This window comes from Sphingomonas mucosissima, assembly GCF_002197665.1.
GTDB lineage: Bacteria > Pseudomonadota > Alphaproteobacteria > Sphingomonadales > Sphingomonadaceae > Sphingomonas > Sphingomonas mucosissima.
Map to the genome: position 1 here is coordinate 1,412,521 of NZ_NBBJ01000001.1, position 57,433 is coordinate 1,469,953.

Here is a 57,433-nt window from a genome sequence, read left to right on the forward strand (position 1 = left end):
GACATCGTTCCGGTGACTCAAGGCGCACGGCTGTTCGACACCTTTGTGGTGACGCCGATCCGCCTTTTCGTCTGGTTGATCTTCTTGGGGACGGCTTATGATTTCCTGTTGCGACGCGTCTGGCAGCGGTGGCGCATGCGGGTGATCCAGCGCCAATTGGCCGACCATGTGGTCATCGCTGGGTATGGCACCAGCGGCACCGAGGCACTGCGCGAGTTGATCCGCAGGGGGGTTGATCCCGGCAGCATCGTCGTCATCGATCGCAATCAGGAAGCGCTGGCCCATGCCGAGGGATGCGGGGCGGTTGTTCTGGATGCCGATGCGACGCGCGACGCGACGCTCAAGACTGCCCGCATCGAGCGGGCGGCAACGCTGATGGTCGCCGCCGGGCGAGACGATACCACCATCCTGATCGTGCTGACCGCCCGTCGCCTGTCACGTGAGGTCCGCATCAGTGCCGTTATCCGCTCCGACGACAATGAGCCGCTCGCGCGCCAAGCGGGCGCGGACGTCGTGATCAATCCAGCAAGCTTTGCGGGTCTGCTGCTGGCAGGATCGACCTCCGGGCCGCATGTCTCGGAATATCTGACCGATCTCGCGGCGGTTCATGGCCGGGTCGCGCTGCACGAACGCGATGCGACCGCGCAGGACGTGGGCCGGCCGCTCACGGGCCTCGCCACCGGGCTGGGCGTCCGGATGTTCCGAGCTGGCCGCTGCATCGGCTTCGACCAGCCGGAGGCGGCTAGCGTCGAGATCGGTGATCGTATCGTGGAAATCGTGCGCGGCAATACGGATGCCAGCAAGGTCTGATTGACGGGTCAGCGCGGTCGCCGTGGCGTTCAAGGATATCACGGCGGACAGTCTGGCGCGGGACGCATGAAAAAAGGCGCCGGTGGGAAGCCACCGACGCCTTTCTTTCCGATCGCGCGCGCGGATTACTCGGCGGCTTCGGCCTTGGCCGGACGGTTGTCGCGGCGCTCGGCGATACGCGCCGACTTGCCGGTACGACCACGCAGGTAATAGAGCTTCGCACGACGCACGGCGCCCTTGCGGACGACCTCGATCGAATCGACGTTGGGCGAGTACAGCGGGAACACGCGCTCCACGCCCTCGCCGAACGAGATCTTGCGCACGGTGAACGACGAGCCCATGCCCTTGTTCGAACGCGCGATGCACACGCCTTCGTAGTTCTGGACGCGGGTACGCTCACCCTCGACGACTTTCACACCAACCTTGAGCGTGTCACCCGGGCGGAATTCCGGGAGCTTCTTGTTCGCGGTCAGCTTGGCAATCTGCTCGGCTTCGAGCTGCTGGATCAGGTTCATAACTTCATTCCTGTTCGTCGCTGCGCGCCAGAGGGCGGTTGACCCGAGCGCCGTTGTGACGCTCCCACAGGTCCGGCCGCCGTAGCCGTGTATCTTCCTCCGCCCGGCGCTGGCGCCAAGCGGCGATTTTCGCATGATCCCCCGATCGCAGCACTTCAGGGATCGTGCGCCCTTCCCATTCCTGAGGTCGGGTATAATGCGGATATTCCAGGAGGCCGCTTTCGTGGCTTTCCTCGACTCCACTGGAAGCCGCGCCCATTACGCCCGGAAGCAGCCGGACGCAAGCGTCAAGGACCACCAGCGCCGCCGTCTCGCCGCCGGAGAGGACGTAATCCCCGATCGAGACTTCCTCGATGTCGCGGCCCTCGAACAGTCGCTCGTCAAAACCTTCGAAGCGGCCGCACAGGATGATGGCGCCGGGGCCCGCCGCAAGTTGCCGAACGCGCGCCTGGCTTAGCGGCTTGCCTCGCGGCGTCATCGCCAGCACCGGGCGGCCCTGCGCCTGTGCGTCGAGCGCCGCGGCGAGAATGTCGACGCGCAACACCATGCCGGCGCCGCCGCCTGCGGGCGTATCGTCCACCGTGCGGTGCCGATCGGTGGCGAAGTCGCGAATGTTGACGGCGTCGAGCGACCAGCGCCCCTCGGCCAGCGCCCGTCCGGCGATGGCATGGCCGAGCGGCCCCGGGAACATCTCGGGGTATAGCGTAAGGATGGTGGCAGCAAAGGTCACGGGTTGGCGGCGGTAAAGCTCAACACCTGAAGGCTCAAGGCCGGCGTTGGCGCACGCTGCACGCGGCCGGCGACGGCGCCGGACGTGCACGTCCAGCGGAAACGACCTTCCATCGTCGAAACGGGCGTGATCGGTGCGCCCGTCTGGCACGTGCCGACCTGCTTCTTCAGGTCGACGATGTCCTTGCGGCGACGGGCCAGATCACGGTCAAGCACCACGTTGTTCGCCAGGGGGGCGCGGCCGGGATCGCCGCGCATCCAGACGTCGCGCGCAATGTCATAGGCGCGCGCCAGCTCCGGCGACACCGGCAGCTCGCGCTCGTTCGCCAGGCCCGCCTGCCGCAGCGCGTATAGCGCTTCCGACACCGGCTTGCCCGGCCCCGCATAAGTCCGGTTGGCGAAGGCGAACACCCCGACGCCGGCGTCGGGCAGCATCATCACGATCGAGCCATAGCCGGGGTAGCCGCCGCTGTGCGTGACGATCCGGCCCACGTCACAGTCGTTCACCACGGACCAGCCCATCGCATAAGCTGTCGCCACGCGGCACATCTGCCCCGACGCGCTCGGCCGCTCCGCCGTGCTGACGTAGTTCGAACCCTCCACGATCTCGCGGACGGTGGCGCGCTTTACCGGGCCAGCCTCGGTATCGTCGCGCGCCGGCCAGCCGGAGAGCAGAAACGCGATCCAGCGCCAGTAATCATTGGCGCTGGTCTGCACGCCCCCCATCGCGCCGAACGCGCCATCCGCCATGTCCGGCTCGCGCCTCCAGGCGTTGTCCTGCCAGCGATAGCCGAGCGCCCGCATCTCCTGCGCGCCATTCAGCACGTCGTAGCCGGTCGTTGCCATGCCGAGCGGCGCCATGATCTCGCGGCGGATATAATCCTGGTACCGCACGCCGGAGACATTGTGGACGATGCGGCCGAGCATGGCATAGCCGAGGTTGGAATATTCCATGCGGAGCCCCGGCGCCTGGGCAAAGGGCACACCGGCCTTCAGCATGGCGGTGAACGCCGGCTCCGACAGCGACTGCTGCCGATCGCCCCACGGATTGTCCTCCACGAAACCGGCCGTGTGGTGGATCAGATCCTCCACGCGGATGCGGCGGCTGTCAGCGCTCGGGTACTTCCAGCCGCGGATTTCGGGGATGTAGCGCTCGGCGGGAGCATCGAGCGACAGCCGCCCTTCATCGCGCAGCTTCAGGATCGCCATGGCCGTGAACGCCTTGGACATGGACGCGATGCGAAACAGGCTGTCCGGCGTCACTGGCCGCTTGGTGGCGACGTCCTGCACGCCGAGGCCACGGACGAGCACCAGCCGTCCGTCCTTGACCACACCGTAAACGAGACCCGGTACATGCGCCTGCTTCATCCATGTGTCGAAGATGCCGGTAAGTTGGGGCTCGATCGCCTCGACCCCGGGCGTGCTTGGCGCAGCAGCGGGGACGGGGGCGGATGCCGGCGCTGCCGTTTGCGCCAAAGCGGCAGGGGACGAGGCAAGCAGCAGGGCAGCCGATAACGCGCGGATCATGATCATCCCCCGGAAGGTCGTAAGCAGTGGCCCAGCGTTACCGCCCGCCCTGCCCCGGTCAATCGTGACTGAGCGCAGCCGCCAAACCAATTGCTGCACCCCGTTGCATCGAGGGAACCACCCGCCTCCTGGATCGCTCCCGTCGCCATGCACGATTGCGTTATCATCGGGGGTGGTCCGGCCGGGCTGACGGCGGCCATCTACCTTGCCCGTTTCCACCTCGACATTGCCGTGTTCGACAATGGATCGAGCCGTGCGGCGTCGATCCCCTGCACGCATAACCACGCCGGCTACCCCGGCGGGATCAGCGGCCCGGATTTGCTCGGGCGCATGAGCGAACAGGCAGCGTCCTTTGGTGTCCGCACTCATCGGGCGACGGTCACCGCGATCGAGCCGACGGGCGACGACTTCGTGATCCGCACGTCCGACACACAAGTCGAGGCGCGCACCGTTCTGCTCGCCACCGGCGTGGTGAACAATCGTCCGGACATGGATGATGCGTTGCATGACCGCGCGCTCAGCGAGGGGCTGCTACGATACTGCCCCATCTGCGATGGCTACGAAGTGACGGACAAGCGCGTCGGCGTGATCGGCACCGGCAGCCACGGCATGCGAGAGGCATTGTTCCTGTGCGGTTATTCCCGCGACATCACGCTGATCGCGCCTGATGCTGCGCATATGCTGGACGAGGAATGCGCCGCGGCGCTCGATCGTGCCGGCATATCCCGGGTTGATGGCCCGTGCGGTGGCTATGCCATAGAACAAGACCAGTTCGCCCTGGACACGGCAGCGGGTAGATTGTCATTCGACAGCGTCTATCCCGCGCTTGGCTCGCAGATCCGCTCCGAGCTCGCCCTTGCAGCCGGTGCGCGAGGCACCGACGACGGATGCATCGTGACGGACGAACATCAGCGCACCACCCTGCCGGGCTTGTACGCGGCAGGCGACGTGGTGAAGGGATTGGATCAGATCAGCCACGCAATGGGCCAGGCCGGCGTCGCCGCCACGACGATCCGCAACGAACTAAGCGAACGACACCCGATCCGGCGATAAGCGCCGGACGAGGCGAGGACCGGCGCCACAGTCCGTTGCCGCGCCCGTCTCCGCGGCACCCACCGATGATCAATCAGCGGCGAATGCCGCCGCCACCACGATCCCCTCGCCGCTCCATTCCGGCACCGCGTGTTCGTTCATCGGAACCATGAAGCGTTTGCCGGTCGGCCGCTCGATCTCGATCACGTCACCGGCGCCGAAATTCTCGACGGCGACAACGTACCCGATTGGCTCGCCCGCGTCTGATGTAGCCGGCAAGCCGATCAGATCGGCATGGTAATATTCGCCCTCCTCCAGCGGAGGCAGCGCCGACCGTGGCACCGTCAACTGCATGCCACGCAAAGCCTCTGCGGCGGTGCGATCCGGCACTTCGGCGAAGCGGGCGATGTTGCCGCGCAGCGATCGCAGGGTCAGCGCGCCCTCGTTGAACGAGGTGAACGCACCAACATCGTCGGCGAAGAGCTTCAGCTTCACTTCGCCGCCGATACCATGCGGGCCCGTGACCGCGGCCAGGACGATCGTCGGCTCACCCGTCGGGCGAGCCTTCGTCGCCGGCGGGTGCATCGTCGCGCCCTTCGGCGGGATCGGGGGCGGAGACCCCTTCGTTGCTGGCGACTTTTTGGTCGTCATCATTCGCAGTCCGGGGATCAGGATCGGGATTCATGGCGAGTTCCTTTCAACAGAAGGAACGCGCCATGATCCGATCGGATGCTTATTCTGCGCTTGCCTCGGCAGCTTCGGTCTCGCCCGAACCTGTGTTCGCTGCTTCGGCTGCAGCCTCCTGCTCTGCCTTCAGCTTCTCCGCCCGCTCCTCGGCGCGCTCCTTTGCCTTCTCGCCCGGCTCGGCCTTCTTGGGGTTGCTGCGGGCTGCACGCTCGCGAACACCGGCAAGGTCAAGGAAGCGCGCGACGCGGTCGGTCGGCTGCGCGCCGTTGCTCAGCCAGTGCTTGGCGCGCTCAGCGTCGAGCACGATGCGCTTCTCGTCGTCCTTGGCGAGCAGCGGATTGTAGTTACCGATCTTCTCGATGAAACGACCATCGCGCGGGCTGCGCGCATCGGCAACGACGATGCGGTAATAAGGACGCTTCTTCGAACCGCCACGCGACAGGCGAATGCTCAGTGCCATTGTAGTCTCTTCCTTCTACGTATCTGAAAAGTGTTTGAAAAACTTACTTCTTGAACTTCGGAAAGCCGGGCGGGAGCCCGCCGCCGCCACCCAGGCCCGGCAAGCCAGGCAGCCCGCCGCCGCCCGCCTTGCCCAGCATGTCGCCAAGCTCCGGGCCGCCAATGGCATTGCCGATGCCGGCCATGCCGCCGCCGGGGCCGCCCTTGCCCAGCATCGCCAGCATCCCCTTGATGCCGCCCATCTTGCGAATCTTCTTCATCGCCGTGGACATTTCCTGGTGCATCTTCAGCAGCTTGTTCACGTCCTGAACGGTCGTGCCGCTGCCCTTGGCGATGCGGATCTTGCGCTTGGCGTTGATCAGCTCGGGCTTGGAGCGTTCCTTCTGCGTCATTGACGTGATCATCGCGTCCATGCGCAGCAGAATGCGTTCGTCGACCGCGCCATTGGCCATGGCCTGCTGCGCCTTCTTCATGCCGGGCATCATGCCGGCGAGCGCGCCCAGCCCGCCCATGCGGCGCATCTGCGCCAACTGGCCGCGCAGGTCGTCCATGTCGAACTGGCCCTTGGCCAGCTTCGCCGCCATGCGCTCGGCGTCTTCCTGCTGGATCGACTCCGCAGCCTTCTCGACGAGGCTGACGACGTCGCCCATGCCGAGGATACGGCCGGCGACCCGCTCGGCATGGAACGCCTCGAGCGCATCCATCTTTTCGCCGACGCCGGCAAACTTGATCGGCTTGCCGGTGACGGCGCGCATCGACAGCGCCGCACCGCCGCGCGCATCGCCGTCCATACGGGTCAGCACGACGCCGGTGAGCGGCACCTGATCCGAGAAGCTCTGCGCGACGTTGACCGCGTCCTGACCAGTCAACGAGTCGACGACGAGCAGGATTTCCTGCGGCGTGGCGATCTCCGCCACGGCCTTCATCTCGTCCATCAGCGCCTGATCGACATGGAGGCGACCCGCCGTGTCGAGCATCAGCACGTCGAAGCCTTGCAGCTTCGCGGCCTGAAGTGCACGGCGGGCGATCTCTACCGGCTGCTGCCCGGCAACAATCGGCAGCGTCTGCACATCAACCTGCTTGCCGAGCGTCGCCAGCTGTTCCTGCGCGTTCGGGCGATTGACGTCGAGCGACGCCATCAGCACCTTTTTGCGATCGCGGCCCATCTGGCCGCCGGACAGCCGCTTGGCGATCTTTGCCGTGGTCGTCGTCTTGCCCGAGCCCTGCAGGCCGACCATCATGACAACTGCGGGCGGCGTGACATCGATCTTCAGCTCGGCCGCTTGCGGATCATCGCCGCCCAGCATCGCGATCAGCGCGTCATGGACGATCTTGACGACCTGCTGACCCGGCGTGACCGAGCGCAGCACGTTCTGGCCGATCGCCTTCTCGGTCGCCTCATCGACGAACTGGCGCGCGACCGGCAACGCAACGTCGGCTTCCAGAAGCGCAACGCGCACTTCGCGCATCGCCTGCCGTACGTCCGCTTCCGTCAGCGCGCCACGACCGCGCAGGCGGTCGAATACGCCGCCAAGACGATCGCTCAGGCTGTCGAACATCGCGTCTAACTCCCTTCATCCGCCCAAACGCAAAAGCGCCGGCGGGCGAAACCTCGCCGGCCAGCGTGCACCACATGGGCGCTTATCTTCAGCGTTCAACAACGGAACGTGCGCGGCCAATAGCCCAACAAGCCCGCGAGAGCAAGTCGCAGGGCATTAACGGCTTCTACACACAATCGCCGCAAAATGGGGCGACATGGATGAGTCCACCGCCTACGAGCCCGCGCGCAACGGCCGGCGCGGGACACGCGCAACGCCGATCAGCCTTGTCACCATGGCTGCCGTGGCGCTGTGCGTCGTCGTGCTGGGCGCGGTGATCGTCGGCGTCGTACGGAACGGCCCGGCGGCTGCGGAGCCGCTGGTCTGGCCGCTGATCGCGGCATTGCTCTTGAACCTTGCCGTCATGGTCGCCGGGCGCAGGCGTCACCGCAATGTTACGCGGCAGCTGCGGCTTCAGTTGGACAGCACGGAAGGGGCACGTCGCCTTTCGCCAAAGGATCCGCTCACCGGCTTTCTGAACAGGCGCGCCCTCGTCGAGGAAGGCACGACGATGCTTCAGGAAGCCGCGCAGCGCCAACTGGCGGTTGCGATGCTGATGATCGATCTCGACCGATTCAAGACGATCAATGATTTACATGGTCACGGCACCGGCGACGTGTTGCTTGCCCGAGTCGCTGCCGAAATCAGCAATGAGCTGCCGCCGGTTTCCCTGGCCGCACGGGTGGGCGGCGACGAGTTCGCTTGCCTCTTCGTCTTCAACCCGGCGGATCCGAACACCGTGCAGCGCGTTGCGGAGCGATTGGTCAGCCGACTGACGCGTCCGCTTGATCTCGGCGGCACGTCGCTTCACGTCTCGGCTTCGATCGGCATCGCGCATTCCGATCAGGAGCGCACCACGGTGGAGGCACTGATCCGGGCCTCGGACATCGCGATGTATGCGGCAAAAGAGGCGGGCCGGAATCGCTTCAGCTGGTTCGATCCCGACATGGCGCGCGCCCTGCACGCCCGCCACGAACTGGAAACCGCCTTACGCGCGGCAATCCCTGCAGGGCAGATCGTGCCGCACTTCGAGCAACAGATGGATCTGAACACGGGCCAGTTGCTCGGCTTCGAGGTGCTCGCTCGCTGGAATCATCCGCTTCACGGCCAGATCAGCCCTGACCGCTTCATTCCAATCGCAGAGCAGACCGGCATGATCGCCGATCTGTCGCAAACGCTGATGCGCCAGGCGTTTCTGGCGGCGCGGGACTGGGATCCTGCCCTGACGATCTCGATCAACGTCTCCGCGGTGCAATTGCGTGATGCATGGCTCCCGCAGAAGATCATCAAGCTGCTGTTGGAGACCGGCTTTCCCGCGCATCGGCTGGAGATCGAGATCACCGAACGGGCCTTGTTCGAAAACTTGGCCCTCGCGCAGTCGATCATCGGCAGCCTCAAGAACCAGGGCATCAGTGTCGCGCTCGATGATTTCGGCACTGGTTATTCGAGCCTCGGTCACCTGCGGGCGATGCCGTTCGATCGGATCAAGATCGAGCGCAGCTTCGTCCAAGTGATCGCCGAGGATCAGGATAGTGCGGCCCTGGTCGGCGCTGTCGCCAGCGTGGGCGCGAGCCTGAATTTGCCGGTAACGGCGGAAGGCATCGAGGATTTGGCGACGGAGGCCAGAATGCGCGCGCTCGGCTGCGCCCGCGGCCAAGGCTATCTGTACGGCCGCCCTGCAGACGCCGCGAACACTCGGCGACTGCTCGCCGAGCGTCGCCTGCTGGGTGCCGGCAGCGCGGCAAGCGACGCGGAGCGCCGCCTGGCCGGCTGAGCCGGTCGCCGAAGATCGGCTTAGTTTCTTGGTGGCTGCCGGCGATAGCTCAGCGCTTCGGCAACATGGATACGGCCGATCTCCGCGCTGCCTGCCATGTCGGCGATGGTGCGCGCGACGCGGAGAATGCGCGTATAGCCGCGCGCCGACAGCCGCATGGCCTCCGCCGCCTGCGCCAGCAAGGCGCGGCCCGCCGCGTCCGGCGTTGCGAACAGCTCCAGCAGGTCGCCATCGACCTCCGCATTGGTGCGGATTGTGTAGTCCCGATACCGCTCCGTCTGGATGGCGCGTACGGCGGCGACGCGCGCCGCGACCTCGCTCGATCCCTCCGCCGGCGGCGGCAGCATCAGATCGATGGCACTCACCGCCTGCACTTCCACATGGAGATCGATACGGTCGAGCAGGGGCCCCGAAACCTTCGCCTGATAGTCCCCTGCGCATTTGGGCGCCCGCGCGCACGCCAAGCCGGCATCGCCGAGATACCCGCACCGACACGGGTTCATCGCCGCCACCAGCTGCACTCTGGCAGGGAACGTCACATGTGCATTGGCGCGGGCGACGCTGACCGTGCCTGTTTCAAGCGGCTGGCGCAGCGAATCGAGCACGGCGCGCTGGAACTCCGGCAATTCGTCAAGGAACAGGACGCCGAGATGCGCCATGCTCACCTCGCCCGGCCGCACCTTCAGCCCGCCGCCGGTCAGCGCAGCCATGGATGCGGAGTGATGCGGCGCGCGGAAGGGCCGCTTGCGCGTCAGCCGCCCACCTTCAAGCGTGCCGGCCACCGATTGCACCATCGAAACCTCGAGCGCTTCGCCCGGGTCCAGTGGTGGGAGGATCCCCGGCAGACAAGCCGCCATCAGCGACTTCCCGCTCCCGGGCGGGCCAACCATCAGCAGATTGTGATTGCCGGCCGCCGCAATCTCCAGCGCGCGCTTGGCCGACTCCTGCCCACGCACCTGCCGCAGGTCCGGCCCGCTGCTCGCCGTTTCCACCTCACCGGCGCGCGGCGTAGGCAAGAGCCCATGCCCCTTCAGATGATTGATCAGCGACAGAAGATCAGGCGCGGCAACCACATCGATCGATCCGCTCCACGCCGCCTCGGCGCCTTGCGCGGCGGGGCAGATCAGCCCCTTCCCGATCTCCGCCGCGTGAAGCGCGGCGAGCAACACGCCCGGGGACGGCGCAAGCCGGCCATCGAGAGTCAGTTCACCGACAATGACATAGTCCGACAATGTCTCGGCATCGACGACGCCCATCGCGGCGAGCAGGCCGAGTGCGATGGGCAAGTCGAAGTGCGATCCCTCCTTGGGGAGATCCGCCGGGGACAGATTAACGGCGATGCGCTTGGGCGGTAGCGCCAGCCCCATGGCCGCGATCGCGCCGCGCACGCGCTCGCGGCTTTCCCCTACCGCCTTGTCCGCCAGCCCCACCAGATTAAAGGCCGGCAGGCCAGCGATGAGCTGCACCTGCACTTCAACGGCGCGCGCCTCCAGCCCGAGATACGCCGCCGTTGCGACAATCGCCGCCATACACCCCCCGAAAACTCCCCTGCCCCGTTCTTACCGGCTTTCGTGGGCGTGCAAACCTCTCGCGTGCCGTCTTGCCAGTGCAACACACTCCAGCCACACGGCTTTCATGCGCGATCGTCATCCTGCCGTGCGGATGCTCCAACTGGCCTTGGGTGGCCTGCTTCTGCTTGGTGCGCCCATGATGGCCCCGCTGCCGGGGCCCGGCGGAATCTTCGTGTTCGCCGGGGGCATGATCCTAATCCTGCGCAACTCGCGCTGGGCGCAGGTCCGCTGGGCGCGGCTGAAACGGCGCTGGCCACGCACTGGCAACATGGTGGATCGGGTGATGCGGCGCCCGAGCGAGCGACGCCGACGCGCGCGTGATCGGGTCCTTGGCTCGCGTTGACTTACAGCGCACCTTCGCTTATGCGGCGCACCATTCGGGCCGTCCCTCGTGGCGGCCTTTATTTTTCAGATTCGGGAATGAACCATGAAGCGGACCTTTCAGCCGAGCAACCTGGTGCGGGCACGCCGTCACGGCTTCCGTGCACGGATGGCCACGGTCGGCGGTCGTGCCGTGATCCGCGCGCGCCGCGCGCGCGGCCGCAAGAAGCTGTCGGCCTAACCGGCTTACAGGGTACGACGGGTACAGGGTTGATCATGCTAACGCGCCGCCGGGATTTCCTGGCGGCGAATGCTGGACGGCGGGCACCAATGCCGGGCTTCGTCCTGCTGGTCCGCCCTCGTGAGGATGGCGACGCGACGATTCGCGTCGGCTACACCGTCACCAAGAAAATCGGCAACGCCGTGGTACGTAACCGGATGAAGCGCCGGTTGCGTGCCTTGGCGCGTGAGCTATTGCCCGCGCAGGGCGTCGCAGGCGCCGATCACGTCCTGATTGGCCGTATGGGCGGCATCGAACGCGATTATGACAGTCTTCGCGCGGAGCTCGGCAAGGCGCTGCGCAAGGTGACCAGATGATTGCCCGGCTGCTGATCCTGATCGCACGCGGCTGGCAACTCGGCCCGTCGCTGATCCTGCCGCCGACTTGTCGCTACCAGCCAAGCTGTTCCGCCTATGCAATCGAGGCGCTTGGCCGCTATGGAGCCGCGCGGGGTTCCTGGCTCGCCGCAAAGCGCATCGCACGCTGCGGGCCCTGGGGCGGGCACGGCTATGATCCGGTGCCATAAGGGGTTTGGGCGCTCGTGAAGCAAGACAATAAGAATTTCGTGCTGTTCGCGGTGATCGCGGCGCTGATCCTGTTCGGCTGGCCGATGCTCCAGGAGCGGTTCTTCCCGGCTGCCAATCCCCCGGTGACGAAGATCGAGGACGGCCAGACCAAGGTTTTGCCGAAGCCCGAGGTGAGCCCCGTCGCTGGCGCTCCCGTGGCCGGAGCAGCTGCGGCGATGCGCGACCGCGCCGTCGTGCTGCGCGAAGCGCCGCGCGTTCAGATCGATACGCCCACCATGCACGGCTCGATCAACCTGCGCGGCGCGCGCATCGATGATCTGGTGCTCAAGAATTACAAGGAAACGGTAGCGAAGAACTCGCCGCCGGTTCGCCTGCTCTCGCCTGCCGGTACGCAGGATGCCTATTTCGCCGCCTTCGGCTGGCGCAACGAAGGGCTGACGCCGCCGACGGCGGACGCGGTCTGGACGGCATCGTCGCAGCTGCTCGCGCCCGGCCGGCCCGTTACGCTCACCGCGGCGAATGCGCAGGGGCAACGCTTCGCGATCGAGCTCTCTGTCGATGACGGCTATATGTTTGGCATCAAGCAAACAGTGGCCAATGGCGGTGCTGGGGCGGTGCCCGTTGCCGCCTACGGCCTGGTCAATCGCGCGGGCGTGTCCAAGGATCCGGACAGCTGGACGATTCACGTCGGCCCCATGTCGGTGCACAACGACAAGGCCGATTACGACGTCAACTTCGACGATGTGGACGAAGGCGACAAGCGCTTCGCCAGCACTGGCGGCTGGCTCGGCTTTGTCGACAAATATTGGCTGACCGCCCTGATTCCCGATCAGGCACGCGCCTTTAACGGTCAGTTCCGCGCCGGCGCCAACAAGAGCTATCAGGCGGATTACACCAGCAACGCGCAGCTGCTGCAGCCCGGCCGCCAGGTCACGCAGACCAGCCGCTTCTTCGCCGGTGCGAAGGAAGTGCGGCTGCTGGACCATTATACCGACAACGAAGGCGTGAACCGCTTCGACTATGCGCTGGACTGGGGCTGGTTCCGCATCATCGAAAAGCCGATCTTCTATTATCTAGACTGGCTGTTCCGCCACCTGGGCAATTTCGGCATCGCGATCATCCTGCTGACGCTGACCATCCGCCTGCTCATGTTCCCGATCGCGCAGCGCCAGTTCGCCTCCATGGCCAACATGCGCGCGGTGCAGCCGAAGATGAAGGCGATCCAGGAGCGCTACAAGGACGACAAGCCGCGCATGCAGCAGGAGATCATGGCGCTGTACAAGGCGGAGAAGGTCAATCCGCTTGCCGGCTGCGCCCCCACGCTGCTTCAGATCCCGATCTTCTACGCGCTGTACAAGATGCTGATGCTGACGATCGAGATGCGGCACCAGCCGTTCGTCGGCTGGATCAAGGATCTGTCGGCGCCCGATCCGCTCACCCCGGTGAACCTGTTCGGCCTGCTCGCCTTCACGCCGCCGTCGTTCCTGGCGATCGGTGTCGTCCCGATCCTGCTCGGCATCAGCATGTACTTCCAGTTCAAGCTGAACCCAGCGCCGATGGACGATGCGCAAAAGCAGATCTTCGCGCTGATGCCCTGGGTGCTGATGTTCGTGATGGCGCCGTTTGCGGTTGGCCTGCAGGTTTACTGGATCACGTCCAACGTGCTCACCATTCTGCAGCAGAAGCTGCTCTACGCCCGCCATCCGGGCCTCAAGGAGGCACCCGCGAAATGACCGAGCCCACCCAGCCTGCGGAGGAGAACCAGCCGCAGGCTGGCGCGGAAGCTCTGACGGATGAGCATGATTCTGTTCGCTCGTCCGAGGCGATCGAGACCGCACGCAAGGTCTTCGCCGGGCCGATCAGCTTCCTGAAATCCGCGCCCGCGCTCCAGTTCCTGCCCGATCCGACCGTTCCGGAAGTTGCCTTCGCTGGCCGCTCGAACGTCGGCAAATCCTCGCTGATCAACGCGCTGACAGGCCGCAAGACGCTCGCGCGCACCTCGGTCACGCCGGGCCGAACACAGGAGCTGAACTTCTTCGACGTCGGCGAGCCGATGCTGTTCCGCCTCGTGGACATGCCCGGCTACGGCTTTGCCAAGGCGCCGAAGGACATGGTCAAGAAGTGGCGCTTCCTGGTGAACGACTTCCTTCGCGGGCGGCAGGTGCTGAAGCGGGCGCTGGTGCTCATCGATGCGCGCCACGGCATCAAGGATGTGGATCGCGAGATCCTCGACATGCTCGACAAGGCTGCGGTCAGCTACCGCATGGTCCTGACCAAGGCGGACAAGATCAAGGCGACCGAGCTCGCCGAGGTCACGGAACGGACGATCGCGGAGGCACGCAAGCGCCCCGCGGCGCATCCGGACATCATCGTGACGTCTTCCGAAAAGGGCATGGGCATCCCCGAACTGCGCGCGGCGGTTATCGAATCAATCGGGTGAGTTGCGCACCGGCTTAGTTGCGCGCCGGGCGCGGCGGCGATACGCCCCGTTCCATGAAGCTCATTATCGGCAACAAGGCCTATTCCTCCTGGTCGCTGCGCGGCTGGCTCGCCTGCAAGCAGTCCGGCCTGCCTTTCGAGGAAGTGGTCGTCCCGCTCTACGATCAGGATTGGGACCGCCGGCGCGAGGGCGCGGAATTCGCGCCCTCGTCCGGCAAAGTGCCGATCCTGTGGGACGGCGAGGCCGTGGTGTGGGACAGCCTCGCGATTGTTGAATATCTCGCCGACAAGGTAGGTTGGGATCGCTTCTGGCCGGCTGATGAGGCGGCGCGGGCGATGGCGCGCTCGATGGCGGCCGAAATGCACTCCAGCTTCGTCTCGCTGCGTCGCGAGCACAGCATGAACATTCGCCAGGTCTATCCACCCGTTCCGCCCTCCGAGGCAGTGGTGGCGGATCTCACGCGCATCATGGAGCTCTGGGCGCAGGCCCGCGCGCGCTTCGCCGGCGACGGCGAGTTCCTGTTCGGCGAATTCAACGCCGTCGACATCATGTTTGCACCGGTCTGCACCCGGATCGTCACCTATTCGCTGCCAGTTCCGCGGTTCGCGGCCGCCTATATCAACTCGGTTCTCGCCCACCCCTTCATGCAGGACTGGATTGCCGGTGCGCAGGAGGAGGATTGGGTGATCGAACAATATGAGCAGCCGGCGCGCGCATGATCGATCCACTGGCGCTGGCGCAGGCGCTGATCGCCTGTGAAAGCGTGACGCCAGCGCGCGGCGCGGTGTTCGACGTGCTTGAGGCCGCGCTGGTTCCACTCGGCTTCGTAATCGACCGCTTCACAATCGGCGAGGCACCCGACGGCCCGGTGGAGAACATGCTGGCGGTGCGCGGCAGCGGCGCGCCACATATCGCCTTTGCCGGCCACGTCGATGTGGTGCCACCGGGCGATGGCTGGACGAGCAGCGCCTTTGCTCCGGAGGTCCGTGGCGGATTGCTCTACGGCCGCGGCGCCGTGGACATGAAAGGCGCGATTGCGGCCTTCGTGGCAGCAGCGGCGCAGGTGCAAGGGCCTGGGACGACGAGCCTCATCATTACCGGCGACGAGGAAGGTCCGGCCGTCTTCGGCACCCGCGCGCTGATCGATCGCATGTCGGCGCGCGGGCTGAAGCCCGATGCATGCCTGGTGGGCGAGCCGACCTCCACGTCGCGCCTCGGCGACATGATCAAGATCGGGCGGCGCGGGTCAGTCAATATCTGGATCGACATACCCGGGCGCCAAGGCCATGTCGCTTACCCTCACCTCGCCGACAATCCGATCCCGCGGCTCATCGCCGCATTGGCCGAGATCGACGGCATCGTGCTCGATGAAGGCAATGCCTGGTTCCAGCCGTCGAACATCGAGGTCACCGACCTCGCCGTTGGCAACCCCGCCACGAATGTCATTCCCGCCAAGGCGTCGGCACGGCTCTCCATCCGCTTCAACGACATGCATCGCGGCACTGAACTGACGGAGCGGATTACCTCGGTCGTGAAGCGACACGCACCCGCAGCCGAGGTTCGCGGGATTGTCTCCGGCGAAGCGTTCCTAACGGAGCCGGGCCCGCTCTCCGCCATCCTCTCCGCCGCGATCGAGTCGCGGACAGGCATCCTGCCGGAGCTCTCAACGACGGGAGGCACATCGGACGCTCGCTTCCTGTCGGCCGTTTGCCCGGTGGTCGAGTTCGGCCTGCTCAACGCCACCATGCACAAGCTGGACGAAGCGGTTGCGGTGGAGGATCTCTCCACGCTTACCGACATCTACGCCGATTTCCTGCGTCGCAGCTTCGAGCAGCTCCCGTCCCTGCAACACTGAACCGGACGACGAGCGAACAACAAAAAAGCGCGACCGCCTCAGGCGACCGCGCTTATCTCTTGCCAGCAGTTGCGCCAGATCAGACGGCTTGTTCCGCCAGCACCGTCAGGCCGCTTGCATTCACTTCCGCGAAACCGCCGCGGATCGTGATCGCTTCGGGTGTGGCGCCCGCGGTCTTGTGGACCAGCAGAACACCGTCGCGGATCGTCGACATCAGCGGAGCATGACCTTCCAGCACGCCGAAGTCACCTTCGGTGCCGGGGACGGTGACCATGTACACGTCCTCGCTACGGACGAGGCGTTCGGGAGTGACGAGTTCGAAGTGGAGCATCTCTTCTTCTCACTCCCTCCACAAACGGGAGGGGTTAGGGAGGCCTTGCGAGAGGGGTGCCCTGCGGCAGCCCCTCCCCTGATCCCTCCCGCGCTGGCGGGAGGGGAATTGGCTTTACGCCTCCTGCGCCAGCTTCTCTGCCTTGGCGACGACCTCGTCGATGCCGCCAACCATGTAGAAGGCCGCTTCCGGCAGGTGATCATATTCGCCGTTCACCACCGCCTTGAACGAGCGCACGGTGTCCTCGATCTGCACGAACTTGCCCGGGATGTTGGTGAACACCTCCGCCACGTGGAACGGCTGGCTGAGGAAGCGCTGGATCTTGCGCGCGCGGCTCACGGTCAGCTTATCCTCTTCGGACAGCTCGTCCATGCCGAGGATGGCGATGATGTCCTGCAGCGACTTGTACTTCTGCAGGATGGTCTGCACGGCGCGTGCCGTCTCGTAATGCTCTTGGCCGACGACACGTGGCTCGAGAACGCGGCTGGTCGAGTCGAGCGGATCCACCGCCGGATAGATGCCGAGTTCCGAAATCGCGCGGTTGAGCACCGTCGTTGCGTCCAAGTGGGCGAACGAGGTGGCCGGCGCCGGATCGGTCAAGTCGTCCGCGGGCACGTACACGGCCTGCACCGAGGTGATCGAGCCCTTGTTGGTCGAGGTGATGCGCTCCTGCAGCGCGCCCATGTCGGTGGACAAGGTCGGCTGATAACCCACCGCCGACGGAATACGGCCGAGCAGTGCCGACACTTCCGCGCCTGCCTGGGTGAAGCGGAAGATGTTGTCGACGAAGAACAGCACGTCCTGCCCTTCGACGTCGCGGAAATACTCGGCGATCGTCAGACCGGAAAGCGCGACGCGGGCGCGGGCGCCCGGCGGCTCGTTCATCTGGCCGAACACCAACGCAACCTTGGAGCCCTCGCTGATCGGGTTGCCGTCAGCGTCCTTGGCGATAACGCCTGCGTCGAGGAACTCGTGGTAAAGATCGTTGCCCTCGCGGGTACGCTCACCCACGCCGGCGAACACCGAGGTGCCGCCGTGGCCCTTGGCGATGTTGTTGATCAGCTCCTGGATGAGCACAGTCTTGCCCACGCCAGCGCCGCCGAACAGGCCGATCTTGCCGCCCTTCGCATAAGGCGCGAGCAGGTCGATCACCTTGATGCCGGTAACGAGGATCGAGCTCTCAGTCGACTGATCGACGAACAGCGGTGCCGAGGCGTGGATCGGGGCGTGATGCGCCGAGTTGACCGGGCCGCGCTCGTCGATCGGCTCGCCGACGACGTTCAGGATGCGGCCAAGCGTTGCCGGACCAACCGGCACGGTGATCTGCGCGCCGGTGTCGGTCACGTTCTGGCCGCGGGTCAGACCCTCGGTAGAGTCCATCGCGATCGTGCGAACGGTGTTTTCGCCCAGGTGCTGCGCCACTTCGAGCACCAGCCGCTGGCCGTTGTTGCTCGTCTCCAGCGCGGACAGGATCGCCGGCAGGTGATCCTGCTCGAACGTCACGTCGACGACGGCGCCGATCACCTGGCTGATGCGGCCCACTTTGTTGCTGCCCGAAATGGTCGGGCGGATGTCTTCAGCGGCGGTTGCCATTGCGGTTCTTCCTGCTTCGAAACTTAAAGGGCTTCGGCGCCCGAGATGATCTCGACCAGTTCGGTCGTGATCGCGGCCTGGCGCGCGCGGTTATACTGAATGCTCAGCCGCTTGATCATGTCGCCGGCGTTGCGAGTGGCATTGTCCATCGCGGTCATGCGGCTGCCCTGCTCGGACGCGGCATTTTCCTGCATCGCGCGGAAGATCTGGATCGCCACGTTGCGCGGCAGCAGCTCGGCGAGGATCGCTTCCTCGTCGGGCTCGTATTCCACCGCAGCGCCGCCGTCGTTCGCGGTCGACACTGCGCCGGCAGGCACCGCCACCGGAATGATCTGCTGGCCGGTCGGAATCTGCACCAGTGCCGACTGGAACCGGGCGAAGAACAGATGCGCGACATCGAACTCGCCACGCTCGAAGCGGGCGATCAGGTCGTCAGCGACTTCGCGCGCCTGTGCAAAGGCGAGCGTCTTATGCTGGCCGAGCTCGTGATCGGCGATGACCGACGTCGGATAGAAGCGGCGCAGCACGCGGCCCTTCTTGCCGGCGAGATAGAAACGCACGGTCTTGCCCTGCGCCTCCAGCTCCTCGGCCTTCTTGCGCGCGGCGCGAACGATATTGGTGTTGAACGCACCGGCCAGGCCGCGCTCGGACGTCGCGACGACAAGCAGATGCACCTGGTCCTTGCCCGTGCCCGCGAGCAGCTTCGGGCTGTTCTCGCTGACGGTCACCTTGGACGCGAGGCTGGCCATCACCGCCTCGAGCCGCTCGGCATAAGGACGGCCGGCCATCGCCGCCTCCTGCGCACGGCGCAGCTTGGCGGCGGCGACCATCTTCATCGCCTTGGTGATCTTCTGCGTCGACTTCACCGAGCCGATGCGGATCTTGAGGGCCTTCAGGCTTGCCATGTCACGCCAGTCCGTTCGCGAGTTCAGTCAATCGAACCGGCGCCGCGAGCCAGTCCTCATAGTTCTTGAATACCTTACGCGTGTAATCCTGGGCGTGGTGCTGATCGAATGCTGCTCGATTGGTCCACCGCTCATAGATGTACAGCCGCGGCGAGCCATCGGCTGCTGGGTGCGGATCGAACCGCTCGCACCCTGCCTCGCCGCGCGTCGCCGGAACGATCTCCGCGACTGCCCGACATGCCTGGTCGAAGCAGTCCGCCTTGAGATCGATCTCGGCGATGTACGTCAACGACATCTACGCAAAGGTCTTCGCAAAAGCGTCCAGCGCGCTCTTCACCTGCGCCTGAGCGTCACCGCCCAGATCGCGGCTGTCGCGGATCAGCTTCAGCGTGTCGCCATGCTGGTCGCGCATGAAAGCGAGCATCGCCGCTTCGTAGCGCGTCACGTCCTGCACCGGCACATTGTCGAGATAGCCGTTGGTGCCGGCGAAGATCGACACCGTCTGCTCCTCGAACGGCAGCGGCGAGAACTGCGGCTGCTTCAAGAGCTCGGTCAGGCGCGCACCGCGGTTCAGCAGCTTCTGCGTCGAGGCGTCAAGGTCCGAGCCGAACTGAGCGAACGCCGCCATTTCGCGGTACTGCGCCAGCTCGAGCTTGATCGAGCCCGACACCTTCTTCATCGCCTTGGTCTGTGCGGCCGAGCCGACGCGGCTCACCGACAGGCCGACGTTGATCGCCGGGCGGATGCCCGCGAAGAACAGGTCGGTTTCAAGGAAGATCTGGCCGTCGGTGATCGAGATCACGTTGGTCGGAATATAGGCCGACACGTCGCCCGCCTGCGTCTCGATGATCGGAAGCGCCGTCAGCGAGCCGCCGCCATTGGCGTCGTTCATCTTCGCCGCACGCTCCAGGAGGCGCGAGTGGAGATAGAACACGTCGCCCGGGTACGCTTCACGGCCCGGCGGGCGGCGCAGCAGCAGCGACATCTGGCGATACGCGACCGCCTGCTTCGACAGATCGTCGAACACGATCACGGCGTGCATGCCGTTGTCGCGGAAGAATTCGCCCATCGCGGTGCCGGTGTACGGCGCCAGGAACTGGAGCGGCGCAGGGTCAGACGCGGTCGCGGCGATGATGATGGAATAATCCATCGCGCCATTCTCGGTCAGCGTGCGGACGAGCTGCGCGACCGTGGAGCGCTTCTGGCCCACCGCGACATAAACGCAGTAGAGCTTCTTCGACTCGTCATCACCAGCGTTCACCGACTTCTGGTTGATGAACGTGTCGATCGCGATCGCCGACTTGCCCGTCTGGCGGTCACCGATGATCAGCTCGCGCTGGCCACGGCCAACCGGCACCAGCGCGTCGATGGCCTTAAGGCCGGTCTGCACCGGCTCATGCACCGACTTGCGCGGGATGATGCCCGGCGCCTTCACTTCAACGCGGCGACGCTCGGTCGACACGATCGGGCCCTTGCCGTCGATCGGATTGCCGAGACCGTCGACCACGCGGCCGAGCAGGCCACGGCCCACCGGCACGTCCACGATGGTGCCCGTGCGCTTGACGACGTCACCTTCCTTGATCTCCGAGTCCGACCCGAAGATCACGACGCCGACATTGTCGGCCTCGAGGTTGAGCGCCATGCCCTGCACGCCGTTCGAGAATTCGACCATCTCGCCGGCCTGGACATTGTCGAGGCCGTAAATGCGGGCGATGCCGTCTCCGACGCTGAGCACCTGGCCGGTCTCGCTGACCTGGGCCTCGGTGTTGAAGTTGGCGATCTGGTCCTTGATGACCTTCGAGATTTCTGCGGCGCGGATATCCATCACTTAGCCTTTCATCGCGCTGGCAAGCGCATTCAAGCGGGTACGGATCGACGAATCGATCATCTGAGAACCGATGCGGACGACGAGCCCGCCCAGGAGCGCGGGGTCGACCGAAAGATCGACCGAAACTTCGCGGCCGACGCGCTGGCGGAGCTGCTGCTTCAGCTCAACGACCTGATCGTCGGTCAAGGCATGGGCGCTGGTCACTTCCGCGGCCACCTCGCCGCGGTGTCGCGCCGCCAGTGCGCGGAACGCACGGATGATCGCAGGCAGCTGCGCCAGGCGGCGGTTCTGCGCCAGCACGCCGAGGAAGTTGCGGGTGGTCTGGTCGACGCCCAGCTCGTCCGCAGTCGCCAGGACGGCTTTGCTCGCTGCTTCGCGTGCCACGATGGGCGACGTCGTCAGCGCCTTGAAATCATCGGATTGATCAAGCGCGACGCGGACCTTTGCCAGGCTCGCCTCCACCGCATCGATCGTTCTCGCCTGTTCGGCGAGGTCGAACAGCGCGGTCGCATAACGCCCGCCCAGGCTCGCCTGGATGCTGCTGCCTAGATTACCGCTGGAACCATCCACGCGATTCGATCCCCGTTCGCACTAAGAGTTAAGCCCCCATGCGAAAACACGACGCGCTCGTGGCGCCGTCGCTTGGGTTGGCCGGCGCGTAGCAAAGGGGTAGCAATGATGCAACAAGCTGTAACAAGAGGGTGACCATGGGCGAAATGATCCGGATGACGATGAGCGACGGCGCTGAGATCGCCGTCTATCGTGCCTCGCCAGTGGGCGCGCGTCGCGGCGGTGTGGTGCTGGTGCAGGAGATTTTCGGCGTCACCGATCATATCCGGGAGATGGCGGATGATTACGCCGCCGAGGGCTATGAAGTGCTCTCCCCCGCGCTGTTCGATCGCGAGCATCCCGGCTTTGAGGCGAGCTATACCGGGCCTGACTTCCAGCGCGCGGTGGAACTTGCACGCACGCTGCACCCCTTCGACCTGTCACTGAAGGACACCCAGACCTGCATCGACGCACTGCGCGACAAGGGCCCGGTATTCGCCGTCGGCTATTGCTACGGCGGCTCGATCGTCTGGGCGGCGGCCACCAAGCTGGATGGTGTCGCAGCCGCCTCGGCCTATTACGGCAGCATGGTGCCGGCCTTTGCGGCGGAAGCGCCGCCGCGCGTGCCGGTGATCGCCCATTTCGGTCGCTACGACCACGGCATCCCCATGGAAGGCGTCGAGGCCGTGATCGCCAAGGATTTCCCGCTGGCTGAAATCCACGTCTACGAGGCCGGGCACGGCTTCAACTCGGATCGCCGCAAGGATTATCACGAGCCCTCCGCAGAGCTTGCGCGGGATCGCACCCTGACGCTGTTTCGCGAGAATGGCGGCTGATCCAGGCTGCGCGCACAGCCTCAATCCTCCGACGTGCCGGCCGTTCCCTCTTTCTCCTTATTCTCGGCCGCTTTGATTGCCTCGTCGCCCTTCTTGCCGGCCTCCAGCGCCGCCAACAAGCGGCTCGCCGGATTGTCGGCAGCGGCGTGCGGGTGGTAGGCAAGCGGCCGCAGCAGGCGCTGCGCCGCCGCAGTTTCGTTCGCGCTGATCCGCGCCATGGCGGCAGCGAAGCGCACGTGATCGTCCTGCGGGGCGAGCTCCTGCGCACGATGCAGGCCCTTGATCGCCGACGGGCTCGGATCGATCCCTTGCAACACGAAGCTTTGCCAAAACCACCACAGCGGCTCCGCATCATCCGGATCGGCGCGGTTCGCCTTGACGAGGCTTGCCCGCGCCGCGTTCCAGGCCGCCGGATCAGTCGATTTCGCCGCCGCCAGCGTGCGCAGCTTCACCCGGCCTTAATATAGCAGCGCCTGCACGGATCGGGGATCGTGCGTGATCGCCGTGGCGGCGGCGGCAAGCGCGGCATCATTCTCCCCCGCGTCATACGCCATTTCCGCGAGCCACCCCTGCACCACCGCATCATCGGCATGACGCGCCGCCACGGGCGCGGCCTTGGCATACAGCTTGCGCGCGTCGTCCGGGCCCACGCCGCGCAGCGACTGCATGCGAAAGTCAATCATCGCCGCTTCGCCCGGCCGCAGCGACCGAATGGTCATGGGCGGCGTCGGCGTCCCGCGAAAGGGCATGGTCATCCCGAGCAGCCGGCGCTGCGCGAGATAGCCCGACAGGCTGCGATCCAGTTGCTTGAGATCGCCAAACGCCTCCTCGGCCGCATTGATCGAGGGCGTACCCCGGTTGATTGCCGCGATATAGGCAAGGAACTGGTTGTTCCGGGCGCGATCGAAGCTGAAGTAATGCGTCATCAGCCACCCGCGCCCATAAAACGCATCCATCTGCGCTGCCGACAAGCGCATCGGCGGGCCGAACATCTGGCGGGTGGTGAACCGCTCACCGGAGCCCAGCCCATAAGCCCGGTGCTGCGCGGCGTAGCCGACCGTCGCGCTTTCATCCGTGATCCGCATGGTGGAGGCGAATTCGGCAAACCCCTCAGAATACCAGGCGGGGAAGGCGATATCATAGGTGCCCAGCAGGAAATGGTGGGCATATTCGTGAAACAGGACGATCCGCCCCCAATCATTGCCTTCCGTCCACCCGCCCTTCGCCCCGAATGCGATCGACCCGCTGACCCGCGAAAAGTAGAATCCGGCTGCATTGGTGCACCGGCAAAGCCGCTTCACGTCGCCATCGTCGACCAGAAACACCGTCACCTTGCGCGAGGCGATCTCCGGCTCGTCCGAAAGGCCCAGAAAATGCCGCAGCCCCCAGTCGAGCCGCTCCAGTTGCTCTGATTGGCGCCGGAGCGTCTTTTCATTGGTGTTGGCGAGCAAAGTGAAATGCCGGGATTCCGCCTCCAGCCACTCGGCATGCGCCGACGGTGCCACGACCAGCGCCGATAGCAGCGCCAGCAATCCGCGCCAGTTCATGGTCCCCACCCCCTGTTGCTTGCCCCAAGGCAAACTAGCGCATCTCCTCGGATCACAAAGCGCTATTGCGACCGCCCTCGGGCCTGAACAGCGGCGCGGCGCGCTTCCACCGCTTCGGGCGTGACGGCGCGGTTGGCGGCGGACGAGCGTTCATGCTCCAGCGCCATCGCCTCGCCGAACGGCCGCGCGAAGCCGTCATCGATCAGCTTCTTATAGGCGGCGATGAAATCCGGATCGGCGGAGGCGATATCCTTGGCCAGCGCTTGCGCCGTCGTCAGCAGTTCGCCCGCGGGCACCACACGATTGACGAGGCCCCAGCGCTCCGCCATTGCCGCGTCCAGGAAATTGCCGCTGAGCGACAGTTCCTTGGCACGCGAAATGCCGATCAGCCGCGACAGCTTCTGGCTCAGCCCCCAGCCCGGCATCACGCCGACGCGCGCATGCGTATCCGCAAATCGCGCCTTGTCGCTGGCGATCAGGATGTCGCAGGCCAGCGCCACCTCGAACCCGCCCGTGATCGCCACACCATTGATCGCGCCGATCACCGGCTTGCGGCACAATTCGATCGCCTTGACCGGGTTCTCGTCGGCGCCGGTCGCATTGGCGGATCCGAGCGCTCCCGCTTGTGAGCCCAATTCCTTGAGGTCCAACCCCGCGGTAAAGGCGCGCTCCCCCGCCCCAATCAGCACCACGGCGCGCACCGAATCGTCCGCATCCACCTGCGTCATCACTTGATAAAGCTGTGAGCGGAGCGCCTTGGACAAGGCGTTCATCGCCTCCGGCCGGTTCAGCGTTACCGTTGCAACGCCATCCTCAATATCGAGCAGAACCAGATCCGTCATCCCTCACCTCTCCCGTCTTTGTTTTGGACCATAGTATCGCCCGGCTCGCGGGCGTCCACTCCGTCTCTGGCGCGGAGAACTTCCGATGCGGGTCGGCGTGGTGGTGGCATGACAGCTCTTCGGTCGACGGCCCTTCCGGGCGCTGGCCGTTTGGGCGCAAGCTGCGGGATGTGCTCGCCGGCTCACGGGCCTACATCGGACATATGAACGACACCATCGATATGGATGCGGCCTGGACGGCGTTCGAAGCGCGCGATCGGAGCGCCGATGGTCGCTTCATCGTCGCTGTCCGGACGACGGGCATCTATTGCAAGCCGAGCTGCCCGGCCCGGCATCCGCGGCGCGAGAATGTCACCTTCTACACGGACCCCGTCAGGGCACGCGCGGCAGGATTTCGCGCCTGCCTGCGCTGTCGCCCCGATGAAGAAGGGCGGGATCGCATCGCCGTCGCGCGCGCGATTGCGCTGATGGAAGCCGCGGAGAACACGCCCGGGCTGGAGGCACTGGCTGCCGCCGTCGGCTATGCCCCGCATCATTTCCATCGCCTGTTCAAGCGCGCGACCGGCATTACCCCCGCCGCTTATGCGCGGGCGCTGAAGGCAGAGCGCGCCGCCGCCGCGCTGAGCGACGGCGCCACCATCACGCAAGCGATCTACGACGCCGGCTATTCCGCGCCCAGCCGTTTCTACGCGCATGGCGCGCCCCGCCTCGGCATGACGCCGAGCGCCTGGGCCCGTGGCGGCGCCGGCGTTACGATCCGCTGGACCCTCGCGCCGACCAGCCTTGGCCCCGTCCTGATCGCGGCAACCGAGCGGGGCATTTGCCGGATCGCGTTCGACACCGACGGGGACTCGCTCCGTGCACGCTTTCCGGCGGCCAAGATCGTGCCCGGCGACGAGGCGCTGGGGGCGCTCGCGGCGGAAGTAGTGAGCATCGTGGAGAGCCCCGGGCGCGACCACGATCTGCCGCTGGACGTCCGCGGCACTGCTTTTCAGGAAGCGATCTGGAAAGCGCTGCGCACTATCCCGCCGGGAGAAACGCGCTCCTATGCCGAACTGGCCGCGCTCGCCGGCCGCCCGGGTGCAGTGCGCGCGGCCGGCACTGCGTGCGGGGCGAACCACCTTCCCGTACTGATCCCTTGTCACCGTGTCACCAGAACCGGCGGCGCGATCGGCGGCTATGCCTTTGGCCACGAGAGGAAGCTGATGCTGCTCGACCGGGAGCGCGACCAGGCGGGGTGAAGCCATGCGGCAATCCGTCTGTTCGGCAGGTACGCGGGTGGACCATGCCTCCCCTGCCCGCCCGGGTGTTTAGGTTAATTTAAAGCCTTCCTGCGTACGTTAACGGTGCAGACAAGCAGGATTGTTGGTCAGATGAACGCATTCGGGCGTCGTAATAATGTGGGTTCGGGCACGCGGCCGGGGTTTGGCGTCGCTCGTCCGATGCAGGGCGGCACGCCGCGCCCTGATCACGGCGGTGAGCAGTTTCCCTCGCTTGATTCGCTGCCGATGCCCGGTGAAACGGCGGCTCCGGACAATTTCGGTACCATGCCGATCATGCAGCAGGACGCGATGCAGCGCCTTGCCGATCGCCAGGCAGCATCGGGCGAAGCCGGCAACAGCCGTGTCGAGGGGTTCGAGGCCTCGATCCACAAGATCAAGGAGCAGGTGCTGCCGCGCCTTCTCGAACGGGTCGACCCCGAAGCCGCCGCCACCTTGGGCAAAGACGAGCTCGCCGAGGAATTTCGCCCGATCATCGGCGAAGTGCTCGCCGAGCTGAAGCTGACGCTCAACCGCCGCGAGCAATTCGCGCTGGAAAAGGTGCTGGTGGACGAGCTGCTCGGCCTCGGCCCGCTCGAGGAGTTGCTGGCCGATCCGGAAATCTCGGACATCATGGTCAACGGCCCCGACCAGACCTTCATCGAAAAAAAGGGCAAGCTTCAGCTCGCGCACATCCAGTTCCGCGACGAGGAGCATCTGTTCCAGATCGCGCAGCGCATCTGCAACTCGGTCGGCCGCCGTGTCGATCAGACCACACCGCTCGCCGACGCCCGCCTGAAGGACGGCAGCCGCGTCAACGTGATCGTGCCGCCGCTCAGCTTGCGCGGCACCGCCATCTCGATCCGTAAGTTTTCCGCCAAGCCCATCACGCTCGACATGATGGCAGGCTTCGGCAGCATGTCGCCGAAGATGGCGACGGCGCTGAAGATCGCCGGCGCTTGCCGCTTCAACATCGTCATTTCGGGCGGCACTGGCTCGGGCAAGACGACGATGCTGAACGCCTTGTCCAAGATGATCGACCCGGGCGAGCGCGTGCTGACGATCGAGGACGCGGCCGAACTTCGCCTGCAGCAGCCGCACTGGCTGCCGCTCGAAACCCGCCCCGCGAACCTCGAAGGCCAGGGCGAGATCAGCATCCGCGATCTCGTGAAGAACGCCCTGCGTATGCGCCCGGATCGCATCATCCTGGGCGAAATCCGCGGCGCCGAATGTTTCGACATGCTCTCGGCGATGAACACCGGCCACGACGGCTCGATGTGTACGCTCCACTCCAACTCCCCGCGCGAGGCGCTGGCGCGTATGGAGAACATGGTGATGATGTCGGACATCAAGGTGCCCAAGGAAGCGATCAGCCGCCAGATCGCCGATTCGGTCGACATGATCATTCAGGTGAAGCGCCTGCGCGATGGCTCGCGCCGCGTGACCAACGTCACCGAAGTGATCGGCATGGAAGGCCCCGTTATCGTGACGCAGGAGCTCTTCAAGTTCGAATATCTGGATGAGAGCGCCGACGGCAAGATCATCGGCGAATATCGCGCGATGGGCCTTCGTCCCTACACAATCGACAAGGCCAAGCAGTTCGGCTTCGATCAGGCGTTTCTGGAAGCGTGTCTCTGACGCTCATCTGAGCGCCGATTGATGGAGGCGGCACCGCACGCCGCCTCCGGGATCTTCAGAAGCTGATCCGCGCCGCCACTCGAATGTCGCGCCCGGCGAGCGGCACATAATCCTTCGTAAACGAGGCATGCCGGCGCGCATCCACGTCAAAGATGTTGTTCGCCGACACGATCAGCGTGGTTTCGCTGTCGCGGCCGAAGGGCTTGAACGACAGGCCGGCATTCACGAGCGTGAAGTTGTCGGTCCGCGTTTCGAAGGCCGCGATCCGGTTCTGCGCCGTGACATGCTCCACCTCGACGCGCCCGCCGAAGTCGCCCATCCGGGCTGTCAGCCCACCGAGCACGCGGAGCGGCGGGATGCGCGGCACCGCGCCGCCGCCGCCGTTGGTCAGCTTTGCGTTCACATAATCCGCGACCAGCCGGCCATCCAGCTCGAACGCGCCGGTGCGGACCAGGCCCGCAGTGACTTCGGCTTCGACGCCATAATAACGCGCGCCTGCCTGGAAATACTGGAAGAGCGGCAGTTCGTCGCGCTCCAGTCCGGTCGCATTTTCATAGATGTAATCGTCGAACCAGGTCGCATAGCCGCTGACCTGGAAGTTCACCGGCCCGGTCCGGCCGCGCGCATAGAGTTCCAGTCCCCAGCTTTTCTCCGTCTTGAAGTTGGGGTTGCCGACTTCATAGGCCTGGGTCGCGATATGCGGGCCGTTGGAGAACAATTCCTCGGCCGACGGCGCACGCACCGCGCGCGAGCCATTGATGCCGATCTTCACCTCGGGCGCGAGCACGTATGCAAAGCCGAGCGCGCCCGAAAGCGAATCAAAGGTACGGCTGATGGCAACGGGCGCGGCATCCTCGTCCAATCCCACGCGAACCGCACCAGCGCGAACGGCGGCATGTTCGTAGCGACCGGCGAATTCGACTTCCCAATTGTCGCGGTTGATTTCCTGAAGGGTGAACAGGCCATATTGGTCCGTCACGTTGGGCGGCACGAAGGCTTCTTCGCCAACGGCCGAGAAACCGCGCGTGAAGCCCTGGAAGCCAGTGACGCCGCGCCACCCGTTGCGATCGGCCTGCACCAGTTCCAGACGCCCCTCGAAAGCTTCGGAGGTGAAGACGGTGCCCACCTCGGCCCCCTCGAACTCGGTATGCTCGTAATCCGCGAAGCCGGCGCGGACGCGGATCTTGTCCAGGAACCCGCCGTTGACGTTCACCTCGCCGCGCATGTCGGCGCGGAACTGCTTCATGGCGATCGTCACGTCGCCGTGCTCGTGGCCTTCCCCTTCATGATCGTGATCGTGGTCGTGGTCATGCTCTCCGCCATGGTGATGGCCGGAACCGGGGCGCTCGGGCACGCCATATTTGCTGTCATAATAGCCGACGGAGAAGCCCAGGCTGCCACCGTCGTTGATCACCGCGAGGCCGGCGCCCAGCGTATAGGTTTCCGTGCCGCTGTTCGGCACGCGTCCACGCCGGTTGGCGCGCTCCGTCGCCTCGGCTGCCTCTTCGGCATGGCCTTCCTCGGCTTCCTCGGCGGCAATCGCCAGCTGCTCGCGCCGCAGGCCCGGCGCGAGTTGATAGCCGCCGATCCGCAGGTCGTCGGTCTTGCGATAGCTGCCGTCGACATGCGCCACGATCTGGTTGGACAGTGCGAGGTCAAAGCCCGCGCCGCCGCTGAGCTCGTCCGCCGCCGAGCCATAGGTGCCGATCGCGTCGACGTGATACCCCTTCTCGGGCACCGCGCGCGGTATACGGCGATCGATCACGTTCACCGCGCCGCCGATCGCCTGGCTGCCGAACAGCAGCACCGCCGGCCCACGCAGCACTTCGATCCGCTCCGCCGTCAGCGGATCGATGGTGACGCCATGGTCGGTCGAGGTATTCGAAACGTCCAGCGAGCCGAGACCATCGGTCAGCACGCGCACGCGCTCGCCCTGGAAACCGCGCAGCACGGGGCGCGACGCACCGGGGCCGAACGAGGTTGCGGACACGCCGGGCTGGCCGGTCAGCGTTTCGCCGATCTGCGGGCGAATGTCGCGCACCAGGTCGTCGCCGGTGATCACCGACTTGCCGGCGAGCAGGTTGAGATCGCGCACAAAGGGTGCGGTGATGACGATCTCCGGGTCGGAGTCGACATGGGCCGATCTGTTCGTCGCCGGCTGATTGCTCGATTGCGCATAGGCCGGCACGCTCAGAATAGCCGTGCCGGCCAGCAGGATAGCGTTTACCTTCACGCGGAACCCCCAATGAAACCGTTGCGGCTCGACTAACGGGGACGTAATAACATCACAAGTCCTAAAATCACCTCGGTTGAGACGCTTGCAGTCCGACGGACGATCGCCAAATTAGGCGCCATGACGGAAGAACTTCCTTCCAATGAGCCGCCCGCTGGCGACACGGAACCCAAACCGCGCGCGCCCCGCCACAGCGTTTTCCTAAGCGCGATCGTGGAGCATTTCGGCGCGCAGAAGACGAGCAGACACCGCGTGCGCGATCTGTCGAGCGGCGGCGTGCGCATCGATCAGGCAGGGGGCTTTCGCAAGGGCGCGACGGTGCTGGTCAGCGTCGGAGCACTGGACGCGGTCGGCGCGACGGTGGTCTGGGTAAAGGACGATCTGGCCGGCCTGGAATTCGCCGAGCCGGTCAATCCGGAAGCGGCGCGGGCGAAGGCCGCCGTCGCGCCCCCCGTCTTTCGCGGCCAGAACCGCGACGCGCCCGGGCCGACGCCGTCCGCGGGATGGATGCCGAACCTCCAAAGCCCCTACCGCCGCTGACGGCATTCTCTCCCGGCCACCCAAGTGCGCCGGCGCTCCCGTGACAGCAGCTCCAACATTTTGTCCGCAGCGCTGGGGCGATTTCGCGGGAGGCGCGTTTCACGGGAAACGGCAGGGAGAATGGCGGTGACTGAAGATCGCGACGAGCAGATCAGGCAGCGGGCATACCGGATTTGGCAGGAAGAAGGTGAACCGGAGGGGCGCGAACAGGATCACTGGTCACGCGCTCAGGCGGAGCTGGGTGACGCGCCCACCGGCGGCGACGACGAACTCATCCCCGGCAGCGGCGACGATCTGCCGTTCGGCGAGCCCGAGGACACCGGGGTTGCCGACGCATCGCTCGGCGCGGACGCCGGCGCCTCTGACGCAACCGTGGGCTCCGAGACGCCCGACACCAGCGGCATTGCCGCGGCGGCCGGCGTGCCCATCGCGCCTGCCCCTCAGGGCCGCAAGGGCAAAGGGACCACCAGCGGCGCAAACTGAGCACGCACCGCGGCGACACACACTTCCCATTACGGCGGGGACGGCCGCCCCACCCCCGCCGCTATCGTAGCGAGGCCATTGCTTGCCCTTCACCGTTGACCGGCTTCAGCCGGGCGTGCCCTATCCGCTCGGCGCCACCTTTGATGGCCTTGGCGTCAATTTCGCTGTCTTCTCCGCTAATGCCGATGCGATCGAGCTTTGCCTGTTCGATCCCGCCGGCAAGCGCGAGCTCAAGCGTTTCTGGCTGCCGGAATGCACCGACGAGGTGTTCCACGGCTATCTCCCGGATGTCGAGCCCGGCCTCCTCTACGGCTATCGCGCGCACGGCCGCTACGAGCCGGAGGCGGGGCACCGCTTCAATCCCAACAAGCTGCTGCTCGATCCCTATGCCCGCAAGCTGCACGGCCAGATCCGCTGGACCGATGCGCTCCACGGCTATCGCATCGGCGCGCGGCGCGAGGACTTGAGCTTCGACAAGCGCGACAGCGCCGCCGCGATGCCAAAAGCCGTGGTGGTCGACGATCATTGGGACTGGTCGCGCGATCGCCGCCCGAACACGCCCTGGTCGGAAACGGTGATCTATGAGGCGCACGCCAAGGGGCTGACCAAGCTGATGGAGGAAGTGCCGGCGCGCGAACGCGGCACTTATGCCGCGCTCGGCCACCCCGCGGTGATCCGCCACCTCCAGCGCATCGGCGTGACCGCGATCGAGCTGCTCCCGATCCAGGCCTTCACGCAGGATCGCTTCCTGCAGGAAAAGGGCCTGCGCAATTACTGGGGCTACAACACGCTCGGCTTCTTCGCGCCCGAACAATCCTACATGTCGACACAGCATCAGGACGAGCTGCGCCGCGCCGTGCACCGCCTTCACAATGCCGGCATCGAAGTGATCATGGACGTGGTGTACAACCACACCTGCGAAGGCTCGGAGAAAGGCCCGACGCTGTCGTGGCGCGGGCTCGACAATGCCAGCTACTACCGCCTCGTGCAGGACAATCCGCGCTACACGATCAACGACACCGGCACCGGCAACACGCTCAACATGAGCAAGGCCCGCGTGATCCAGATGGTCGCGGATAGCTTGCGCTATTGGGCCACCAGCTTCGGCATCGACGGCTTCCGCTTCGATCTCGGCCTCACGCTCGGGCGCGAGGCGACCGGTTTCGATCCCGGCGCCGCCTTCTTCGATGTCGTCCGCCAGGATCCTGTGCTCAGCCAGCTGAAACTGATCGCCGAGCCGTGGGATGTCGGCCCCGGCGGCTATCAGCTTGGCAACTTCCCGCCCGGTTTCGCCGAATGGAACGACAAATATCGCGACACGGTGCGCAGCTATTGGAAGGGCGACTCCGGCAAGCGCGCTGATCTTGCCGCCCGCCTGTCCGGCTCGGGCGACCTGTTCGATCGCCGCGCGCGCCGCCCGTGGGCCAGCGTCAACTTCCTCGTCGCGCACGACGGCTTCACCCTCGCCGACACGGTCATGTACGAGGATCGGCACAACGAGGCCAATGGCGAGGACAATCGCGACGGCCATGACAACAACCATTCGCGCAACTGGGGCGCCGAAGGCCCCACCGACGATCCGGCGATCAACGACGCCCGCGGCCGCGTCATGCGCTCGATGATGACGACGCTGCTCGCCTCGCTTGGCACGCCCATGCTGGTCGCCGGGGACGAATTCGGCCGCACGCAGGGCGGCAACAACAACGCTTATTGCCAGGATAACGAGATCAGCTGGCTCGACTGGCAAGCCGCGTCGACCGACGAGAGCCAGCAGCAGATCGACTTCACCGCCCGGCTGACCGAGCTCCGCCGCCGTTTTGCCGTGCTGCGTGCGCCGACGTTCCTTTACGGCCAGAACTCCCCCGGCCACGGCGTCAACGATGTCGAATGGTGGGATGAGCGTGGCGAGCGGCTCAGCGACGAGGATTGGCAGAATCCCGAAGGCCGCGCGCTGATGATGCGCCGCGCCGCGATGAACGAGGCCGGCGAAGTCGAGGCGGTATCGCTGCTCCTCAACGCCAGCAGCGAGCCGATCACCTTCCGCCTGCCCCTGCCCGACACCCGCCGCACTGTGTTGATCGACAGCGCCAAGCCCGATCAGGGGGAGCTGGAGATCGAGAACGAATATGAAGTAGCGCCGCAAGGTGCCGTGCTCCTGCGATGGACCAGCGCATGGGACGCGTGACCGGCTGGGGCCCCGAGACGCTCGCTGACGGGACCACGCGCTTCTCCCTCTGGGCGCCGAATGCCGACGCGGTGATGCTGGAATGCGGTGGCGCCGATGCCCCGATGCGCCCGGCGGGGGACGGCTGGTTCGTCGCCGAACAGCCCGTCGGCGCCGGCACCCGCTACCGCTTCAGGATCGGCGACACCGCCGTTCCGGATCCCGCCTCTCGCCGGCAAGACGGCGGCGTTCACGGCTACAGCGTGGTGCCCGACCATACCTATGACTGGCGAACGGTCGATTGGCGTGGCCGCCCCTGGCACGAGATGGTCTTCATGGAGCTGCACGCCGGCATCCTCGGCGGCTTCAGCGGCGTTCTCCAGCGTCTTCCCGCGATCGCCGCGCTCGGCGTCACCGCGATCCAGCTGATGCCGATCAACGCCTTCGCTGGCGACCGCGGCTGGGGCTATGATGGCGTGCTGCCCTATGCCGTGCACGAGGCCTATGGCTCCCCCGACGAGCTGCGCGCGCTCATCGATGCGGCGCACGAACTCGGGCTCAGCGTCTTCCTCGACGTGGTGTACAATCACTTCGGGCCCGAGGGTAATTACCTCGGGCTTTACGCCGACCGCTTCTTTCACCGCGATGTGGCGACGCCGTGGGGCGGTGCAGTCGCCGTGGACGAGCCGCCCGTCGCGCGCTTCTTCATCGACAACGCGCTGATGTGGCTGCGCGACTATCGCTTCGATGGCCTGCGCTTCGATGCCGTCCACGCGATCGACAACCCGGTTTTCCTCGACACCATGGCCGCCGAAATCCGCGCCACGCTGCCGGATCGCCACGTCCATCTCGTGCTCGAAAACGAGGCCAACGACGCGGACCGCGTGCGCCCAGGCGCCTATGACGCGCAGTGGAACGACGATTTCCACAACGTCCTCCACGTGCTCCTCACCGGAGAAACCAGCGCCTATTACGGTGATTTCGCTGAAAAGCCCGCCGAGCGCCTGGCCCGCTGCCTCTCCGAAGGCTTCATCTACCAGGGCGACCCCTCGCCCAACCACGACGGCAGACCGCGCGGCACCCCCAGCGGGCACTTGCCGCCAACCCGGTTCGTCAGCTTTCTCCAGAACCATGATCAGGTCGGCAATCGCGCGCTGGGCGAGCGCCTGACGCTGCTCGCCGATCCGGCCAAGCTGCGGGCTGCCACCGCGCTGATGTTGCTCGCCCCGCAGATCCCGATGCTGTTCATGGGCGAGGAGGAAGGAAGCGAGAGCCCCTTCCTGTTCTTCACCGATTTCCACGACGAGCTTGCCGATGCGGTGCGCGAAGGCCGGCGCCGGGAATTCTCCAAGTTCGCCGCCTTCGCCGACGAGAAAGCCCGCGCAGCGATCCCCGATCCCAACGCGGCCAGCACCTTTGACGCCTCCGTCCCGCGCCCCGGCCCCGATGCCCCGGCATGGCGGGCCTTCTACCGCGACCTGCTCCGCCTGCGCCGCCTGCACATCGTTCCGCGGCTGACCAAAGCCCCCGCGCCACTCCCGGACGGGTCCGAATCCTTCCCGGACGCCTCTGCTTCCCTCACCGGCGAAGATCGGGCAGCCTCATCCGGTATGGCGGCTCCCATGACGACCTCAGCGCCCCAGGGCGGAAGCCTCGAAAGCCTCGGTGCGGAGGCCACCGGCACCGCGGCAGTCACCGCCCGCTGGCGGCTCAACGACGGCGCCATTCTCACGATGGCGGTGGACCTATCCGAAGCGCCGGCACCACTTCCAGCACCACCCTTCCAGGCTGAGCAGCGCGCCGGGGACCCGCAACCCGCCACCGACGCAACACAGGGCGGAGGACGCCCCGGCATCCTGTTCACCACCGACAATCGCTTCATCGCGTGGATCGAGTGACCGACCTCCACGCCGCAGCCGCCGCCGTTGGCCTGAGGCGCGATTGGACGGACGCCGCCGGGCGTGCCCAGCAGGTCGAGGACTCGGTTCTTGCCGCCCTGCTCGCCTGTCTCGACACCACGCCGCCGGAGGTTCCGTTCCTGTCGATCACGTGCGGGGAACCCATCCACGTGCCGGGCGGGCTCACCGGCACGGCCGGGCTGACGTTGGAAGATGGCACGGCGCGGACGTTGGCGCTCGGCAGTGACGCGATCGACGTGGTCGGCTATCATCAACTGTCGGTCGGCCGGCGCCGTTACACGATCGCGGTGGCGCCCGCGCGTTGCCCGCAGCCGCCCGAGCGCGGCTGGGGTGTTGCGGTGCAGATCCCCTCCCTGCGTGACGGCCGCGCATCGGCTTATGGTGATTACGGCACGTTGGCGGACGCCGCCGACGCATTCGGGCGCGCCGGCGCAACGGCGCTGGCGATCAGCCCGACCCACGCGCTCTTTCCAGCAGACCCGAGCCGGTTCAGCCCGTACGCCCCGTCGTCGCGCCTGTACCACAATGTGATGCTCGCCGACCCATCGCTGATCGGCGCGCCGTTCCCGGCGGAGGCTTCTCCCGACCTCATCGACTGGCCCAGTGCGGGCGCGGCGCGGCTCGCCCACCTGCGCCAAGTGTATGTGGCCAACAAGGTTCGCGTCGAGGCCGAGGTCGACGCATATGAGGCCGAAAACGGGCCGGATCTCACCGCGCACGCCCGCTTCGATGCCCTGCATGCCCGCCTCGGCGGCGCCGGCTGGCCCGATTGGCCGGCGGAGTATCAAGATCCTAATGGCCCTGCCGTTGAGAAGTTCGCCGCGGACCATGCCGATGACGTTTCCTTCTTCATATTCCTTCAATGGTTGGCCGGCCAAGGACTTGCAAGCGCTCAAGGAAGTGCTCGCAGTCACATGGCGATTGGATTGATCGCTGACCTCGCCGTCGGCACCGATCGGGCGGGCAGCCACGGCTGGAGCCGGCGCGAAGACCTGCTCACCGGGGTCAGCATCGGCGCGCCCCCCGATCCGCTTGGCCCCGATGGGCAGAATTGGGGCATCTCCGCGCTCGATCCCTATGCGCTCCAACGCAGCGGTTTTTCCCCGTTTATCAATACGGTCCGGACTGCCGTTCGGCATGCCGGTGGCCTCCGCATCGATCACGCGATTGGCCTCGATCGTCTCTGGATCGTGCCCGATGGCGCCACCGCCGCGGACGGCGCCTATCTCGACATGCCCGGCGAAACCCTGAAGAATATCGTTGCAATCGAGGCACATCGCGCGAATGCCATCGTCATCGCCGAGGATCTCGGCACGGTGCCACCGGGTCTGCGCGCGGATCTCTCCCGCCGCGGCATGTTCGGCATGCGCGTGCTACCGTTCGAGCGCGACAGCGATGGCCAGTTCATCCCGCCAGAACAATGGGATACGGACGCTATCGCGATGACGGGAACGCACGACACCCCCACTTTCGTGGGCTGGTGGCAGGGCCGCGACCTCGACTGGCGCGCCAGGATCAGTGGCAAGCCAGCACCCGATGCGATGCAGGGCCGGGCGGAGGAACGCGCCTCCCTGTGGCAGGCGCTCGGCGGCGATGGCGCCCCGCCCGCGGAGCCACCGCTCGACAACGTGCTGGAAGCTGTCGCGGCTGCCCCCTCACCCCTGATGATCCTGCCGCTAGAGGACCTGCTCGGCCTGGACGAACAACCCAACCTACCCGGCACCGTTGACGAGCATCCGAACTGGCGCCGCCGCATGCCTGGCGAGACGGGAGTGCTTCTGGATCAAGCACATACGGAACATCGGTTAGGCCTGTTGGCAAGGACAAAGACCGTATGATTCCCCGCGCCACGTACCGCCTGCAGTTCCACAAAGGCTTCACCTTCGCGGACGCGGAGGCGATCGTCCCCTATCTCGACCAGCTCGGGATCAGCCACATCTACGCGTCCCCGATCACCACCGCCGCGCCCGGCTCCACCCACGGCTACGACGTGATCGATCCCACCCGGATCAACCCCGAACTTGGCGGTGAGGAAGCGTTCCGGAGCCTGGTGAAAGCGCTGCGCAGCCGCGACATGGGCATGATCATCGATATCGTGCCCAATCACATGGGCGTCGCCGGTGCCACCAATCCCTGGTGGAACGACGTCCTTCGCCACGGACGCAACAGTGATTACGCCGCCGTCTTCGACATCGACTGGTCACGCCAGATTGTCTTGCCTGTGCTCGGCAGCTCACTGACCCAGGCAATTGCGGACGGCGCGATAGGACTTCATCGCGAAAAGGAACGGTGGTGGATAACTGCCTACAACGAAACGCGGTTCCCAATCCGGGATGACGATCAGGACGCACCCGATCAGCTCCCCCTCGAGACCCTCCTAGCGCGGCAGCACTATCGCCTGGCTTATTGGCGCACTGCGAACGACGAGCTCAACTGGCGTCGCTTCTTTGCGATTAATGAACTCGCCGGCGTTCGGATCGAAGACCCGGAAGTATTTGAACGCACGCACGCCCTGTACCTCCGCCTCTACGCCGAAGGATTGATCGACGGCGTGCGCGTCGATCACGTCGACGGACTAACCGACCCTCTCGGCTATTGTCGCACCTTGAGAGAGCGGCTCGACGGCTCGCCCCGCCCAGCAGATGCGCCGTCCGGTCCTGCTTGGATCGTTATCGAAAAGATCCTCGGTCCCGACGAGACACTTTCTCAAGAATGGCAGGTAGATGGCACCAGCGGCTATGACTTCATGGAAGAAGTCACGGCCGTGTTGCACGATTCAACCGGCGCCGAGTCGCTCAGTGCGTTGTGGCACGAGATCAGCGGGCGATCCCCCGATCTGCAGTCCGAGGAGTTGCTTGCCCGCCAGCAGCTTCTTGCGTGGCAGTTCACCGGTCAACTGGAGGGCTGCGTCGACGCATTCGCGGCCATCGCGCCTGAAGGGATGACGCGGTCCATGCTCCGCCGCGCGGTGGAGCGATTGCTGTGGGTGTTTCCGGTGTACCGCACCTACGGCCCCAACGCGCCCGCCAGTGACGAGCCCGTGCGCGAAGTGGTGCGTGCGCGCGTGCAACCCCACGTGCCGCCCGGCGAAGCCGCCGTAGTGGACCAGATCCTTGAGTGGCTCGCCGGCGGTGGTCCTGGCCAAGCAGCGCAAAAAGCCGAGGCTGTGCGCCGTTTCCAGCAATTGTCCGCTCCGATCGCAGCAAAGGCGCTCGAGGACACCGCGTTCTATCGTTACGGCCGCCTTCTGTCGCGCAATGACGTCGGCTTTGACGCCGGGGTGATGGCGCTTTCTCCAGCCGCCTTCCATCAGCGGATGCAGGCGCGGGCGAAGCACTGGCCGCAAGCGATGCTCACCACCGCCACGCACGATCACAAGCGTGGTGAAGACACGCGCGCTCGCCTCGCGGTGCTGAGCGAAACGCCGGCGCGCTGGCGTGAGGCGGTTGCTGAATGGGAGCGGATCGCCGCGCCTTACTCCAACGGGGTGGACCGCGGCGATCGCTACATGCTGTTCCAATCGCTGCTGGGCGCCTGGCCTGCCGCTTCCGAGGAGGACTTCGCGGACCGCATCGCTGCATGGCAGAGCAAGGCGCTACGGGAGGCGAAGCTGCGCTCCTCCTGGGAGGCTCCTGATGAGGTCTACGAAAGACGCTGCAACGATCTCGCTAGAGCGTTGATCGATAATGGCCGGTTCGTGGGCGCAATGAATGCGTTCCTGGCGGAAATCGGCCATGCGGCAAACCGCAACAGCCTGATCCAGGTGGCGCTCCGTTGCACCCTGCCTGGCGTGCCCGACCTTTATCAGGGAAACGAGCTAGCGGACTTGAGTTTGGTGGATCCGGACAACCGGCGCCCGGTCGATTATGCCGCCCGTTCCGCTGCGCTCAGCGCCCCGCCGCCCAAGCTGCGACTGCTTTACGATCTGCTTCAGGCGCGCCGATCTCATACCGCCCTCTTCGCCAGCGGCAGCTACGAGCCGGCGATCATCGAGGGCGATGGGTCCGACCGCCTGCTCGCCTTTGAACGACGGCACGGCGAGCGCATTCTGCGCTGCGCAGTGACGCTCCACGGCGCGGCGCAGCCCGGTACGGCGGTCCTGTTCCCCTCAGGCGTGCGCTACTCGGCAGAATCGCTCCTTGAGCAATCGCCCGTCTGGTACGAGATCACCTGAAGAGGCGGCGCAACATCACGCCTCTTCATCAACGCCGTAGAACAGCTTGCCAATCTCGATCTCGGGCCGCCCCTGCGACACGCGATGCGCATTGGTATCGCGCAGCGAATAGACGCAGCCGCAATATTCCTGCTGGTAGAACTGCTCCCGCTTGGAAATCTCGATCATCCGCGCCGCACCGCCGCCCTTGCGCCAGTTGAACGTCCAATAGCTGAGATCCGGATAATGCGCGGCAGCGCGCTCGCCGCAGTCGTTGATCTGCGCCATGTTCTTCCAGCGCGAGATGCCGAGCGACGAGGTGATGACGGGAAAGCCGTTCTCATGCGCATACAGCGCCGTCCGCTCGAAACGCATGTCAAAGCACATGGTACAGCGCACGCCCCGTTCCGGCGCCTGCTCCATCCCCTTGGCCCGCTTGAACCAATTCACCGTGTCGTAATCGGCATCGACGAACGGGATGTCGTGTTTCTCCGCGAAGCGGATATTCTCCTCCTTGCGGAGGATATACTCCTCCTTGGGATGGATGTTCGGGTTGTAGAAGAAGATCGTGTAATCGATCCCGCTCGCCGTCATCGCTTCCATCACCTCGCCTGAGCAGGGCGCGCAGCAGCTGTGCAGCAGCACTTTCTTGTGGCCGTCGGGCGGGGTGAGGAGCGGGCGTTCGATGTCGGTCATGATGCGACGACATAAGGGAAGTCCGCGGCAAGGGCAAAACAAGCCACCGCCTTCGCAAAGTTCGCAGGCCAGTTCGCGCGCATTCGCCGATCTTCGCCCTTTAGCAGGGCCATACGGGTTGCGCCGTTGCGGATAATGCACAAATGGTGGGAACGTGATCGTACGAAGCGACGCGCACGCCCGGGTGAGAGTCTCGTTCCTGTGCGCCGAGCAACGCCAGGTAGAGATTCGCCCATGAACAAAGCTTTCCGCAAACAGCTCCCCGGCACGAGTGTCGATTATTTCGACACGCGCGAAGCGGTCGAGGCGATCCGCCCTGGTGCCTATGATGGCCTCCCCTATGTCTCGCGCGTGCTTGCCGAGCAGCTCGTCCGTCGCTGCGACCCTGCGCTGCTCACCGATGCGCTGACCCAGCTGGTCGAGCGCAAGCGCGATCTCGACTTCCCCTGGTATCCTGCGCGCGTTGTGTGCCACGACATCCTGGGACAGACGGCGCTGGTCGATCTCGCGGGTCTGCGCGACGCGATCGCCGATCAGGGCGGTGACCCGGCCAAGGTCAACCCGGTGGTGCCCACGCAGTTGATTGTCGATCACAGTCTGGCCGTTGAGCATGGCGGCTTTGACCCGCAGGCTTTCGATAAGAACCGGGCGATCGAGGATCGCCGCAACGAAGACCGCTTCCACTTCATCGAATGGACCAAGGAAGCGTTTCAGAACGTCGACGTGATCCCGGCCGGCAACGGCATCATGCACCAGATCAATCTTGAGAAGATGTCGCCGGTCATCCAGCTGCGCGACGGGGTCGCCTTCCCCGACACCTGCGTCGGCACGGACAGCCACACCCCGCACGTTGACGCACTCGGCGTGATCGCCGTCGGTGTCGGCGGGCTGGAGGCCGAAACGGTGATGCTCGGTCGCGCCTCGATGATGCGCTTGCCCGACATTGTCGGCGTGCAGCTGACCGGCAAGCGCCAGCCCGGCATCACCGCCACCGACATCGTCCTCGCCATCACCGAATTCCTCCGCAAGGAGCGTGTCGTCGGTGCGTGGCTCGAATTCTTCGGCGAAGGCGCTGAAAGCCTGACGATCGGCGACCGCGCGACCATTTCCAATATGTGCCCGGAATATGGCGCCACCGCGTCGATGTTCTACATTGACCAGCAGACGATCGACTACCTCCTGCTCACCGGCCGCGAGACGGAGCAGGTCAAGCTCGTCGAAACGTACGCCAAGCACACCGGCCTGTGGGGCGATGCGTTGAAGACGGCGCAGTATGAACGCGTCCTCGAATTCGACCTGTCGAGCGTCGTGCGTAACCTCGCCGGCCCGTCCAACCCACATCGCCGCCTGCCCACCTCGTCGCTCGTGGAAAGCGGCGTCGCGGTCGGGCTCGAAGCGGCGCAGGCCGAGGAGCGCGAGGGGCTGCTGCCCGACGGTGCCGTCATCATTGCGGCGATTACGAGCTGCACCAACACGTCGAACCCGCGCAACGTCGTTGCCGCCGGCCTGCTCGCGAAGAAGGCGAACGATCTCGGGCTCATCCGCAAGCCGTGGGTGAAGACCAGCTTCGCGCCCGGCTCGATCGTCGCGCGGCTTTATCTGGAGGAATCCGGCCTGCTGCCCGAGCTGGAAAAGCTCGGCTTCGGCATCGTCGGCTTTGCCTGCACGACGTGCAACGGCATGTCCGGTGCGCTTGATCCCAAGATCCAGCAGGAGATCATCGGTCGCGATCTCTATGCCACCGCCGTTCTGTCGGGGAACCGCAACTTCGACGGGCGCATCCATCCTTATGCCAAGCAGGCGTTCCTCGCCTCGCCGCCGCTGGTGGTGGCCTATGCGATCGCGGGCACGATCCGCTTCGATATCGAGCAGGACGTGCTGGGCGTTGTAGATGGCGCGGAGATCCGCCTGAAGGATCTGTGGCCCACCGACGAAGAAATCGACGCAATCGTCTCCGCGCACGTGAAGCCCGAGCAGTTCCGCAAGGTTTATGAGCCAATGTTCGGCGCGCGTTCGCGGTCAGCGGAGAAGATCAGCCCGCTCTACGATTGGCGCCCGATGTCGACCTACATCCGCCGCCCACCTTATTGGGATACGGAGGGCGTTGGCGCGCTGGCGGCACACCCGCGCACGCTGAAGGGCATGCGCCCGCTGGCGATCCTGCCGGATAACATCACGACCGACCACCTCTCGCCGTCGAACGCGATCCTGCCGACCTCGGCGGCGGGCGAGTATCTGGCAAAGATGGGCGTGCCCGAGGAAGACTTTAACTCCTACGCCACGCACCGCGGCGATCACTTGACCGCCATGCGCGCCACTTTTGCCAACCCGCAGCTCGTTAACGAAATGGCGGTGGTCGACGGCCAGGTAAGGCGCGGCAGCCTTGCCCGGGTCGAGCCAGACGGCATTGTCATGCGCATGTGGGAAGCGATGGAGACCTACGCGCAGCGCAAGCAGCCGCTGATCATCATCGCCGGTGCGGATTACGGCCAGGGCTCCTCGCGTGACTGGGCCGCCAAGGGCGTCCGCCTTGCGGGCGTCGAGGCGATCGTCGCTGAGGGCTTCGAGCGCATTCACCGTACCAACCTCATCGGCATGGGCGTGCTGCCGTGCGAGTTCAAGCCGGGCACCACACGCCTGACGCTCGGCCTGGATGGAACCGAGACCTATGATGTGATCGGCGAACGTCGTCCGCGTGCCGACCTCACGTTGGTCATCCACCGCCGGTCCGGCGAGACGGTGCAAGTGCCCGTGACCTGCCGCATCGATACGGCCGAGGAAGGCTCGATCTACGAGGCTGGTGGCGTGCTTCAACGGTTCGCGCAGGATTTCCTCGCCTCCGAAGCGGAAGCCGCATGATGGCCGGCCAAGTCCGCATTCCCGCCACCTATATGCGCGGTGGCACCAGCAAGGGCGTGTTCTTCCGATTGGAGGATTTGCCCGAGGCCGCCCGCACGCCGGGGCCGGCGCGTGACAAGCTGTTCCAGCGCGTCATCGGCAGCCCCGATCCTTATGCCGCGCAGATCGACGGCATGGGCGGAGCGACGTCCAGCACCAGCAAATGCGTGATCATCTCACCGAGCAGCCAGCCCGATCACGACGTCGACTATCTCTACGGCCAAGTGTCGATCGACACCGATTTCGTGGACTGGTCGGGTAATTGCGGCAATCTTTCCACCGGCGCGGGCGCCTTTGCGATCCACGCGGGCTATGTTGATGCGAACCGCGCAGAGGACGGCATGTGCACCGTTCGCATCTGGCAGGCGAACATCGGCAAGACGATCATCGCTCACGTCCCCGTCGCAAGCGGGGAAGTGCAGGAAACCGGCGACTTCGAGCTCGACGGCGTCACCTTCCCGGCGGCCGAGATCGTGCTGGAGTTCATCGACCCCGCCGATGATGGCGAGGAGGGCGGCTCGATGTTCCCCACCGGCAATCTCGTCGACGAACTCGACGTACCGGAGGAGATCGTTCCCGGCGGCAAGCTCAAGGCGACGATGATCACCGCCGGCATCCCGACGATCTTCGTCAACGCCGCCGACATTGGCTTCACCGGCACCGAGCTTCGCGAGACGATCAACACCAATCCCGACACACTCCGCCGGTTCGAGGCGCTACGCACGATCGGGGCGATGAAGATGGGCCTGATCAAGACGCCAGACGAGGCCGCCAAGCGCCAGCACACGCCCAAGATCGCCTTTGTTGCGCCACCCACGGATTACCCGTCATCCAGTGGCAAGATCGTGAAGGCCGGCGATATCGACCTGCTCGTCCGCGCGCTGTCGATGGGCAAGCTCCATCACGCGATGATGGGCACCGCCTCGGTCGCCATCGCCACCGCCGCAGCGGTGCCGGGCACGCTCGTCAACGAGGCAGCCGGCGGTGGCGAGCGTCAGGCCGTCCGCTTTGGGCACCCCTCGGGTACGTTGCGCGTCGGTGCGGAAGCAAAGCAGGTCGACGGCCAGTGGACCGTTACCAAGGCGATCATGAGCCGAAGCGCGCGCATCCTGATGGAGGGCCACGTCCGCGTGCCGGAGGGCAGCTTCTAACCAGCTGCCGCGGCAGCAGCGCCGTGACGCGCCCTCCCAAGGGCGAATGGAAAAGCAGAAAGAGGATCGAAAGAGCATGACCGATACCGACGCCGCTCCCACCTTGAAGCCGAAGAAGTCCGTCGCCCTCTCGGGTGTCACTGCCGGCAATACCGCGCTTTGCACCGTCGGCCGCACCGGCAACGATCTGCACTATCGCGGTTATGACATCCTCGATTTCGCGGAAGCCGCGGAGTTCGAGGAGATCGCTCACCTACTCGTGCATGGCTGGCTGCCGAACGCTGCCGAGCTGAAGGCGTACAAGACCAAGCTGAAGGCGCTGCGCGGCCTGCCGCTCGCCGTCAAGGAGGCGCTCGCCGCCCTCCCCGCGGCCGCTCACCCGATGGACGTCATGCGCACCGGCGTCTCGGCGCTCGGCTGCGCGCTGCCGGAGAAGGAGGATCACAACACGCCTGGCGCGCGCGACATTGCCGACCGGCTGATGGCCAGCCTCGGCTCGATGCTGCTTTATTGGTATCATCTGTCGAACAACGGCGTCGAAATCGACGTGGAGACCGACGATGACTCGATCGGCGGCCACTTCCTTCACCTGCTCCACGGCGAAGAGCCAAGCGAGAGCTGGGTGCAGGCGATGCACACCTCGCTGATCCTCTACGCCGAACATGAGTTCAACGCCTCCACCTTCACCAGCCGCGTCATCGCCGGCACTGGGTCGGATATGCATTCGTGCATCACCGGCGCGATCGGCGCGCTGCGCGGCCCCAAGCACGGCGGCGCCAACGAAGTCGCGTTCGAAATCCAGAAGCGGTACCAGAACCCGGACGACGCCGAAGCCGACATCCGCAAGCGCATGGAAGCCAAGGAAGTCATCATCGGCTTCGGCCACCCGGTCTATACCATCAGCGATCCACGCAACGTCGTCATCAAGCGCGTCGCCAAGAAGCTGTCGGACGAGGCTGGCTCGACCAAGATGTACGACATCGCCGATCGGCTTGAATCGGTGATGATGGAAGTGAAGAAGATGTTCCCGAACCTCGATTGGTTCTCGGCCGTTTCCTATCACATGATGGGCATCCCCACCGCGATGTTCACGCCGCTCTTCGTGATCGCCCGCACCTCGGGCTGGGCCGCGCACGTCATCGAACAGCGCGAAGACAACAAGATCATCCGCCCCTCCGCCAACTACACCGGCCCCGACGACCTCCAGTGGGTGCCGCTGGCCGAACGGAAGTAAGCGCTAGGGCCACATCGAGGATCGGAGACGCGGCTATCGTCAGGTTGGCCGCGCCAAGCTGCCAATGCTAATGCCGCCTAAGCGCGACGTCGAATAAACAAGGACCACCAATGCCCTACCTCCTCGCCTCCGACCTCCCCACCGAATCCGCCGGCAAGCGCTTCCGCGCCGCCCTTGAGCGCCCCGGCATCTTCCAGCTGCCCGGCGCGCACAACGGCCAGGCCGCGATCCAGGCGCGCAACGCCGGCTTCGATGGCCTGTACCTCTCGGGCGCGGCGATGACCGCTTCGATGGGTCTGCCCGATCTCGGCATCATCACGGTCGATGAAGTCGCCTTCTTCATCCGCCAGATCGTCCGCTCATCGGGCCTCCCGCTGCTCGTCGATGGCGACACCGGCTACGGCGAGGCATTGAACGTGATGCACATGGTCCGCACCTTTGAGGATGCGGGCGCTGGCGCCGTTCACCTCGAGGACCAGATCCTGCCCAAGAAGTGCGGCCATTTGAATGGCAAGAACCTCGTCTCGGCGCTGGACATGGCGACCAAAGTTGCCGCTGCGAAGAAAGCCGCGCGTGACATCGTCATTGTCGCCCGCACCGATGCCGCCGGCGTGGAAGGCTTCGACGCCGCGGTCGATCGCGCCAAAATGTATGTCGACGCCGGCGCCGACGCGATCTTCCCCGAGGCGCTAAACACACGCGCAATGTTCGAGAAGTTCGCGAATGCGATGCCGAACGTGCCGCTGCTCGCCAACATGACCGAGTTCGGCAAGACGCCCTTCTACACCGCGACCGAGTTCGAGGAGATGGGCTACAAGATGGTGATCTGGCCGGTTTCCAGCTTGCGCGTCGCCAACAAGGCGCAGGCGGAGCTCTACGCCTCAATCAAGGAAAACGGCGGCACTCATAAGTACGTCGACCGCATGCAGACGCGTCAGGAGCTTTACGACACGATCGGCCTGCACGACTTCGAGGAACTCGACGCCAGCATCATCAAGACAGTCGTTCCGGTGATGCCGCAGGAGGGTTAAGGCCCCTCCAATTACCCACGTCGCCCCGGCCCTCCGCCCGAGGTCCCGCTGTCTTCGCCGACGGTACAAGAAGGGGAGCGGGATCCCAGATCAAGTCCGGGATGACGGCAGTGGGTGAGGGAGCCGACCGCCTCAATCGTCATGCCGGGCTTGTCCTAGCATCCAGCCATCCGCACACTCCACAAGCGTTGGAACCGCGGCACCCTGGATGCCGGCACAAGGCCGGCATGACGCGTCTGTTCGCAACATCCGCAAAGCGCTAAAATTCGCCTTCCCTCACCCGCTGCGAAGGAAGCAAAATGCGGAAAACCTTCATGGGCGTGCGCCTGCGACGCCTCCGCGAAGAACGCCGCTTGAAACAGGTCGAACTTGCGGCCGCGCTGGGTATCTCCACCAGCTACCTCAACCAGATCGAGCAGAACCAGCGCCCGCTTACCGTCCCCGTCCTGCTTAAGATCAATCAGGTCTTCGGCATCGACGTTCAGCTCTTCTCCGAAGACGAGGAAGCGCGGCTCATCACCGATCTGCGCGAGAGCTTGACCGAAGCGCCCGAGCCGATCGCGCTTGCCGAGATCCGCGAACTCGTCACCAACATGCCCGCGGTTGCCCGCACGCTGATCGCGCTCCATCGCCGCCAACGCGATCTCACCGAGCGCAACGAGGCGATGGCGGCGCAGCTTGGCGATCAGTGGATCGAGGGCGGTGGTGCGCGGATGCCCTTCGAACAGGTGCGCGAGCTGTTCTATGCCAACTACAATCATATCGAGCCGCTCGATCAGGCAGCGGAACAGCTCTACCGTGACGCCGGCTTCGCGCCCCGTCGCGTGCACGCCGGCCTGATCGCGCGTCTGAAGGACCGACATGGCATCACCATCGCCCTCGCGGAGCCGGGCGCCGTCCAGCGCCGCTACGATCCCGCGAGCCGCACGTTGCACGTCTCGCCGGACCTTCGCCCCGGGCAACAGGCGTTCCAGATGGCCACGCAGCTTGCCTTTCTCGAACTTGGTGACCTGATCGATCGTTTAGCCGACGATCCGATCCTCACCGGCCCTGAGGCACGCCGGTTGGCCCGCATCGGCCTTGCCAATTACTTCGCTGGCGCGCTCCTCCTGCCCTACGGCGATTTCCTCGCGGCGGCCGAAGCGCAAGCCTATGACATCGAAAGGCTCGGCCGCCACTTCGGGGTGGGGTTCGAAACGATCTGCCATCGCCTTTCCACGCTCCAGCGCCCCGAGGCGCGCGGCGTGCCCTTCTTCTTCATCCGCGTCGACCGCGCGGGCAATATTTCCAAGCGCCAATCGGCGACGGACTTCCACTTCTCGCGGGTCGGCGGCAGCTGCCCCTTGTGGAAGGTGTACGAGGCATTCGTACAGCCCGGCCGCGTGCTCCGCCAAGTCGCGCAAATGCCCGACGGTCGCACGTACCTCTGGGTGGCGCGCACCGTCCGTCGGACTGCGGGCGCATTTGGCGAACCGGGCAAGACGTTCGCCATCGCTTTGGGTTGTGACATCCGGCACGCGCCCAAGCTCGTGTATTCGCGCGGCTTCGACCTCACGGATCCGAGCGCGGCCACGCCAATAGGCGTCGGCTGCAAGGTGTGCGAGCGAACGGCCTGCCCACAGCGCGCGTTTCCGATGATTGGCCGACCCGTCGCCGCCGACGAGAACCGCGCGACGCTCACGCCTTATCCGGTGGCTTGAACGAACGCCTGCGTTTCTGAACTGTCGGCTGACCGGTCCGACCGAGCAGGTTTTCGAAAGGCACTGAGGCGCGCTCAACATATCAACACGATAATGAAAGTCGGTTGCAATAGCGGAACTGCCCTTCTAACCGGCTGCGGACTGATTCCGGGAGGGCGTAATGAGTGTCATAAGCGTGTTGCTGGCGAGTGCTGCCGCCGCTGTCGTTCCTGCGGAGACCACGCCGGAGCCGCAGCGTGACGACGACATCGTGGTCACGGGTCAGCGCAGTGAAGGCAGCAACAACTACGGCGTTCAGACGCAGCGTACCGCCACGCGCATCCAGATGAGCCAGCGCGAGACCCCCCAGTCGATCAGCGTCGTCACCCGGGCTCAAATCGAGGATTTCCAGCTCAACGACGTGAATGCGCTGCTCAACACGGTGCCGGGTGTCAGCGTGCTCACCTCAGATACCGACCGTATCTATTACTCGGCGCGCGGCTTCGACATTCAGACCTTTCAGATCGACGGCATAGGCCTTCCGTTCTCCTTCGGTATCCAGACGGGCTCGATTGACACCGCGGTGTATGATCGCATTGAGGTGGTGCGCGGCGCACCTGGCCTGTTGTCGCCCACCGGCAATCCGTCCGCGGTGGTCAATTTCATCCGCAAGCGCCCCTATCGAGACCTCAAGGCCTCCGGGAGCGTGCAATATGGTTCTTACGACAGTCTGCGGTTGGATGCCGATGTGAGCGTACCGCTGACGCAGGATGGCTCCGTTCGCGCCCGGGCCGTCGGCGCATTCCTGGATACGGATAGCCACCTGGATCGCTACGGCCTCCGCCGGTGGACCGGCTATAGTATTGTCGAGGCCGATCTCGGCCCCAACACCGTTTTTAGCGCGGGCTACGGCCATCAGGATCACGGCAGCCGTGGCGCGATGTGGGGCGCCATCCCGCTTTATTATACCGATGGGACTCGGCTCGAATTCGATCGCACCTCAAACTATGCGCCGGAATGGTCATCCTGGGGGGTGGTGGAACGCCAGATCTTCGGGGATCTGACACATGAGTTCGGCAATGGCTGGACCGGAAAGCTGTCCGTACTGCGCCGCGCCAACAGCGAGGACGACCAGCTGTTCTATGTCTATGGCAATCCGGTGCGCGGCGCACCGGGCGGCATCGACTTCGGCGATCCCGATAAACCGGACGATACGAAGGCGATCTTCAGCTATCCCGGCGCGTTTCGCGGTCAGACCCGCAACCTGACGATCGACGCCTATCTCAGCGGCAAGCTGGCCGTGGGCGGGCGTGATCACGACGTGGTGCTTGGGCTTCAACGCGGCGCGGAGCGTTATCGCCAGTATTCGAGTTACGATTACAGCCAAGTCGGCATCCCGCTGTCGCTCGACACCTTCTTTGACGGCGCGTTCCCCCGCGTAAATTTTCCGACGCCCTACACGCTGAGCCTTGATACGCATTCGGTGCGCGAGACGGTTTATGGCCTAGTGCGTGTGAACCTTGCCGATCAGCTCAAGATCATGCTTGGCGGAAACTACACCCACGCCACGAGCGAGGGCGTGTCCTATAACACACCCCAAGCCTATGATCGTTCGCGCTTCTCGCCATTCGTCGGCGCGACGTTCGACCTATCATCGAACCTCAGCCTTTATGGCAGCTATGCCAAGATCTTCCGTCCGCAAGTCGAGGTAAGCGCCACCAACGAGATCTTGCCGCCGATCGTCGGCGACAATCTTGAGGCGGGCATCAAGGGGGAATGGTTCGGCGGCCGCCTTTATGCGAGCGCAGCGCTGTTCCAGGCGCGGCAGAACAACACGGCATTCGGCCAGTTCGACCCTGCGCTTGGCCGCACCGTCTTCGTCCCTGTCGATGCGAAGTCGCAGGGCGTCGAGCTCGAATTCGGCGGCGAGCTGGCCCCCGGCCTGCAAGCGACCGGGGGTTTCACGACGATGCGAATTCGCGGCCAGAATGATCAACCCGAACGCACGTTCGTGCCCCGCAACCTCGGCCGGCTGAAGATCACCTATTCGCCGCCGGCGCTGCCGAGACTCAAGCTGGGTACGTCCGTCCAGTATCAGAGCGACTTCTATTTCGAGCCGGGCGGCCTGACGCCTGCGGGTGATCCGATCCGGCTCGAACAGGGTGATTACGCACTGGTGGACCTGATGGGACGGTATGAGCTTAACGAGAAGCTGTCGGTGAGCGTGAACATCCGCAACGTCACGAACCACCGTCACCTCAGCGCGTTGACCTTCGACCAGAGCTTCTACGGCCCACCGCGCACGGTGCTCGGCACCTTGAGCGTACGCTATTGAACGATCCTGTAGAAAACTCTTCGTGGATCAGCGTTGACGTCCTGATTACCTCGTCAACGTAGAGCTCAGATGGGGAGAGAATGGCTTTTCGGACGTACTCCGTGACTTCGCGGTAGCTGTCCGTGGGGATTCTCAACGAGCGGCTACCGCAACTCGCCTTTGTGACCGCCGGCGACGGCTACTCAATGACGGCGAGCTTCGGCGTCGTCGCGGCGCTGCTCCACTAGTCGGTCCAATGCCCGTTCGGCTGCGTCGACGAGAAAACCTGCGAGGCGTTCCGCGGTCCAGCCGATGATCGCGCCGATTGCAACGTCGGTGGGATAATGAGCACCGCGCGGCAGCTGGACAGCCGCGACCGCGGCCGCGCTCGACCGGGCGGCCAGGGCGAACTCGGGCGCCGTATGCGCGACCGCCTCTGCAACACTAACCGCTCCCGCGGTGTGACCGGAGGGAAAGGAGTTGAACCCAGTGTCGTCAGCGCCTCTGCCCGCTCCAACCTTGGCTTCCCCATCCTCCAACGCTTGGGCCGGCCGGGAGCGGTCGATAGAGCGCTTCAAAATGGTCTTGCCCCCAGTCGCAAGGGCATGTGCGACGAGCATTCTCGCCCCGGTCCGCGCGATGTCGCGCCGGCGAAGCAACGCACCCGCCGCGATCGTCGCCAGCGACAAGGCGACAAGCGGAGGCTGATCCGCAATCTCGCTTGCCGCACCCAAGAACGCCACTGGCTTGCGTTCGCGACTGGCAGCGACTGACCCGACCAACTCGTGTTCGGCCTTGGCGAGCTGCTCGACCTTGTTCTTGTTCTTTCCCATGGCCGGCTACCAACGACGCTGGTGCCGCTTTGCTCCGCGACGGAGTGACGCTATCGAGCCGGCGATGAACGATCCCGCCACCATCCGTCGGCTCTATGGTCGCGCGCAGGGCCACAAATTGCGCAAGGGACAAGCTGCACTTGTCGATGATCTCCTGCCCAAGGTGGCGGTGCCTGAGGGAGCGATTGACGCCGTTCGCCTGTTCGGGGACGAGAGGCCGCTGCGTCTAGAGATCGGCTTTGGCGCAGGCGAACATCTCGCTGCCCAGGCGGCTGCCCGGCCGGACACCGGCTTCATCGGATGCGAGCCTTTCCTGAACGGCGTGGTGGGTGCGCTTGGCCATATCCGCGACGGATCGCTCGGAAATGTGCGCCTGTACATGGGCGACGCCCTGGAAGTCGCTGAGCGACTGCCGGACGGGTCGCTGGATGCGGTGTACCTGCTGCATCCCGATCCCTGGCCCAAGGCGCGTCACGCGAAGCGGCGGATGATGAACCATGGCCCGCTTGACCTGATTGCAGCCAAGCTGAAGCCAGGCGCGCAGTTCCGACTGGGTACCGATGATCCGACATATTGCCGCTGGTCGATGATGATCATGGCGCAGCGCTCAGACTTCACGTGGCTTGCTGAGCGGCCCGGCGATTTCCTGGAGCGGCCGGCGGATTGGCCGGAGACACGGTATGAGCGAAAAGCCAGGGAGCAAGGGCACGAGGTGTGGTACATGACCTTCCGCCGGAGTTGATGTGCCGATCCACGGCGCTACCGACCGAGGCTGTTTCCGTCACCGCTCCTGATAGCGGTTCTGGCCGGCAAGACTCGTCAGGGTTTACCGCGCGGCTGGTCTGACCCTGGGTGTGGGGCGGAATGGATCCGGCCGAGATCGGACAGTTCTGGCCGGAGTGCGTTATCTCGCGGCCGCGTCAATTACCGCAGCGGTCATTCGAGAAAGACAGATGAGCTTTCCCGCATCATCCTCGATCCGGATCGTCCATACCTGCGTCGTTCGGCCGAGCTGCTCGGCCCGCGCGGTGGCATGGACGTAGCCGTCACGGGCAGCGCGGACGTGGTTCGCGTTGATGTCCAGGCCGACCGTGACCTTGCCGTCGGGAACAGCCATTGCGCCCGCGACCGACGCAACCGTTTCGGCCAGCACCACCGACGCGCCGCCATGAAGGCGCCCAAACGGCTGGTGCACTTACTTGCCAACCGGCATCCGGGCGCGCAGCCAATCGTCGCCACAATCAGTAAATTCGATCTCAAGCAGGCCGGGAAGAACGCCCTCCCCTAGGGCATTAAGCTGCACAAGTTCGATCGGGCGGGTCCAGATCGCCATCAGTAGGACCTTCCGATCAGCACGCGCTCGACCGCCAGACCGCCAGTGAAGATGCAGGCAGCGCCGGGATGGCCGGTCTGCCCCATCGGTGCGTTGCGGATGGTGAGCTTCAGCGCCTTCAGCCGCTCGACCACCTTATCCAGCTCCGCGCCAGTCGGCCGCGACCACGCAACATCGGCCCAGCCCGGCTTGGCTGCGCTGTCGGCGAACATGGCCTCGACGCCGGCCCAGTCATCGACCGGGCTGATGCTGGTCTTCAGCCGCTCGGTCGCTTCTGCATGAAGCGCGACCTGCACGTCCTCCAGCATTGCGCCGGCCTGTTCGACGAACGTCTCGCGCGTGACGATCGCGCTGTCGAGCTTGCCGTCCTCGCGGTACAAACGATCGCGGCGAACGACCGAGACGTTGCCGCCCGCCATGTCGCGCGGGCCGACCTCGACGATGATCGGCGCGCCCTTCTTCACCCAGCTCCAGCGCTTCGTCGCGGCCTTTGCGGGCTTAAGGTCGAGCAGCGCGCGGACCGGCTCACCCAGCGCGGTCTGCCGCGCGAGCGATGCCTGCAGCGCCTTGCAATAGTCGACCAGCTCGGCGTCCTCGGGCTTGTCGCGCAACATGGGGACGATCACCACCTGCCACGGCGCGATGCGCGGCGGCACGCGCAGGCCGTCGTCATCGCCATGCACCATGATGACGCCGCCGATCATGCGGGTCGACACACCCCAGCTGGTGGTGTTGGCGTATTCGAGCTCGCCGTTCGCATTCTGGAAGCGGATGTTCTGCGCATGGGCGAAATTGGTGCCTAGGAAGTGGCTGGTACCCGCCTGGAGCGCCTTGCCGTCCTGCATCATCGCCTCGATCGAATAGGTCGCGACGGCACCGGGGAAGCGCTCATTCTCCGGCTTCTCGCCAGCGATGACCGGAAGCGCCAGGCAGTTTTCGGCGAAGTCGCGATAGACTTCGAGCATCTTGAGCGTCTCTTCGCGCGCCTCGTCTGCGGTGGCGTGGGCCGTGTGCCCTTCCTGCCAGAGGAACTCGCTGGTGCGCAGGAACATGCGGGTGCGCATTTCCCAGCGGACGACATTGGCCCATTGGTTGATGAGCACGGGCAAGTCGCGCCACGACTGCACCCAGCGCGAGAAAGCGGTGCCGATCACCGTTTCGCTGGTTGGGCGAACGACCAGCGGCTCCTCCAGCTTCGCCTCGGGATCGGGGGTCAGGCCGCCCTTGCCATCGGCGACGAGGCGATGGTGGGTGACAACGGCCATCTCCTTCGCGAAGCCTTCGACATGCTCGGCCTCCTTCTCGAAATAGGAGAGCGGGATGAACAGCGGGAAATAGCAATTTTCGTGGCCGGTCGCCTTGATGCGATCGTCGAGCAGGCGCTGGATGCGTTCCCAGATGCCATAACCCCACGGCCGGATGACCATGCAGCCGCGCACGCCCGATTCCTCCGCGAGGTCGGCTTCCGAAATGACAGCCTGATACCAGGCGGCGAAATCCGCCTCGCGCGTGACGGGGAGTGCATGCTTGATCATCAGGCGCGGATAGCGGCGGTTTAGCCCTGCTGCCAAGCGGGAGTTGCGCTGGGAGGCACGTACAACCAGACCAGCGACTTCCCGACGAGACACCGCCGTTCAAGCGGTCTGAGCCGTCTCCTATTCAGAAATCTAATCGTGCGAATATCGGACCCCGCATCAAGCACTGCGATGCACCATCGTGATAGTCAAACCACCCGCTTTGAACTCAAGCAGATCTCAGAGCCCTTCAGTCCGACATTCACACCGAAAGCGAGGCGATATATTTCCTCCATTCTGGACCTTTATTGCCGTATCTCTCCATTCAGATGCTAGTCCCGCTACCTTGTACGAAAATTATGAATACAGCTACAAACGGGGAGGTTTCATGAGCGACCGCATCACGTTCAATACGCTCAACATCTCGATCTACTGTATGTCGAACTTGGCTCAAGAATCCACTCTCGCAACCAAAACGGAGACAAACGCACCGCCGAACGACCGCCGTACGACAAGGAAGCCTGCGTCGTCGCAGCCGCCGGGCTGCTGTAGATAAGTCATTCCTATCGCTACAGCCCTGCCATATGCGGGCTGGATGGCAGTTGGCTCAGAGTCTCTTTCGCACGCCATCGGCCTGCGCCTAACCTCCGTCGCGCTGTTTGCGACAATGAACGTCGTGATCAAACTGGCGGAGGCGCATGGCGCGGCGCTCGGCGAGATCTTGTTTTGGCGGCAATTCGGGGCAGCGCTGCTAGTCGGAGCGATCGTCGGTACAGGACCGGGCTTCGCCTCGCTCAAGACTCAGCGCTTCGGCGCGCATGTGCTGCGCTGCGTGATTGGGCTCACCGCCATGTCCCTGACTTTCTGGACGTTGCTGCTCCTGCCGCTCGCAGAGGCGACGACGATCGGGTTTTCCATGCCCATATTTGCGACCGTGCTGGGCGCACTGGTGCTTCACGAGGCGACGGGGTGGCGGCGGTGGGCCGCCGTGCTTGCGGGCTTCATCGGGGTGCTCATCGTGACGCAGCCGGGGGACGGGCACATCCCGCTGCTCGGAATAGCCACCGGGCTTGGTGCGGCGTTCTGCACCGCCTGCATCTCCATCCTGCTGCGTACCATCGGCAAGACGGAAGCGGGGCTCACGACCGTCTTCTGGTTCTCCACACTGTCGCTGGTGCCGCTGTCGCTGGTCTATGCCTCTTCGGTGAAGGCGCATCCGCCGCTGGTGTGGGCCTTGCTGCTCGCCATTGGGCTGCTCGGCGGCGTGGCGCAGATCGCAATGACGCGGTCGCTGCAATTGGGCGCCGTCAGCCTGGTCGTGCCGATGGACTATACCGCGCTCCTCTGGGCGACCCTGTTCGGCTGGTTGATGTTCGGGATGCTGCCGGTGCCGAGCACTTGGATTGGCGCGCCGATCATCATCGCGTCGGGGCTCTACATCGTGTGGCGTGAGCATGTGCGGCGGCAGAAAGCTACGCGAGGCGCGATTTCGCAGGAGTGAGTGCTTGCGAGGACGGGCCTGATCGGACACCTAGTCTGCCATGCCTTTGCTCGCTCCGCTGGCCCTGATCGCCGCTGCCGCCGCCCCTGCCCCCGCCGCAACCGCCGCCGACGCTGCCTTTGACGCCATCTGGCAGGCAGAATGGGCTTGGCGCCAGAGTGAAGGGATTGCGGAATCCGGACCCGGCGTGGTGGACGATCGTCTTCCTGATGTCTCGGCCGATGCGCATGCGCGCCGGCTGACCTATTGGAAGGGGACGCTGGCGAAGCTCGAAGCTGTCGATACCAAGAGACTGTCGCCGGATACGCTGATCGATTGGCAAGTCTATCGCGCCCAGATCGCCGCGCAGATCGATGAAGAGCAGTTCCGCGAATGGGAAAAGCCGCTGAACGGCGATAGCGCCTTCTGGAGCGACCTTCATTATGCCGCTCGGGGCGATTTCGCCGGCGGTGAGAAGGACTATCGCCGCTACCTTAGCTGGCTGCGCGCCGTGCCGCGCTATCTGGCGCAGCAGACGGATAATATGCGGCTTGGCCTGAAGCGCGGCTTCACGCCACCGGCCGTTATCATGAAGGGGCGCGACAAGGCGGTTGGGACGATCGCCTCCGCGACCGATCCGACGTCTGTTGTCTATTATCAACCCTTCGCGAAGCTCCCGCCGGCGATGCCTGCCAACCGTCGTGAAGCGCTGCAAGCTGAGGCACGCACGATCATCGCCGAGCAGATCGTGCCCGCGCACAAGACGCTGCTGTCGTTCCTGCGCACCGATTACTTCCCCGGAATGACGGACGAGCTGGGAGCGACGCGCTATGACAATGGCGCGGCATACTACCGCAGCCGGATCCGCGCCTTTACCACGCTGGATATGACGCCCGACGCGATTCACGCGCTCGGTCTTGCCGAGATCGCTAAGATCCGCGCCGAGATGGAGCAGGTGAAAAAGGACGCGAAGTTTGCCGGCGATCTGCCGGCGTTTCTGAAGTTTCTGCGAACCGATCCCCGATTCTACCCGAAAACTGCCGACGAGCTGATGAAGGAAGCCGCATGGCACGCAAAGCGCTTCGACGCGATGGCGGGCAAGTGGTTCGGCCGGCTGCCGCGGCAGCGGTTCGCGATCATCGAGGTGCCGCCTGATATCGCGCCCTTCTACACCGCCGGGCGCGGCGGGCCCGGTACGTACCTCGTCAACACCTACAATCTCTCGTCGCGCCCGCTGTTTCAGCTGCCTGCGCTGACGCTCCACGAAAGCGCGCCGGGACATGCGTTCCAGATGCCGCTGTCGATCGAGAACACGACGCTGAAGCCGTTCCGGCGCAACAGCTACATCTCTGCCTTTGGCGAAGGGTGGGCGCTCTACACCGAGCGGCTCGGAGACGAGATGGAATTCTACCGTACGCCGTATGAGCGGTTCGGTATGCTATCCTACCAAGCGTGGCGCGCGGCGCGGCTGGTGATCGATACCGGCATTCACGCCAAGGGATGGACGCGCGACCAGGCGCTGCAGTATTTCCGCGAGAACACGGCGCTGAGTGAGCACGAAATCACCACTGAGGTGGATCGTTATATCGGCTGGCCGGGCCAGGCGCTGAGCTACTATCTGGGCCAGCTTGCGATCCAGCGTGGCCGTGCCAAGGCGGAAAGGGCACTCGGCGAGAAGTTCGACATCCGCAACTTCCATGACATGGTGCTGAGCCTGGGCAGTGTGCCGCTGCCGGTGCTTGAGGCGCGGGTGAACCGGTTCATCGCCGAGGGCGGGCCGTCACCCTATCTCAAGGAACTCGCGGAGTGAGGCGGAGCCGCGGGCAAGCGCTCACACCGCGCTGAGTTGGTCACAAAAGGTCGGCGCGGACTTCCTCTGGGCTACGCACGCGGCAGCTTCGGCGCTCGGGCTATGAACAGGTCTGAGCCCAAATGCGACCGAACACAACGCAGTTCATGCGCCCGCGGCCTGAGACGCTAAACGGTTGCTATTTTGTGGCCGTAGCGCAGGCCAGCGGCGACGAAGCCAATCAGTCGCTCTTTAGCGACCGAGAGGTCGTAGACTGCGCAGCCCTTGCTTGTTTTCGTTCCCGCGCGCCACACGCCAGCAAGCGTGATCGCCAGCGCGCCCGACATGAAATGGCAGCTCCACAAGATGTCCTCGGTTTTGCACGCCGGCTGCGCTTTTTTCAGCAGCTGAATCAGTCGCAGCATCACCGGGTCGAAATGCATGTCGATCAGCCCCTCGCCTCCGGCGAGCGGCGCGGTGACCCGCGCGCCCAGCTCGCCGAAATGCCGCCACCCGCGATCATCGCGCAGCCGGGG

General features: G+C 65.1%; 53 protein-coding genes (2 of these 53 running past the window's edge). 29 read left to right on the forward strand and 24 right to left on the reverse strand.

Annotation, left to right across the window (positions count from 1 at the left end; all coding sequences use genetic code 11):
* Positions 1-810 carry the 3' portion of a potassium channel family protein gene (locus tag SPMU_RS06720; RefSeq protein ID WP_088332957.1) on the forward strand. It extends 228 nt beyond the left edge of the window, so the window shows 810 of its 1,038 coding nt (coding positions 229-1,038); its start codon lies off the left edge, out of view; its stop codon occupies positions 808-810.
* Positions 811-935: 125 nt separating this feature from the next.
* Here SPMU_RS06720 and rplS read toward each other — a convergent pair whose 3' ends face one another.
* From rplS to SPMU_RS06735, 3 genes are read right to left on the reverse strand one after another with little or no spacing between them, the layout of a single operon-like run.
* A complete protein-coding gene (gene rplS, locus SPMU_RS06725) occupies positions 936-1,325 on the reverse strand; it encodes a 50S ribosomal protein L19 (protein WP_088332958.1) in 390 nt (129 codons plus the stop codon).
* 4 nt (positions 1,326-1,329) lie between these two features.
* On the reverse strand, positions 1,330-2,055 hold the full coding sequence (trmD, locus tag SPMU_RS06730) for a tRNA (guanosine(37)-N1)-methyltransferase TrmD (protein ID WP_088332959.1): 726 nt from the start codon (positions 2,053-2,055) through the stop codon (positions 1,330-1,332).
* Entirely contained in the window at positions 2,052-3,581 is a 1,530-nt protein-coding gene (locus SPMU_RS06735; protein ID WP_245832816.1) for a serine hydrolase domain-containing protein, read from the reverse strand. Before SPMU_RS06735 ends, trmD begins: the two co-directional genes overlap by 4 nt.
* 147 nt (positions 3,582-3,728) lie before the next feature.
* Between SPMU_RS06735 and SPMU_RS06740 the strand changes: the two genes are divergently transcribed.
* Entirely contained in the window at positions 3,729-4,634 is a 906-nt protein-coding gene (locus SPMU_RS06740; protein WP_088332961.1) for an NAD(P)/FAD-dependent oxidoreductase, read from the forward strand.
* A gap of 69 nt (positions 4,635-4,703) precedes the next feature.
* On the opposite strand, the gene rimM is transcribed toward SPMU_RS06740, so the two are convergent.
* From rimM to ffh, 4 genes are read right to left on the reverse strand one after another with little or no spacing between them, the layout of a single operon-like run.
* The gene (rimM, locus tag SPMU_RS06745; protein WP_211275719.1) at positions 4,704-5,198 is read right to left on the reverse strand and encodes a ribosome maturation factor RimM; all 495 of its coding nucleotides are present in this window, start codon (positions 5,196-5,198) and stop codon (positions 4,704-4,706) included.
* Positions 5,161-5,298 (reverse strand): hypothetical protein, encoded by a 138-nt coding sequence (locus SPMU_RS17075; RefSeq protein ID WP_211275720.1) that lies wholly within the window; start codon positions 5,296-5,298, stop codon positions 5,161-5,163. Before SPMU_RS17075 ends, rimM begins: the two co-directional genes overlap by 38 nt.
* A gap of 48 nt (positions 5,299-5,346) precedes the next feature.
* The gene (gene rpsP / locus SPMU_RS06750) at positions 5,347-5,760 is read right to left on the reverse strand and encodes a 30S ribosomal protein S16 (RefSeq protein ID WP_088332962.1); all 414 of its coding nucleotides are present in this window, start codon (positions 5,758-5,760) and stop codon (positions 5,347-5,349) included.
* Between the two features lie 43 nt (positions 5,761-5,803).
* Complete coding sequence (gene ffh, locus SPMU_RS06755) at positions 5,804-7,318, reverse strand: signal recognition particle protein (protein WP_088332963.1); 1,515 nt, start codon at positions 7,316-7,318, stop codon at positions 5,804-5,806.
* A gap of 196 nt (positions 7,319-7,514) precedes the next feature.
* Here ffh and SPMU_RS06760 point away from each other — a divergent pair, with 196 nt between their 5' ends.
* Positions 7,515-9,131, forward strand: coding sequence for a putative bifunctional diguanylate cyclase/phosphodiesterase (locus SPMU_RS06760; RefSeq protein ID WP_088332964.1), 1,617 nt, complete (start codon positions 7,515-7,517; stop codon positions 9,129-9,131).
* Between the two features lie 20 nt (positions 9,132-9,151).
* Here the strand turns inward: SPMU_RS06760 and SPMU_RS06765 are convergent, their stop codons facing one another.
* Positions 9,152-10,660 (reverse strand): YifB family Mg chelatase-like AAA ATPase, encoded by a 1,509-nt coding sequence (locus SPMU_RS06765; RefSeq protein ID WP_088332965.1) that lies wholly within the window; start codon positions 10,658-10,660, stop codon positions 9,152-9,154.
* A gap of 106 nt (positions 10,661-10,766) precedes the next feature.
* Between SPMU_RS06765 and SPMU_RS06770 the strand changes: the two genes are divergently transcribed.
* The 8 genes from SPMU_RS06770 (at position 10,767) to dapE (ending at position 16,125) form a co-directional block, all read left to right on the forward strand.
* Positions 10,767-11,045 (forward strand): hypothetical protein, encoded by a 279-nt coding sequence (locus tag SPMU_RS06770; RefSeq protein ID WP_245832818.1) that lies wholly within the window; start codon positions 10,767-10,769, stop codon positions 11,043-11,045.
* Positions 11,046-11,129: 84 nt separating this feature from the next.
* Complete coding sequence (rpmH, locus tag SPMU_RS06775) at positions 11,130-11,264, forward strand: 50S ribosomal protein L34 (protein WP_028056723.1); 135 nt, start codon at positions 11,130-11,132, stop codon at positions 11,262-11,264.
* Between the two features lie 35 nt (positions 11,265-11,299).
* Positions 11,300-11,620, forward strand: coding sequence for a ribonuclease P protein component (gene rnpA / locus SPMU_RS06780; RefSeq protein WP_088332967.1), 321 nt, complete (start codon positions 11,300-11,302; stop codon positions 11,618-11,620).
* Positions 11,617-11,829 carry a membrane protein insertion efficiency factor YidD gene (gene yidD, locus SPMU_RS06785; protein WP_088332968.1) on the forward strand — a complete coding sequence of 71 codons (213 nt, stop codon included), beginning with the start codon at positions 11,617-11,619 and terminating at the stop codon, positions 11,827-11,829. The genes rnpA and yidD overlap by 4 nt, the downstream gene beginning before the upstream one ends.
* Before the next feature lie 15 nt (positions 11,830-11,844).
* Complete coding sequence (gene yidC, locus SPMU_RS06790) at positions 11,845-13,563, forward strand: membrane protein insertase YidC (RefSeq protein ID WP_088332969.1); 1,719 nt, start codon at positions 11,845-11,847, stop codon at positions 13,561-13,563.
* Positions 13,560-14,270, forward strand: a complete 711-nt coding sequence (gene yihA, locus SPMU_RS06795) for a ribosome biogenesis GTP-binding protein YihA/YsxC (protein ID WP_088332970.1) — start codon at positions 13,560-13,562, stop codon at positions 14,268-14,270. Before yidC ends, yihA begins: the two co-directional genes overlap by 4 nt.
* Before the next feature lie 53 nt (positions 14,271-14,323).
* Positions 14,324-14,989: a glutathione S-transferase family protein gene (locus tag SPMU_RS06800; protein ID WP_088333232.1), complete on the forward strand. Its 666-nt coding sequence runs from the start codon at positions 14,324-14,326 to the stop codon at positions 14,987-14,989.
* Complete coding sequence (gene dapE / locus SPMU_RS06805; RefSeq protein WP_088332971.1) at positions 14,986-16,125, forward strand: succinyl-diaminopimelate desuccinylase; 1,140 nt, start codon at positions 14,986-14,988, stop codon at positions 16,123-16,125. The genes SPMU_RS06800 and dapE overlap by 4 nt, the downstream gene beginning before the upstream one ends.
* Before the next feature lie 79 nt (positions 16,126-16,204).
* Here dapE and SPMU_RS06810 read toward each other — a convergent pair whose 3' ends face one another.
* The 6 genes from SPMU_RS06810 to SPMU_RS06835 all read right to left on the reverse strand — a co-directional run bounded on the left by SPMU_RS06810 (position 16,205) and on the right by SPMU_RS06835 (position 21,352).
* Positions 16,205-16,456, reverse strand: a complete 252-nt coding sequence (locus SPMU_RS06810; RefSeq protein ID WP_088332972.1) for an ATP synthase F1 subunit epsilon — start codon at positions 16,454-16,456, stop codon at positions 16,205-16,207.
* A gap of 114 nt (positions 16,457-16,570) precedes the next feature.
* Positions 16,571-18,049 carry a F0F1 ATP synthase subunit beta gene (atpD, locus tag SPMU_RS06815; protein WP_088332973.1) on the reverse strand — a complete coding sequence of 493 codons (1,479 nt, stop codon included), beginning with the start codon at positions 18,047-18,049 and terminating at the stop codon, positions 16,571-16,573.
* Positions 18,050-18,072: 23 nt separating this feature from the next.
* Positions 18,073-18,954, reverse strand: a complete 882-nt coding sequence (locus tag SPMU_RS06820) for a F0F1 ATP synthase subunit gamma (RefSeq protein WP_088332974.1) — start codon at positions 18,952-18,954, stop codon at positions 18,073-18,075.
* 1 nt (position 18,955) lies between these two features.
* Positions 18,956-19,249, reverse strand: a complete 294-nt coding sequence (locus SPMU_RS06825; protein ID WP_088332975.1) for a putative quinol monooxygenase — start codon at positions 19,247-19,249, stop codon at positions 18,956-18,958.
* Entirely contained in the window at positions 19,250-20,779 is a 1,530-nt protein-coding gene (atpA, locus tag SPMU_RS06830; protein WP_088332976.1) for a F0F1 ATP synthase subunit alpha, read from the reverse strand.
* A 3-nt stretch (positions 20,780-20,782) separates the two neighbouring features.
* Positions 20,783-21,352, reverse strand: coding sequence for a F0F1 ATP synthase subunit delta (locus SPMU_RS06835; protein WP_088332977.1), 570 nt, complete (start codon positions 21,350-21,352; stop codon positions 20,783-20,785).
* 137 nt (positions 21,353-21,489) lie between these two features.
* Between SPMU_RS06835 and SPMU_RS06840 the strand changes: the two genes are divergently transcribed.
* Positions 21,490-22,167 carry a dienelactone hydrolase family protein gene (locus SPMU_RS06840; RefSeq protein ID WP_088332978.1) on the forward strand — a complete coding sequence of 226 codons (678 nt, stop codon included), beginning with the start codon at positions 21,490-21,492 and terminating at the stop codon, positions 22,165-22,167.
* A gap of 20 nt (positions 22,168-22,187) precedes the next feature.
* Here SPMU_RS06840 and SPMU_RS06845 read toward each other — a convergent pair whose 3' ends face one another.
* The 3 genes from SPMU_RS06845 to SPMU_RS06855 form a co-directional block, all read right to left on the reverse strand.
* Positions 22,188-22,619 carry a hypothetical protein gene (locus SPMU_RS06845; protein WP_088332979.1) on the reverse strand — a complete coding sequence of 144 codons (432 nt, stop codon included), beginning with the start codon at positions 22,617-22,619 and terminating at the stop codon, positions 22,188-22,190.
* A 6-nt stretch (positions 22,620-22,625) separates the two neighbouring features.
* Positions 22,626-23,714, reverse strand: a complete 1,089-nt coding sequence (locus tag SPMU_RS06850; RefSeq protein WP_088332980.1) for a hypothetical protein — start codon at positions 23,712-23,714, stop codon at positions 22,626-22,628.
* Positions 23,715-23,776: 62 nt separating this feature from the next.
* On the reverse strand, positions 23,777-24,556 hold the full coding sequence (locus SPMU_RS06855) for an enoyl-CoA hydratase (protein WP_088332981.1): 780 nt from the start codon (positions 24,554-24,556) through the stop codon (positions 23,777-23,779).
* A 203-nt stretch (positions 24,557-24,759) separates the two neighbouring features.
* Here SPMU_RS06855 and ada point away from each other — a divergent pair, with 203 nt between their 5' ends.
* Together ada and SPMU_RS06865 are read left to right on the forward strand one after the other, a co-directional pair.
* On the forward strand, positions 24,760-25,797 hold the full coding sequence (gene ada / locus SPMU_RS06860; RefSeq protein ID WP_088332982.1) for a bifunctional DNA-binding transcriptional regulator/O6-methylguanine-DNA methyltransferase Ada: 1,038 nt from the start codon (positions 24,760-24,762) through the stop codon (positions 25,795-25,797).
* A 132-nt stretch (positions 25,798-25,929) separates the two neighbouring features.
* Positions 25,930-27,453, forward strand: a complete 1,524-nt coding sequence (locus SPMU_RS06865; protein WP_088332983.1) for a TadA family conjugal transfer-associated ATPase — start codon at positions 25,930-25,932, stop codon at positions 27,451-27,453.
* A 55-nt stretch (positions 27,454-27,508) separates the two neighbouring features.
* On the opposite strand, the gene SPMU_RS06870 is transcribed toward SPMU_RS06865, so the two are convergent.
* Complete coding sequence (locus tag SPMU_RS06870; protein WP_088332984.1) at positions 27,509-29,686, reverse strand: TonB-dependent receptor; 2,178 nt, start codon at positions 29,684-29,686, stop codon at positions 27,509-27,511.
* 120 nt (positions 29,687-29,806) lie between these two features.
* On the opposite strand from SPMU_RS06870, the gene SPMU_RS06875 reads away from it, so the two are divergent.
* The 6 genes from SPMU_RS06875 (at position 29,807) to treY (ending at position 38,966) form a co-directional block, all read left to right on the forward strand.
* On the forward strand, positions 29,807-30,226 hold the full coding sequence (locus SPMU_RS06875) for a PilZ domain-containing protein (RefSeq protein ID WP_088332985.1): 420 nt from the start codon (positions 29,807-29,809) through the stop codon (positions 30,224-30,226).
* A gap of 126 nt (positions 30,227-30,352) precedes the next feature.
* The gene (locus tag SPMU_RS06880) at positions 30,353-30,709 is read left to right on the forward strand and encodes a DUF2934 domain-containing protein (protein ID WP_245832823.1); all 357 of its coding nucleotides are present in this window, start codon (positions 30,353-30,355) and stop codon (positions 30,707-30,709) included.
* Positions 30,710-30,791: 82 nt separating this feature from the next.
* The gene (glgX, locus tag SPMU_RS06885) at positions 30,792-32,894 is read left to right on the forward strand and encodes a glycogen debranching protein GlgX (RefSeq protein WP_088332987.1); all 2,103 of its coding nucleotides are present in this window, start codon (positions 30,792-30,794) and stop codon (positions 32,892-32,894) included.
* Positions 32,882-34,771 carry a malto-oligosyltrehalose trehalohydrolase gene (gene treZ, locus SPMU_RS06890; RefSeq protein ID WP_088333233.1) on the forward strand — a complete coding sequence of 630 codons (1,890 nt, stop codon included), beginning with the start codon at positions 32,882-32,884 and terminating at the stop codon, positions 34,769-34,771. The genes glgX and treZ overlap by 13 nt, the downstream gene beginning before the upstream one ends.
* Positions 34,759-36,630: a 4-alpha-glucanotransferase gene (gene malQ / locus SPMU_RS06895; protein ID WP_211275721.1), complete on the forward strand. Its 1,872-nt coding sequence runs from the start codon at positions 34,759-34,761 to the stop codon at positions 36,628-36,630. The genes treZ and malQ overlap by 13 nt, the downstream gene beginning before the upstream one ends.
* Complete coding sequence (gene treY, locus SPMU_RS06900) at positions 36,627-38,966, forward strand: malto-oligosyltrehalose synthase (RefSeq protein WP_088332989.1); 2,340 nt, start codon at positions 36,627-36,629, stop codon at positions 38,964-38,966. Before malQ ends, treY begins: the two co-directional genes overlap by 4 nt.
* Before the next feature lie 15 nt (positions 38,967-38,981).
* Here treY and SPMU_RS06905 read toward each other — a convergent pair whose 3' ends face one another.
* Entirely contained in the window at positions 38,982-39,641 is a 660-nt protein-coding gene (locus SPMU_RS06905; protein ID WP_088332990.1) for an epoxyqueuosine reductase QueH, read from the reverse strand.
* Between the two features lie 234 nt (positions 39,642-39,875).
* On the opposite strand from SPMU_RS06905, the gene acnD reads away from it, so the two are divergent.
* From acnD to SPMU_RS06935, 6 genes are all read left to right on the forward strand, one after another.
* Complete coding sequence (gene acnD / locus SPMU_RS06910; protein WP_088332991.1) at positions 39,876-42,500, forward strand: Fe/S-dependent 2-methylisocitrate dehydratase AcnD; 2,625 nt, start codon at positions 39,876-39,878, stop codon at positions 42,498-42,500.
* Positions 42,500-43,690: a 2-methylaconitate cis-trans isomerase PrpF gene (gene prpF, locus SPMU_RS06915; RefSeq protein ID WP_088333234.1), complete on the forward strand. Its 1,191-nt coding sequence runs from the start codon at positions 42,500-42,502 to the stop codon at positions 43,688-43,690. The genes acnD and prpF overlap by 1 nt, the downstream gene beginning before the upstream one ends.
* A 76-nt stretch (positions 43,691-43,766) precedes the next feature.
* On the forward strand, positions 43,767-44,924 hold the full coding sequence (gene prpC / locus SPMU_RS06920) for a bifunctional 2-methylcitrate synthase/citrate synthase (RefSeq protein ID WP_088333235.1): 1,158 nt from the start codon (positions 43,767-43,769) through the stop codon (positions 44,922-44,924).
* A 110-nt stretch (positions 44,925-45,034) separates the two neighbouring features.
* Positions 45,035-45,955: a methylisocitrate lyase gene (prpB, locus tag SPMU_RS06925; RefSeq protein ID WP_088332992.1), complete on the forward strand. Its 921-nt coding sequence runs from the start codon at positions 45,035-45,037 to the stop codon at positions 45,953-45,955.
* Between the two features lie 299 nt (positions 45,956-46,254).
* Entirely contained in the window at positions 46,255-47,655 is a 1,401-nt protein-coding gene (locus tag SPMU_RS06930) for a short-chain fatty acyl-CoA regulator family protein (RefSeq protein ID WP_088332993.1), read from the forward strand.
* A gap of 160 nt (positions 47,656-47,815) precedes the next feature.
* Entirely contained in the window at positions 47,816-49,969 is a 2,154-nt protein-coding gene (locus SPMU_RS06935; RefSeq protein WP_088332994.1) for a TonB-dependent siderophore receptor, read from the forward strand.
* Positions 49,970-50,151: 182 nt separating this feature from the next.
* On the opposite strand, the gene SPMU_RS06940 is transcribed toward SPMU_RS06935, so the two are convergent.
* Positions 50,152-50,781: a phosphatase PAP2 family protein gene (locus SPMU_RS06940; RefSeq protein ID WP_088332995.1), complete on the reverse strand. Its 630-nt coding sequence runs from the start codon at positions 50,779-50,781 to the stop codon at positions 50,152-50,154.
* Positions 50,782-50,845: 64 nt separating this feature from the next.
* Between SPMU_RS06940 and trmB the strand changes: the two genes are divergently transcribed.
* Entirely contained in the window at positions 50,846-51,523 is a 678-nt protein-coding gene (trmB, locus tag SPMU_RS06945) for a tRNA (guanine(46)-N(7))-methyltransferase TrmB (RefSeq protein WP_088332996.1), read from the forward strand.
* Between the two features lie 162 nt (positions 51,524-51,685).
* Here the strand turns inward: trmB and SPMU_RS06950 are convergent, their stop codons facing one another.
* Genes SPMU_RS06950 through proS form a run of 3 tightly spaced genes read right to left on the reverse strand, consistent with a single transcriptional unit; the run spans position 51,686 to position 53,649 of the window.
* The gene (locus tag SPMU_RS06950; protein ID WP_245832831.1) at positions 51,686-51,976 is read right to left on the reverse strand and encodes a hotdog fold thioesterase; all 291 of its coding nucleotides are present in this window, start codon (positions 51,974-51,976) and stop codon (positions 51,686-51,688) included.
* A complete protein-coding gene (locus tag SPMU_RS17200; RefSeq protein ID WP_245832833.1) occupies positions 51,977-52,114 on the reverse strand; it encodes a hotdog family protein in 138 nt (45 codons plus the stop codon).
* Complete coding sequence (proS, locus tag SPMU_RS06955) at positions 52,114-53,649, reverse strand: proline--tRNA ligase (protein ID WP_088332997.1); 1,536 nt, start codon at positions 53,647-53,649, stop codon at positions 52,114-52,116. Before proS ends, SPMU_RS17200 begins: the two co-directional genes overlap by 1 nt.
* 574 nt (positions 53,650-54,223) lie before the next feature.
* On the opposite strand from proS, the gene SPMU_RS06960 reads away from it, so the two are divergent.
* Positions 54,224-55,129, forward strand: a complete 906-nt coding sequence (locus SPMU_RS06960; RefSeq protein WP_088332998.1) for a DMT family transporter — start codon at positions 54,224-54,226, stop codon at positions 55,127-55,129.
* A gap of 40 nt (positions 55,130-55,169) precedes the next feature.
* Positions 55,170-56,918 (forward strand): DUF885 domain-containing protein, encoded by a 1,749-nt coding sequence (locus tag SPMU_RS06965; RefSeq protein ID WP_088332999.1) that lies wholly within the window; start codon positions 55,170-55,172, stop codon positions 56,916-56,918.
* A gap of 167 nt (positions 56,919-57,085) precedes the next feature.
* Here the strand turns inward: SPMU_RS06965 and SPMU_RS06970 are convergent, their stop codons facing one another.
* On the reverse strand, positions 57,086-57,433 hold the 3' portion of the coding sequence (locus SPMU_RS06970) for a TetR/AcrR family transcriptional regulator (RefSeq protein ID WP_169715645.1). The gene runs 339 nt beyond the window's last position; 348 of the gene's 687 nt are visible here — the last part of the coding sequence; its start codon lies off the right edge, out of view — the gene reads right to left on this strand; it ends in the stop codon at positions 57,086-57,088.

Coding starts and splice junctions, on each gene's coding strand:
- rplS (WP_088332958.1), bottom strand. CDS start 1,325: ATGAACCTGATCCAGCAGCTCGAAGCCGAGCAGATTGCCAAGCTGACC.
- SPMU_RS06735 (WP_245832816.1), bottom strand. CDS start 3,581: ATGATCCGCGCGTTATCGGCTGCCCTGCTGCTTGCCTCGTCCCCTGCC.
- SPMU_RS06740 (WP_088332961.1), top strand. CDS start 3,729: ATGCACGATTGCGTTATCATCGGGGGTGGTCCGGCCGGGCTGACGGCG.
- rimM (WP_211275719.1), bottom strand. CDS start 5,198: ATGCACCCGCCGGCGACGAAGGCTCGCCCGACGGGTGAGCCGACGATC.
- SPMU_RS17075 (WP_211275720.1), bottom strand. CDS start 5,298: ATGAATCCCGATCCTGATCCCCGGACTGCGAATGATGACGACCAAAAA.
- rpsP (WP_088332962.1), bottom strand. CDS start 5,760: ATGGCACTGAGCATTCGCCTGTCGCGTGGCGGTTCGAAGAAGCGTCCT.
- ffh (WP_088332963.1), bottom strand. CDS start 7,318: ATGTTCGACAGCCTGAGCGATCGTCTTGGCGGCGTATTCGACCGCCTG.
- SPMU_RS06760 (WP_088332964.1), top strand. CDS start 7,515: ATGGATGAGTCCACCGCCTACGAGCCCGCGCGCAACGGCCGGCGCGGG.
- SPMU_RS06765 (WP_088332965.1), bottom strand. CDS start 10,660: ATGGCGGCGATTGTCGCAACGGCGGCGTATCTCGGGCTGGAGGCGCGC.
- SPMU_RS06770 (WP_245832818.1), top strand. CDS start 10,767: ATGCGCGATCGTCATCCTGCCGTGCGGATGCTCCAACTGGCCTTGGGT.
- rpmH (WP_028056723.1), top strand. CDS start 11,130: ATGAAGCGGACCTTTCAGCCGAGCAACCTGGTGCGGGCACGCCGTCAC.
- rnpA (WP_088332967.1), top strand. CDS start 11,300: ATGCTAACGCGCCGCCGGGATTTCCTGGCGGCGAATGCTGGACGGCGG.
- yidD (WP_088332968.1), top strand. CDS start 11,617: ATGATTGCCCGGCTGCTGATCCTGATCGCACGCGGCTGGCAACTCGGC.
- yihA (WP_088332970.1), top strand. CDS start 13,560: ATGACCGAGCCCACCCAGCCTGCGGAGGAGAACCAGCCGCAGGCTGGC.
- SPMU_RS06800 (WP_088333232.1), top strand. CDS start 14,324: ATGAAGCTCATTATCGGCAACAAGGCCTATTCCTCCTGGTCGCTGCGC.
- dapE (WP_088332971.1), top strand. CDS start 14,986: ATGATCGATCCACTGGCGCTGGCGCAGGCGCTGATCGCCTGTGAAAGC.
- SPMU_RS06810 (WP_088332972.1), bottom strand. CDS start 16,456: ATGCTCCACTTCGAACTCGTCACTCCCGAACGCCTCGTCCGTAGCGAG.
- atpD (WP_088332973.1), bottom strand. CDS start 18,049: ATGGCAACCGCCGCTGAAGACATCCGCCCGACCATTTCGGGCAGCAAC.
- SPMU_RS06820 (WP_088332974.1), bottom strand. CDS start 18,954: ATGGCAAGCCTGAAGGCCCTCAAGATCCGCATCGGCTCGGTGAAGTCG.
- SPMU_RS06825 (WP_088332975.1), bottom strand. CDS start 19,249: ATGTCGTTGACGTACATCGCCGAGATCGATCTCAAGGCGGACTGCTTC.
- atpA (WP_088332976.1), bottom strand. CDS start 20,779: ATGGATATCCGCGCCGCAGAAATCTCGAAGGTCATCAAGGACCAGATC.
- SPMU_RS06840 (WP_088332978.1), top strand. CDS start 21,490: ATGGGCGAAATGATCCGGATGACGATGAGCGACGGCGCTGAGATCGCC.
- SPMU_RS06850 (WP_088332980.1), bottom strand. CDS start 23,714: ATGAACTGGCGCGGATTGCTGGCGCTGCTATCGGCGCTGGTCGTGGCA.
- SPMU_RS06855 (WP_088332981.1), bottom strand. CDS start 24,556: ATGACGGATCTGGTTCTGCTCGATATTGAGGATGGCGTTGCAACGGTA.
- ada (WP_088332982.1), top strand. CDS start 24,760: ATGAACGACACCATCGATATGGATGCGGCCTGGACGGCGTTCGAAGCG.
- SPMU_RS06865 (WP_088332983.1), top strand. CDS start 25,930: ATGAACGCATTCGGGCGTCGTAATAATGTGGGTTCGGGCACGCGGCCG.
- SPMU_RS06875 (WP_088332985.1), top strand. CDS start 29,807: ATGACGGAAGAACTTCCTTCCAATGAGCCGCCCGCTGGCGACACGGAA.
- treZ (WP_088333233.1), top strand. CDS start 32,882: ATGGGACGCGTGACCGGCTGGGGCCCCGAGACGCTCGCTGACGGGACC.
- treY (WP_088332989.1), top strand. CDS start 36,627: ATGATTCCCCGCGCCACGTACCGCCTGCAGTTCCACAAAGGCTTCACC.
- SPMU_RS06905 (WP_088332990.1), bottom strand. CDS start 39,641: ATGACCGACATCGAACGCCCGCTCCTCACCCCGCCCGACGGCCACAAG.
- acnD (WP_088332991.1), top strand. CDS start 39,876: ATGAACAAAGCTTTCCGCAAACAGCTCCCCGGCACGAGTGTCGATTAT.
- prpF (WP_088333234.1), top strand. CDS start 42,500: ATGGCCGGCCAAGTCCGCATTCCCGCCACCTATATGCGCGGTGGCACC.
- prpC (WP_088333235.1), top strand. CDS start 43,767: ATGACCGATACCGACGCCGCTCCCACCTTGAAGCCGAAGAAGTCCGTC.
- prpB (WP_088332992.1), top strand. CDS start 45,035: ATGCCCTACCTCCTCGCCTCCGACCTCCCCACCGAATCCGCCGGCAAG.
- SPMU_RS06930 (WP_088332993.1), top strand. CDS start 46,255: ATGCGGAAAACCTTCATGGGCGTGCGCCTGCGACGCCTCCGCGAAGAA.
- SPMU_RS06935 (WP_088332994.1), top strand. CDS start 47,816: ATGAGTGTCATAAGCGTGTTGCTGGCGAGTGCTGCCGCCGCTGTCGTT.
- SPMU_RS06940 (WP_088332995.1), bottom strand. CDS start 50,781: ATGGGAAAGAACAAGAACAAGGTCGAGCAGCTCGCCAAGGCCGAACAC.
- trmB (WP_088332996.1), top strand. CDS start 50,846: ATGAACGATCCCGCCACCATCCGTCGGCTCTATGGTCGCGCGCAGGGC.
- SPMU_RS17200 (WP_245832833.1), bottom strand. CDS start 52,114: ATGGCGATCTGGACCCGCCCGATCGAACTTGTGCAGCTTAATGCCCTA.
- proS (WP_088332997.1), bottom strand. CDS start 53,649: ATGATCAAGCATGCACTCCCCGTCACGCGCGAGGCGGATTTCGCCGCC.
- SPMU_RS06960 (WP_088332998.1), top strand. CDS start 54,224: ATGGCAGTTGGCTCAGAGTCTCTTTCGCACGCCATCGGCCTGCGCCTA.
- SPMU_RS06965 (WP_088332999.1), top strand. CDS start 55,170: ATGCCTTTGCTCGCTCCGCTGGCCCTGATCGCCGCTGCCGCCGCCCCT.